Below are 55,549 nucleotides of genomic sequence, written 5' to 3' on the forward strand. Positions count from 1 at the left end.
CAGCGTCGCCTCGGCCCGGATGCGGGCTCCGAGCCCCTCCGGGTCGGCGGCGCCGTGTTCGAGGAGACCGGTCACCTCGTCGATCCGGTTGACGAAGGCGAACACCCGCACCTTGCTGAACTGGTCGTGCAGCGCCTGCACCAGCAGCATCGTGAAGTCCGAGAAGCCGGACACCGAGCCGGACACGTCGCACAGCAGCACCAGTTCCGGCCGCGCCGGACGCCGCCTGCGCAGCACCGGACGCATCGGCACGCCGCCCGTCGACAGCGAGCCGCGCAGGGTGCGCCGCAGGTCGATGGAGCCGCGCGACGCCCGTCGGCGGCGTGCCGCGAGCCGGGTGGCGAGCTTGCGGGCCAGCGGCTGAACCGTCCGGCGCAGCTCGGCGAGCTGGGCCTTGCCGGCGAGCAGGAAGTCGACCCGGTCGGGCGTCGGCGCGACCGCGCGCCGGGCGATCTCGTCCCGGCCCCGCCGCTCGGCGACCCTGCGGCGCGCCTCGGCGCCCACCATCCGCCGGAACGCCTCGATGCGCTGCCGGATCTCGTCCTCCAGCAGCCGGTCGGTGAACCCGGTGCTCGCGTTCCCGGCCCGGACCGCGTCACGGACCCGGGCCAGCAGCGTCTGCGGACGCAGCCGGTCCAGCGTCTGGTGCGCCGACCAGCCGTCCGAGCCCGGGGAGGAGCCGTATCCGCCGAGGGCGTCGACCGCCTCGGCGGCCAGCCGCTCCAGCAGCGCCCGGTCGTCGGCGGCGAGCGCCGCCGCGAGCCGGTCCCGCAGCTCCTCGCGGCCCGCCTGCTCGCCGTCCGGTCCGCCCACGCCCCGCGGGAAGTACAGGTCGAAGACCGGGTCGAACACGCGTCGCTGGTCCGGCGTGTGCAGCAGCGTCGCGGCCAGCCCTTCCCGCAGCAGGTCGCGGTCGGCCAGGCCCAGCGCCGTCACCGCGCGGGCCGCGTCCACCGTCTCGCCCGTGCCGACCCGGACGCCGTGCGCGCGCAGCGCCCGGACGAGCGACGTCAGCCGCTCGGCGACGTCGCCCGGCGCGGACGCGGTCACACGGCGTCCAGGTCGAGCTTGGCCGCCGCCTTCGTCATGTCGTCCTGGTGCTTGAGGACCACGCCGAGGCTGTCGCGCACCACCGACTCGTCGAGCCGGTCGGCGCCGAGTGCCAGCAGGGTCCGTGCCCAGTCGATCGTCTCGGCGACCGACGGCACCTTCCGCAGGTCCATGGCCCGCAGCGCGCCGACCACCCGGACCACCGACGCGGCCAGCGCCTCGTCCAGGTCCGGCACCTTCAGCCGGACGATCCGGCGCTCCAGCTCCTCGTCGGGGAAACCGATGTGGAGGAACAGGCAGCGGCGGCGCAGCGCCTCCGACAGTTCCCGGCTCGCGTTGGAGGTCAGCACGACGAACGGGCGGCGTTGCGCGGTGATCGTGCCGAGTTCGGGGACGGTGACCTGGAAGTCGCTGAGGACCTCCAGCAGCAGGCCCTCGACCTCCACGTCCGCCTTGTCCGTCTCGTCGACGAGGAGGACCTTCGGGTCGGCGCCGCGGATGGCGGTCAGCAGGGGGCGCGCGAGCAGGAACTCCTCGCTGAAGATGTCCGTGCGCGCCTCGTCCCACGACTCGTCGCGGCCCGCGCTGATGCGCAGCAGCTGCTTGGCGTGGTTCCACTCGTAGAGCGCGCGGGACTCGTCGACGCCCTCGTAGCACTGGAGCCGTACGAGACGGGCGTCGGCGACCTGGGCGACGGCCTTGGCGAGTTCCGTCTTGCCCACCCCGGCGGGTCCCTCCACCAGCAGGGGCTTGCCGAGGCGGTCGGCCAGGAAGACGGTCGTGGCGACGGCGGGCGACGCCAGGTAGCCGGTTTCGGCCAGGCGCGCGGAGACGTCGTCGACGGAAGTGAACAGCAACAGGGCCTCCAGGTCGGCGCGGTACCCGCCAGGCCCATCTAAGCGCTTGTTCACCTACTCTGTCACGTGAGATCCCCCACCAGTACGACCTCCAGGGTGCGCGGGCCGTGCACCCCCTCGACCCGGTCGAGTTCGATGTCGCTGGTGGCCGAGGGGCCCGAGATCCACGTCAACGGGCGGGCGGGATCGAGCCGTTCGAGGGCCTCGGGGACGGCCGCGACGACCTGGTCCGGCACGCGCACCACGCACACGTGGTGGTCGGGCACGAGCGTGATGCGCCGCCGGCCCTGGTCCGGGCCGCCGTCCAGCACGAGGGTGCCGGTCTCGGCGATCGCCACCGCGCACCCCGTGATCACGCTGTCCACCCGGTCGAGTTCGTGCGGTGTGCTCTCCGCCCGGTCCGGGATCCGCTCCGCGTCGGTCACCGTCAGCCAGTCCGGGTCGAGACCCGGCGGGACGAGCACCGTCCGCGCGGCCCGCGCGGCCAGCAGCCCCGCGAGCGTCGCGGGCAGGTCCTCCGGCGTGCAGCGGTGCACGACGGCCCGGTAGTCGGCCAGGTTCTCGGCCAGCAGATCGACCGTCTCCGCGACGCCGCGGTCGCCGTGCTCACGCAGATAGTCCCGGTTCACGGCCCGCTCGTACGGCGCGTCGTCGCGCGGCACGTCGGCGAGCGCGCGCCGGACCCGGCCGAGGATGCGTTCCCTGCTGCTCACTTCGTGTCCTTCCGTCCGCCGTCGGTGCGCCGCCACCAGTCCCGGAACGGCTCCGCCGGGACCTCCGGCACGTCCCGGGAGTCGGTCCACGCCCGGCCGGGACCCGGCAACGTGCGCGGCACGAGGCGACGCCCGCGGGAGGCGAGCCGCTGCCCGGTGCGCAGCACGCCCGGCCGGGTGAGCGTCCAGCGTGCCGCCCTGATCGCGGCCCGCTCCGCCGCGTGGCCCTTGGCGGGCTTGAGGACGACCTTGTTGCCGTCGCGGGTGACCTGGCCGCCCTGCGCGACGCGCTCCCGCAGGTGCACCAGCACCTCGGGGATGTCGATGGCGACCGGGCAGACCTCGTAGCAGGCGCCGCACAGCGAGGAGGCGTACGGCAGTGAGGCGTCGATCTCGCTCTGTGTGCCCCGCAGCTGAGGGCTGAGGATGGCGCCGATCGGGCCCGGGTAGACCGAGCCGTAGGCGTGGCCTCCGGCCCGCTCGTACACCGGGCAGACGTTGAGGCAGGCCGAGCACCGGATGCAGCGCAGGGCCTGGCGGCCGACCTCGTCGGCGAGGGTGTCGGTGCGGCCGTTGTCCAGCAGCACCAGGTGGAAGGTGCGCGGGCCGTCCTCGTCGGTGGTGCCGGTCCACATCGACGTGTACGGGTTCATGCGCTCGGCCGTCGAGGACCGGGGGAGGGTCTGCAGGAACACCTCCAGGTCCCGCCAGGTCGGCACGATCTTCTCGATGCCGACGACGGAGATCAGCGTCTCGGGCAGCGTCAGGCACATGCGGCCGTTGCCCTCGGACTCCACCACGACGAGCGTGCCGGTCTCGGCGACCATGAAGTTGGCGCCGGAGATGCCGACCTTGGCGCGCAGGAACTTCTCCCGCAGGTGCAGGCGGGCCGCCTCGGCGAGTTCGGCGGGCGTGTCCGTCAGGCCCTCGGGGGCGGGACGGCCCCACTCGGCCATCTCCGTGCGGAAGATGTCGCGGATCTCGCCGCGGTTGCGGTGGATCGCCGGGACCAGGATGTGCGAGGGCCGGTCCTTGCCCAACTGCACGATCAGCTCGGCGAGATCGGTCTCGTAGGCGTGGATCCCCGCTTCGTGGAGGGCCTCGTTGAGCCCGATCTCCTGCGTGGCCATCGACTTGACCTTCACGACCTCCGACTCGCCGGTCGCCCTGACGAGTCCGGTGACGATCCGGTTCGCCTCGTCGGCGTCGGCGGCCCAGTGCACGACGCCGCCGGCCGCCGTCACCGCCTCCTCCAACCGCACCAGATACTCATCGAGATGACGCAGCGTGTGGTCCTTGACGCGCTTGCCGGCCTCCCGCAGCTCCGTCCAGTCGGACAGCTCCGCGACCGCCGCCGCCCGCTTGGCGCGGATGGTGTGCGTCGCGTGCCGCAGATTGCCGCGCAGCGTCGTGTCGTGGACGGCCTCGTGCGCGGCCTTCGGAAAGGCCGGCATGCCGACGAACGTTCCACTCATGAGGCCGGCTCCTCCTTGGTGCTCGCCAGGATCTCCGCCAGATGGACCGGGCGCATGCCGGTCCGCAGGCGGGTCATCGTCCCGCCGATGTGCATGAGGCACGAGTTGTCGGCGGCGCACAGGACGTCGGCACCCGTCGACTCGGCGTTGCGAACCTTGTCCGTGCCCATCGCCGCCGACACGTCCGCGTTCTTCAGCGCGAACGTGCCGCCGAACCCGCAGCACTCTTCCGCGCCCGGCAACTCCACCAACTCCAGCCCCCCGACGGCTTCGAGGAGCCGCCGGGGACGGTCGCCCAGACCCAGGCCGCGCAGCCCGTGGCAGGTCGGGTGGTAGGTCACCCGGTGCGGGTAGTACGCCCCCACGTCGGTCACCCCCAGCACGTCCACCAGGAACTCCGTCAGCTCGTACGTCTTCGGCACCACCGGCGCCAGCGTCGCCGCCAGCGCGTCACCCCGGCCCTCGGCCCGGGCCCGCTCCCCGAGGCGCGGATACAGCTCCCGCACCATCGCCCCGCACGACCCGGACGGCGTCACGATCGCCTCGTAGCCGCCGAACACCTCGGCGAAGTGCCGGGCCATCGGCTCCGTCTCGTGCCGGTAGCCGGTGTTGTAGTGCGCCTGACCGCAACAGGTCTGTGCCATCGGGAAGTCGACCTCGACGCCCAGCCGCGTCAGCAGTCTCACCACGGCGCGCCCGGTGTCCGGATACAGCGTGTCGTTGACGCAGGTCAGGAACAGGGCGACACGCATCGCGGCTCCTCCGTCGTTGATCATCGGATGGGTGCAGGTTAGTCCCGGCCCGGGGCGCGGGTAAGGGCCCGTCACGCCGCGGCGAGCCGGGCCTGCGCGGCCCGCCAGCGGGCGGTGCCGCCGCGCGGCTCGTACCGGGTGAGCGGCTGGGTCCGGGTGAGCAGCTCCCGCATCCCGGCCAGGTCACCGACCAGCCCGTCGGCCCTGGCCTGCGCCAGCACGTTGCCCAGCGCGGCGGCCTCCGTGGGGCCCGCCACCACCGGCAGTCCGCAGGCGTCGGCGGTGAGCTGGCACAGCAGCGCGTTGCGCACCCCGCCGCCGACGACGTGCACCACGTCCACCGGACGGCCGGCGAGCCGCTGGGCGTCCGTGACGGCACGCCGGTGCGCGAGGGCGAGGGAGTCGAGGATGCACCGGGTCACCTCGGCGGGGGAGTGCGGCACCGGCTGTCCGGAAGCGCGGCAGGCCTCGGCGATCCGCTCCGGCATGCGGCCCGGCGCGAGGAACGCCGCGTCGCCCGCGTCCACCACCGACCGCAGCGCCGGCACCTTCGCCGCGTCCAGCAGCAGCCCGCCGAGATCCGGCTCGCCCCAGGCCCGCAGGCACTCCTGGAGCAGCCACAGGCCCATGATGTTGCGCAGGTAGCGGACCGTGCCGTCCAGGCCCAGCTCGTTGGTGAAGTTGGCGGCCCGGCTTTCCTCCGTGAGCACCGGCGCGTCCAGCTCCAGACCGGCCAGCGACCAGGTGCCCGTGCAGATGTACGCGAACCGCTTCCGCACGGCCGGGACGGCGGCGACCGCCGACGCCGTGTCGTGCGAGCCGACCGCCGTCACCGGCACGGGACCGGCCAGCCCCGTCTCCTCCAGCACCTCCGGCCGCAGCACGCCCGCCGGATCGCCCGGCCGTCTCAGCGGCGCGAACAGACCCAGGTCGACGCCGAGCCGGGCGGCGACGTCACGCGCCCAGTCACCGGTGCGCGGGTCGATCAACTGCGTCGTCGAGGCGTTGGTGAGCTCCGTGCCCTGCTCGCCCGTCAGCCAGTACGTCAGCAGGTCGGGCATCAGCAGCAGGCGCCGCGCCGCGGAGAACTGCGCCGTGGAGCGGGCGGCCGTCAGCTGGTACAGCGTATTGAAGGGTGCATACTGCAGACCGGTTGCCGCATACAGTTCCTCGGCCGGCACCGTCGTCCACACCTTCTCCGCGACACCCTCCGTGCGGTCGTCGCGGTAGTGCACGGGGTTGCCGAGCAGCGCACCGTCCGCGTCCAGCAGCCCGTAGTCCACGGCCCAGCTGTCGATGCCGACCGAGTCGAGCCGCCCGCCGCCAAGAGCACCGGCCCTCCGCAGCCCGTCGAGCACGCCCGCGTACAGCCCGAGCACGTCCCAGCGCAGCCCCTCGGGCACCCGCACGGGCCGGTTCGGGAAACGGTGCGCCTCGGTCAGCTCCAGCGTGTCCGGGTCGACGCGGCCGACCATGACACGCCCACTGGACGCGCCGAGGTCGACCGCGGCGTACGACTTCACGCCCGTCACCGCAGGAACGCGGCGGCGACGCCGGCGTCGACCGGGACGTGCAGGCCGGTCGTGTGGGTCAACTCGCCGCCGGTCAGCGCGAACACGGCGTTCGCCACGTGGTCCGGCAGCACCTCGCGCTTGAGCAGGGTCCGCTGCGCGTAGAACTCGCCCAGCTTGTCCTCCGGCACCCCGTACACGGCCGCGCGCTGCGCGCCCCAGCCGCCCGCGAAGATCCCGGAGCCGCGCACCACACCGTCCGGGTTGACGCCGTTGACACGGATGCCGTGCTCGCCCAACTCGGCCGCCAGAAGCCGCACTTGATGCGCCTGATCGGCTTTGGTCGCCGAGTACGCGATGTTGTTCGGGCCGGCGAACACGGCGTTCTTGGAGACGATGTAGACGATGTCGCCGCCGAGGCCCTGCGCGATCATCACCCGCGCCGCCTCGCGCGAGACCAGGAACGAGCCGCGCGCCATGATGTCGTGCTGGAGGTCCCAGTCCTTCGCCGACGTCTCCAGCAGCGGCTTGGAGACGGAGATGCCGGCGTTGTTCACGACCAGGTCGACCCCGCCGAACGCCAGCACGCCCGTCCGGAACGCCTCGGTGATCTGCTCCTCGGACGTGACGTCCACGGTCACGGCGACGGCCTTGTCCGCGCCGCCCAACTCCTCGGCGACGGCGGCCGCGTTCTCCCCGTCGAGGTCCGCGACGACGACGCACGCGCCCTCCGCCGCCAGCCGCCGCGCGATCGCCTTCCCGATGCCGCTGCCCGCGCCGGTCACCAGCGCGACGCGCGTCGCCAGCGGCTTGGGCCTCGGCATCCGCCGGAGCTTGGCCTCCTCCAACGCCCAGTACTCGATGCGGAACTTCTCCGACTCCTCGATGGGCGCGTACGTGGAGACCGCCTCGGCGCCCCGCATCACGTTGATCGCGTTGACGTAGAACTCGCCGGCCACCCGCGCGGTCTGCTTGTCCTTGCCGAAGCTGAACATGCCCACGCCCGGGATCAGCACGATCGCCGGGTCGGCGCCGCGCATCGCGGGGGAGTCGGGCTCGGCGTGCCGCTCGTAGTAGGCGGCATACTCCTCGCGGTATGCCGTATGCAGTTCCTTCAGGCGGGCGACCGCCTCGTCCAGCGGCGCCGTCGGCGGCAGGTCCAGCACCAGCGGGCGCACCTTGGTCCGCAGGAAGTGGTCCGGGCAGGACGTGCCGAGCGCGGCCAGGCGCGGGTGCTCGGCGCGCGCCACGAAGTCCAGCACCACCTCTGAGTCGGTGAAGTGCCCGACCTGCGGCCGGTCCTGCGAGGCGAGGGCCCGCACGTACGGCGCGAGCGCCGCGGCCCGCTCCCGGCGCCCGGCCTCGGGCAGCGGCTCGTAGCCCTCGATCACCGGGCCGAACGGCTCGGGCCTGCCGCGCTCGGCGAGGAACCGCTCGGCGGTGCGGATGATGTGCAGCGAGTTGCGCTCGCACTCCTCGGAGGTGTCGCCCCACGCGGTGATGCCGTGCCCGCCCAGGACACAGCCGATGACCCCCGGGTTGGCCTCCTTGACCGCCGCGATGTCCAGCCCCAGCTGGAAGCCGGGCCGCCGCCACGGCACCCACACGACACTGTCCCCGAAGCACTCGGCGGTCAGTTTCTCGCCGTCCGCCGCGCAGGCCAGCGCGATCCCGGAGTCGGGGTGCAGATGGTCGACGTGCGCGGCCTCGACCAGTCCGTGCATGGCGGTGTCGATCGACGGGGCCGCCCCGCCCTTGCCGTGCAGGCAGTAGTCGAACGCGGCGACCATCTCGTCCTCGCGCTCCACACCGGGGTACACGCCCTTGAGCGCCCGCAGCCGGTCCAGGCGCAGCACGGCCAGCCCCGCCTCGGTCAGCGTCCCGAGGTCGCCCCCGGACCCCTTCACCCACATCAGCTCCACGTCACCCCCCGTCACGGGGTCGGTCTCGGTGCCCTTCGCGGAGGCGTTGCCGCCGGCGTAGTTGGTGTTGCGGGGATCGGCGCCGAGCCGGTGGGAACGGGCGAGCAGGGCGGCGGCTTCGGGGTGGGTGGCCATGGGAGTTAAGTCCTTTTCAGAAGGGGATGACTGCGACGACGTCGGACAACAGGACCTCGGACGGCGGGGCCTACGCGCCCCACCCGGCCTGCTCGCCGCCGATCCGCTCGGCGACGATCTTCTCCGCCCACCCGGACGCCCTGTAGGCCTTGACCGGCTCGGGGTCCAGCCCCATCTCCTCGCGCACGTCGCGCAGCAGCGGACGGACGTCCGTGTTGTACGCGTCCATCAGCACCGCGTTCGCCTCCAGCACGTCGCCCGCGGCCTGCGCCCCGGCGAGCGCCGCGCGGTCGACGAGCAGCGCCTTCGCCGTGGCCTCCTGGACGTTCATCACCGAGCGGATGATCGCCGGGATCTTCGCCTCGATGTTGTGGCACTGGTCGAGCATGAACGCGACGTCCGGCGTGAACCCGCCGCCGCGCACCACCTCGTACATGATCCGGAACAGCTGGAAGGGGTCGGCGGCGCCGACCATCAGGTCGTCGTCCGCGTAGAACCGGGAGTTGAAGTCGAACCCGCCGAGCCTGCCCTCGCGCAGCAGCGTCGCCACGATGAACTCGATGTTCGTGCCGGGCGCGTGGTGGCCGGTGTCCACGACGACCTGCGCCTTCGGGCCGAGCTTCAGGCAGTGCGCGTAGGCCGTGCCCCAGTCCGGGACGTCGGTCGAGTAGAACGCCGGCTCGAAGAACTTGTACTCCAGCAGCATCCGCTGCCCGTCACCGAGCCGCTCGTACACCTCGGCCAGGGCCTCGGCCAGCCGGTCCTGGCGGGCGCGGAGGTCGTCCTGGCCGGGATAGTTCGTACCGTCCGCGAACCACAGCTTCAGGTCCTTGGATCCGGTCGCGTCCATGATGTCGACACACTCCAGCAGATGGCCGACGGCCTTCCGGCGCACCGCCGCGTCCGGGTGGCAGACGCTGCCCAGGCGGTAGTCGTCGTCCTGGAAGGTGTTGGAGTTGATCGCGCCCAGTTTCAGGCCCAGCTCCTCGGCGTACGTCGCGAGCGCCGCGTAGTCCTCGACCTTGTCCCAGGGGATGTGCAGGGCGACGGTCGGCGCGACTCCGGTGAACTCGTGGACCTTCGCGGCGTCCGCCAGTTTTTCGAAGGGGTCCCGGGGCACGCCCTCCTGCGCGAACACCTTGAAGCGGGTCCCCGAGTTCCCGTACGCCCACGACGGCGTCTCTACTGCCTGCGTCTTGAGGGCGGCCTTCACCGCGCTGAGCTCGGTCACTGCGGGGCTCCTGTGACGTCGGGTCGCGGACGGCGGGCCCGCCGCGACCGTGAGTGAAACGATTCAGAATGGGAAACTATGAGGCGTCCAAAGGGGTGTCAAGCCTTCTGGTCGAGACCGCGCGTCATCACGCGAACGAGACCTAGGATTATCGAAACTTTTTCGACCCGGACCCATTGACGCGGCACGGCCGGGCTGCCTAACGTCCCGGCAACCGAGTTGAAACCTTTCACGACGCCGTGAGGGCCGTCCCGGACGGCGTTGTCGAGGAGCCCCCCATGACCCACCCGTCCGACACGGGTCCGGCCCCGGTTCTGGCGCTCAGGGACGTCTCCAAGTCCTTCGGCGCGGTCCGCGCCCTGCGGGACGTCTCCCTGGAGCTGTTCCCCGGGGAGGTGCACGCCCTGGCAGGCGAGAACGGCGCCGGAAAGTCGACCCTGATCAAGACCCTCGCCGGGGTGCACAGACCGGACGCCGGCCAGGTGCTGCTCGACGGCGAGCCGGTCGTCCTCCACGGCCCCGGCGACGCGCGGGACGCCGGAATCGCCGTCATCCATCAGGAGCCGACGCTCTTCCCCGACCTGTCGATCGCCGAGAACATCTTCATGGGCCGGCAGCCGCGCCGCGCGCTCGGCCGCATCGACCACAAGGCCGGCCACCGGTCCACCCTCGCCCTGATGGAGCGGCTCGGCGTCGAACTCGACGCCGAGCGCCCCGCACGCGGCCTGTCCATCGCCGACCAGCAGATCGTGGAGATCGCCAAGGCGCTCTCCTTCGACGCGCGCGTCCTGATCATGGACGAGCCGACCGCCGCCCTCACCGGCAGCGAGGTCGCCCGCCTCTTCGGCGTCGTCCGGGCGCTGCGCGAGCAGGGCGCCGCGGTGCTGTTCATCTCCCACCGCCTGGAGGAGATCTTCGCGATCTGCGGACGGGTCACCATCCTGCGCGACGGCGCGCTCATCGCGAGCGCATCCCTCGACGGCATGACCGAGGACGACCTCGTGCGCCGCATGGTCGGCCGCGACCTCGCCGAGCTGTACCCGAAGCAGCGGGTCAGCCCCGGCGAAGTCGCGCTGAGCGTACGCCGGCTGACCCGCGAGGGCGTGTTCACCGACGTCTCCTTCGACGTGCGGCGCGGTGAGATCGTCGGCCTCGCCGGACTCGTCGGCGCCGGCCGCACCGAGGTCGCGCGAGCCGTCTTCGGCATCGACCGCCGGGACGCCGGCGAAGTGCGCGTGGCCGGCAGGGCCCTGACCAACGGAGCCCCGTCCACGGCGATGGCCGCCGGGCTCGCCCTGGTCCCCGAGGACCGGCGCGCCCAGGGCCTGGTGATGAACATGTCCATCGAGCGGAACATCGGCCTCACCGGACTGCGTACGACCGTGCGGGCCGGCCTGATGGACCGCGCCGCCGAACGCCGCCGCTCCCTGGACTGGGCCGTGAAGCTGCGCGTCAAGTACGCCGGGATCGCCGACGCCGTGTCCACGCTGTCCGGCGGCAACCAGCAGAAGGTCGTCCTCGCCAAGTGGCTCGCGACCCGCCCCGAGGTGCTGATCGTGGACGAGCCGACCCGCGGCATCGACGTCGGCACCAAGGCCGAGGTGCACCGGCTGCTGGGTGAACTCGCCGCCGACGGCGTGGCCGTCCTGATGATCTCCTCCGACCTGCCAGAGATCCTCGGCATGGCCGACCGCGTGCTCGTCATGCACGAGGGCCGGCTGACCGCCGAGATCCCGCGCTCCGAAGCCACCGAGGAGACGGTGATGGCCGCGGCCACGGGGAGGGCCGCCGCATGACGGTGACCGCTCCCGACCGGACCCCGGTCGCCGAGGTGCCCAAGTCCAGCGGCACCCGGCTCGTCGACCGCGTCTTCAGGATGCGCGAACTGGCCATCGGTGTCGTGTTCCTGGTGATGATCGCCGTCACCCGGGCGGGCAACAGCGAGTTCCTGTCCGAGCAGGGCATCAAGGACCTGCTGCTGAACGCGACGATCCTGGTCCTGGTCGCCACCGGACAGTCCCTCGTCGTCATCACCCGCAACGTCGACCTGTCGGTCGGCTCCACGCTCGGCATCAGCGCCTTCGCCGCCGGCGTCCACCTCCAGGGCGGCGGCGACCCGGTCGTGGCCGTCGTGCTCGCCGTGCTCACGGGCGTCGGCCTCGGCCTCCTCAACGGCCTGCTCGTCGGCCTCGGCCAGGTGCCCGCGCTCGTCGTCACCCTCGGCACGCTCTACGTCATCCGCGGCATCGACTCCATCTGGGTCGGCTCCCGCCAGATCACGGCGGCCGATCTGCCCGGCGGATTCGTCGACTTCGGCTCCGGCGGCATCTCGGCGGTGCCGTACCTGGCGATGATCGCCCTCGTCGTGCTGGTGGCGACCGCGTACTACCTCAAGCACTTCGGCAGCGGACGCGAGTTGTACGCGCTCGGCTCCAACCCCGAGGCCGCGCGGCTCGCCGGCATCCCCGTCCGCAGGCGGATCCTCGCCGCGTACACCTTCTGCGGCGCCCTCGCGGGCCTCGCCGGCGCGATGTACCTGGCCCGGTTCGGCAACGTCGACTCCGGCACCGGCACCGGCTACGAACTCACCGTCGTCAGCGCCGTCGTGGTCGGCGGCGTCGTCTTCACCGGCGGCTCCGGCAGCGTCTACGGCGCCGCGCTCGGCGCGCTGCTGCTCACGTCCGTCAACAGCGTGCTGCCCGCCCTCGGCGTCAGCTCCGTGTGGGTGCTCGCCATCAACGGCATCCTGCTGCTCCTCGCCATCGCGGTCGACCGGATCGTCGCGGTGCGCGTGGCCGCCGCCCTGAAGAAGAGGAACGCCCGCCATGCCTGAGTCCCTCACGCGCGCGATCCGCTGGGACACGATCGTCGGCGCCCTCCTGATCGTCGTCCTGCTGCTGTCCTTCGGCTTCGTCGACGGCTTCGGCAACGCGCTCAACCTGTCGTTCCTCCTCGGCAACACCCTGCCGATCGCCCTCATCGCCCTGCCCATGACGATGCTCGTGGTGGCCGGGGAGATCGACCTGTCGGTGGCGTCCACGGCCGGTCTCTCGGGCGCCGTCATGGGCGCCCTGTGGAACCAGGGCCTGGCCATCGAGGCGATCATCCCGCTCTGCCTGCTGCTCGGCATGGTGTGCGGTCTGGTCAACGGCCTTCTCGTGACCCGGCTCGGACTGCCGTCCCTCGCGGTCACCATCGGCACGCTCGCCGCCTACCGGGGCATCGCGCAGATCGTGCTCGGCTCGGACGCGGTGACCGACTTCCCGTCCTCCTACCTGGAGTTCGTGTCCGGACGCATCGGCGACACGTTCGTCCCGTACGCCTTCCTGCCGTTCCTGGCGCTGCTCGCGATCGCCGTCGTCACCCTGCACGCCACCCCGTTCGGGCGGTCGCTGTTCGCGATCGGCGCGAGCGAGGAGGCGGCGCGATTCGCCGGGATCCGGGTGAAGCGGCACAAGCTGCTGCTGTTCACCCTGACCGGTCTCATGGCGTCCCTCACCGGTGTCTTCTGGGCGCTGCACTTCGCGAGCGCCCGGTTCGACAACGCCACCGGGCTCGAACTCTCCGTCGTGGCGGCCGTGTTGCTCGGCGGCATCGACTTCGACGGGGGCAGGGGGACACTCGGCGGCGCGCTCGCCGGTGTGTTCCTGCTGGGGGCGCTGCAGAACGTGATGAGCCTCGAGGACGTCTCCGCGCAGTCGCAGATCCTGGTCACGGGAGTGCTGCTCGTGCTCTCCGTGCTCGGCCCGCGGGTGGCGCGCCAGATCGCCGTCGCGAGGGCCCGAAAAGCCACGTAGCAGCGCCCGTCCGTCCACTGCCGTCCCTCCACGAAGGAAACCGCCATGCGCAAAGCAACCCTCCGCCGGACCTGCGTCACCCTCGCCGCCGTCACCTCGCTCGCCCTCGCCGCGACCGCCTGCGGCGGCACCACCAAGGAGGACGTGAACAAGGAGGGCGCCGCGGGCGCCTCCGGCGGCAAGGCCGATCCCGACGCCGAACTGAAGAAGGGCCTGACCGTCGGCTTCCTGCCCAAGCAGGTCAACAACCCGTACTTCACCACCGCCGACAAGGGCGGCGAGAAGGCGCTGAAGGAACTCGGCTCCGGCTTCAAGGAGGTCGGCCCCTCCAGCGGCACCGACACCTCCGGCCAGGTGTCCTACGTCAACACGCTCACCCAGCAGCAGGTCGACGCGATGGCCGTCTCCGCGCAGGACCCCGGCGCCCTGTGCACCGCGCTCAAGCAGGCGATGCGCAACGGCATCAAGGTCGTCACCTACGACTCCGACACCAAGCCGGAGTGCCGCGACGCGTTCGTGTCGCAGGCGTCGTCGGAGGACCTGGGCCGCACCCAGGTGCAACTGCTGGCCGAACAGATCGACCACAAGGGCGAGATCGCGATCCTGTCCGCCGCGCAGACCGCGACGAACCAGAACGCCTGGATCGAGTTCATGAAGGACGAACTCAAGGACCCCAAGTACCGGGACATGAAGCTGGTCGAGGTCGCCTACGGCGACGACGACGCCCAGAAGTCGTTCCAGCAGACGCAGGGCCTGCTCCAGGAGCACCCGAAGCTGAAGGGGATCATCTCCCCGACGACCGTCGGCATCAAGGCCGCCGCCCAGTACCTGTCCGGCTCGAAGTACAAGGGCAAGGTGCGGCTGACCGGCCTCGGCACCCCGAACGACATGCGCAAGTACGTCAAGAACGGCACCGTCGAGGCCTTCGAGCTGTGGGACCCGGCGAAGCTCGGCGAACTGGCCGCCCGCACCGCCGTCGCCCTGGTCTCCGGGCAGATCACCGGCAAGGAGGGCGAGACCTTCACGGCCGGCGGCATGGGCGAGTACACCATCGGCGAGGACGGCGTGATCAGCCTCGGCAAGCCGACCGTGTTCGACGCGAAGAACATCGACCAGTTCAACTTCTAGAAGCCCGGGGAGTGTTGATGCAGCGCGTCTGTTTCCTGCTCAAGGTCCGCGAGGACCGCATCGCCGAGTACCGAGAACGGCACGCCGAGGTGTGGCCCGAGATGCGCGAGGCGCTCTCGGCCACCGGCTGGCACAACTACTCGCTGTTCCTGCGCGACGACGGCCTCCTCGTCGGCTACCTGGAGACCGAGGACTTCGAGGCAGCGAAGGCCGGCATGGAGGCCACCGAGGTCAACGCCCGCTGGCAGGCGGAGATGGCGCCGTTCTTCGAGGCCCTCGACGGCTCCAGGCCGGACGAGGCGATGAAGCCGCTCACCGAGGTGTTCCACCTCGCCTGAGAACCCGAGGCCCGCGTCGCCCGGGACCGCGTGCCGGCGGTGACGCGCCAGGAGCGGTCCGGCGGCACCGTCCCCTCGCCGCCCCACGTCGCGGACTTCCGCCTGCCCGCCCGACCGTGCCGTCCCGGGCGGCACGACGGTCCTTGCCGGGGCGGCATGGCGGTAATGTGAAGGCCTTCCCGCCGCCCCCGCTCTCCCCGCTCGACCTGGAGGTCCCTGCCCGATGGCCCATTCGGTGGGTATCAAGGACGTCGCCCGCGCCGCCGGAGTCTCCGTGGGCACGGTCTCCAACGTCATCAACCGCCCGGACACCGTCGCCACCGAGACCCGGGCGCGCGTGCTGTCCGCGATCGAACGGCTGGGCTACGTCCGCAGCGAGTCCGCCCGGCAGCTCCGCGCGGGCCGCAGCCGGATCATGGGCCTGCTCGTCCTCGACATGGGCAACCCGTTCTTCGTGGACGTCGCGCGCGGCGCCGAGCGCGCCGCCCGCGAGGCCGGGCTCGGCGTGATGGTCTGCAACAGCGCCCAGAACGCGAGCGAGGAGGCCGAGTACCTGTCGCTCTTCGCCGAGCAGCGGGTCCGCGGCGTGCTGCTCACCCCGGCCGAGGCGACCGGCCGGAACATCGCCGCGTTCCGCCGGCACGGCATCCCCTTCGTCCTCGTGGACCGCGTCGCCGAGGGCGCCACCGAGTGCTCCGTCTCCGTCGACGACGTGGCGGGCGGGGCGCTCGCCGTCCGCCACCTCGTGGACGCCGGGCACCGCTCCATCGCGTACGTCAGCGGCCCGCCCGGGCTGAACCAGGTGCGCGACCGCCGCACCGGCGCCCTCGACGCGCTCGCCGAGGCCGGACTCGGCCCCGACGCGCTGCGCGAGCTGCCCACCGAACGCCTCGACGTCGCCGCCGGCCGGGACGCGGGCGCCCGCCTCCTCGGCCTCGGGGACCGGCCGACGGCCGTGTTCTGCGCCAACGACCTCCTCGCCCTCGGCGTCCTCCAGGCCATGTACGCGGCCGGTGTCGGCGTCCCAGACGACCTCGCCATCGTCGGCTACGACGACATCGAGTTCGCCGCCGCCGCGGCCGTCCCGCTCACCTCCGTCCGGCAGCCCGCCGTCACCATGGGCGCCATGGCCGCCGAACTGCTGCTGGAGGAGACCGAGACGGAGGGCGCGGCCAGGCCCCACGAACACCGCCGCGTGGTGCTCCAGCCGGAGCTGGTGGTCCGCCGCTCCAGCCTCTCCGCCCGCTGAGCTCCCCGCGGGCCGGGCGCGGCGCCCGTGTGCTGAACTGGGACACGGCCCGAAAACCATCCGTCCCGGGAGCCCCGTTGACCGCCAGCTACCGCCAGCCCGGAGTCGTCCTGACCGACCACCGGTTCACCGTGCCCCTCGACCACGACGACCCGGCCGGGGAGACGATCGAGCTGTACGCCCGCGAGGTCGTCGCGAGCGACAAGGCCGACCGGGACCTGCCGTGGCTGCTGTACCTCCAGGGCGGCCCCGGCTTCGGGGCGAACCGTTTCATCGGACGGCAGGCCTGGCTCGGCCGCGCCCTCGACGAGTACCGCGTCCTCCTCCTCGACCAGCGCGGCACCGGCCACTCCACGCCCGCCAACCGCCAGACGCTCCCGCTGCGCGGCGGCCCCGCCGAACAGGCCGACCACCTCACGCACTTCCGCGCCGACTCGATCGTCCGGGACTGCGAGCTGATCCGCCGCGAGGTGACCGGCGGCGCCCCCTGGACCGTCCTCGGCCAGAGCTTCGGCGGCTTCTGCACCGTCACCTACCTCTCGCTCGCGCCCGAGGGACTGAGCACCGCCCTGATCACCGGCGGCCTGCCCTCCCTCGACGCGCACGCCGACGACGTGTACCGGGCGGCGTACCCGCGCATCGAGCGCAAGGTCGCCGCGCACTACGCCCGCTACCCGCAGGACGTCGAACGCGCCCGGCGCATCGCCGACCACCTCCTCACCCACGACGTGGTCCTCCCCGGCGGCCACCGGCTCACCGTCGAGGGCTTCCAGTCCCTCGGCATCCTGCTCGGCACCGGCGACGGCACCCACCGGCTGCACCACCTCCTGGAGGACGCCTTCGTGCGCACTCCCGGCGGCCCGGCCCTCTCCGACGCCTTCCGGGAACAGGTCCAGGCCCAGCTGTCGTACGCGTCCCACCCGCTCTACGCCCTCGTCCACGAGGCGATCTACGCCCAGGACGAGCGGCCCACCGCCTGGGCGGCCGAGCGGGTCCGCGCGGAGTTCCCGCGGTTCGACGCCGCCAAGGCCCTCGCGGGCGACGAACCGCTGTTGTTCACCGGGGAGACCGTGCACCCCTGGATGTTCGACTGCGACCCGGCGCTGCGCCCGCTGCGCGAGACCGCCGAACTCCTCGCCGCCCGCACCGACTGGCGCCCCCTGTACGACCCGGCGCGCCTCGCCGCCAACGAGGTGCCGGTCGCGGCGGCCGTCTACCACGACGACATGTACGTCGACACCGCCCACTCCCTGGTCACCGCCCGCGCGATCCGGGGCCTGCGCGCCTGGGTCACGGACGAGTTCGAGCACGACGGAGTGCGCGCCGCCGGCCCCCGCGTCCTCGGCCGGCTCCTCGCCCTGGCCCGAAACGAGGTGTGAGCCGCCGCCCGCCGACCTAATGTCGGAGCATGACCGAGCCGACCAGCACGCAGCTCAAGCCCATGCCCGACGACTGGCGGCGGGCCCTCGCCGTCGTGGCGCACCCGGACGACCTCGAGTACGGCTGCGCCGCGGCCGTCGCCGCCTGGACCGACGCCGGCCGCGAGGTCGCCTACGTCCTCGCGACCCGCGGCGAGGCCGGCATCGACACCCTGGAACCCGCGAAGTGCGCTCCCCTGCGGGAGCGGGAGCAGCGGGCGAGCGCCGCCGTCGTCGGCGTGTCCGAGGTGGAGTTCCTCGACCACCGGGACGGCGTCGTCGAGTACGGCACCGCTCTGCGCCGCGACATCGCCGCGGCGATCCGCCGGCACCGGCCCGAGCTGGTGATCACCCTCAACCACCGGGACACCTGGGGCGGCGCCGCCTGGAACACCCCGGACCACGTGGCCGTGGGCCGGGCCACTCTGGACGCCGCCGCGGACGCCGGGAACCGGTGGATCTTCCCCGAACTGACCGAGCAGGGCCTCGAACCCTGGGACGGCGTGCGCTGGGTCGCCGTCGCCGGTTCCTCCTCGCCGACGCACGCCGTGGACGCCACGCCCGGCATGGAGCGGGCGGTGCGTTCCCTGCTCGAACACCGCACCTACATCGAGGCGTTGACGGATGAGGACCCCGAGACGTACGTCAGGGGTTTCCTGACGTCGTTCGCCGAGCAGATGGGCGAGCGGTTCGGCGGCAGGCCCGCCGTCACCTTCGAGCTGTTCGGACGCTAGCGCCGGGCCGACCGGGGGAGCGGGGCGTCACCGGCGCGTGCCGGTGCCGCCCCGTACGCCGTCCAACTCCCTTGCGGGTGACCGCCGTTCGGGGTGCAGCCGGAGCCCTTCCGGGATCAGCGTCAGGCGTTCGGTGACCCGCAGCCGGTAGTCGGGGTCGGCGCGCAGCTCGTAGCGGCGCAGCAGCAGGCCGAGCACCAGAGTGGCCTCGTGCAGCGCGAACTGCCGCCCGATGCAGGCCCGGGCGCCCGTCCCGAACGGTTTGAAGACGTGCGGCGGGCGGGAGCGCACGGCCTTGGCGTCGAAGCGGTCCGGGTCGAACTCCTCGGCGTCCGCGCCCCACACCTCGGGGTCCCGGTGCAGCATCGGCGCCAGGACCAGCGTCCACGCGCCGCGCCGCATCGGGTGCCCGCCCGCCAGTACGGTGTCCTCGCGCGCCTCCCGGGCGAAGCCGGGCGCGGTCGGCCACAGCCGCAGCGACTCGTCCAGCACCCGGCGCACGTACCGCAGTTTGGCGACCTGCTCGTAGCCCGGTGCCGGGGTGTCGCCCCAGACGCGGTCCACCTCGGTGCGGGCGCGTGCCGCGGCGTCGGGGTGCCGGGAGAGGTAGTGCAGCGCGAACGAGAGCGCGCCCGAGGTGGTCTCGTGGCCCGCGACCAGGAAGGTGATGACCTGCCGGCGCACGTTCTGCGCCGACAGCCGCTCGCCGGTCCCGGGGTGCGCGGTCGCCAGCATGCGGTCGAGCAGGTCGCCCTCCCCGCCGCCCCGGGTGCGGCGTTCGCGGACCAGGTCGTCGACGGTGCGGTTGAGGTGGGCGATGTCGGCCGCGTTGCGGCGGCTCGCGCCGCGCAGCAGCAGCGGGGCGAGTTGAGACGGCACGGTGTTGAGGCGCTGCGCGTAGCGCAGGGTGCCCACCATCGCGGTCACGAAGGGGTGCGGCCGGGACCGCTCGAAGGACCCGAAGTCGTGCCCGAAGCCGGTGCGGGCGATGGTCTCCAGGGTCAGCTTCGTCATGTCGCCCGGCACGTCCACCGAGTGGCCCGCCGCCGCGGCCCGGTCCCAGTGGTCCATGAGCCGTCCGGCGACGGACAGCATCATCGGGTGGTAGCCGGCCATGGCGTCCCGGCTGAACCCCGGCGCCAGGATGTCGTGCGCGAGCTGCCAGTTGGGCTCGTGGTTGTACGCGGTGAACAGTCCGTCGCCGGCGATCGGCCGCAGATTGGCGACACCCAGCCCGACGTGCTTGGCGAACCGCGTCTCGTCCGCGAGGTCCGCGACGAGATCCGCGCCCCACACGAACACGAACTCCTTGCCGAAGGCCTTGCGCCGGAAAATCGGCCCCAGTTGCCGGGCGAACCGCATGGAGTCCTGCAACGGCGTGCGCCGGCTCACGCCCAGCACGTCGCCGAGCAGGGGGAGCCGACGGGGCGGGTGCGGGATGCGGTGCAGCTCCGGCCAGCCCTGTGCGGCGTCCCGGAACCCCTTCGGCAGTCCGGCCCCGCTCGTCTGCGCCATGACGCGATCTCCCTTGATCCGGCGGACACGTTGAGATCCCGCACGCCTGTTGTACGTGGGTTCAACAACGGCTTCCAGTCTCGTCCGGCCGTTGAACCGGCGTCAAGTAAAGTGCGGGCATGGCCGCGAACCAGGGGGAGCGCACGCGCCGCCGGCTGAGCACTGCGGAGCGCAGGGAGCAGTTGCTGTCGGTCGGTGCGCGGCTGTTCTCGGACAACCCCTACGACGAGGTCTGGATCGAGCAGGTCGCCGAGATCGCCGGCGTCTCCCGGGGGCTGCTGTACCACTACTTCCCGACGAAGCGGGACTTCTTCGCGGCGGTCGTGGAGCGGGAGAGCGAGCGGATGCTGCGGCTGACCGCGGCCGTGCCGGGCGTCCCGGTGCGCGAGCAGCTCACCGCCGGACTCGACGCCTACCTGGAGTACGTCGAGGCCCACGCGCACGGCTACCGCGCCTTCCATCGCGCCGACGCCGCGGGCGACCAGGCCGTGCGCCGTGTCTACCAGCGGGCGCTGGCCGCCCAGGAGCGCCAGATCCTCGCGGCGCTGGCCGCCGACCCCGAGTTCGGGCCGGTGTACGGGGAGCAGCCCGACGTGCGGCTGGCGGTGCGCGGCTGGCTGGCGTTCACGACGGCGGTCTGTCTGGAGTGGCTGCGCGGCTCCGAGTTGACCCGGCGGCAGGTGCGCGACCTGTGCGCCCGCGCGCTGCTGGGAGTCGTCTCCGTCTGACGGTCCCGTACGCGATCACCGTGCGCGGTTGGCCCGCGCCCGGATCTTCGATAGGTTAGGCAAGGCTTACCTAAGGAGGTTTGGGATGGGTGACAGCAACGCCTGGACGGCCACGCCTGCCGCCGCCGAACGGGGCCCGTTCGGTCCTCGCGACCGCCTGGTCCTGCGCGGTGACCGCGGAGGGCGCCCGGGAGGAACTCGTCGGCGCCCACACCGTCGCCGACGACGGCCGGGTGCTGCTGCGCGCGCCCGACGACAGCGCCCTGCGCACGGCCGCGATCTGCGCGCCGCGCGGCGAGCCGTCCGTCGTGCTGGAGTTCGCGGACGTCGCCCCCGTCCCGGTGCGCCACCGGATCCGGGGGCGGGTGTGGCTCGCCGGCTGGTGCACCCCCGAGGACGACCACCTCGCCGTCCGCCCGACGCGCGTGGTGCTGCGGCAGCCGTCCGGCGCCGTCGTCGTCGACCTCGACGACTTCGCCGCCGCCGCGCCCGATCCGCTGGCCGGGGCCGAGGCGCGGCTGCTCACCCACCTCGCCGACTGCCACCCCGACGCCGTGGAGCGGCTCACCCGGCTCGTGGACCGCGACAGCCTGCACGGCGCGGTGCGCGTCCGGCCTCTCGCCGTGGACCGGCACGGACTCACCCTGCGCATCGAACGGGCCCGCGCCCACGGCGACGTGCGACTGCCGTTCCACCGGCCCGCCGACGACGTCGCGCAGCTCACCGAGCGCGTGCACGTGCTGCTCTCGCAGGCGAACGCCGCCTCCTGTCCGCGCGCGCTCCAGCGGCAGCGCACGGACGGCGAGGGGTGACGCGAACGGTCCACCCGCCTCACGCGACGGTCCGTCGCGGGCCGCGGCCGGCACTCACCTGGAACATACCGACCGCACCGCACCGGACGGACGGGGGCGGCTACCAGTCGCCGTCCTGGACCGGCGCGCCCGGTGCGTCCTTGAGCTGCTTGACCTGGTGCGGCGCCGGCGGCTGCCACGGCTCGTGGTCGTCGCCGAGCCAGTCCCCGACCGGCCGCACACCCTTCAGGGTGCCCGTCGGCTCGACGTCCGTCGCGGTCTCGTCGTAGTGCTCGAACCACGGCAGGCCCGCGCGCGTGTACGCGGCCCGGTCCACCGGCGACGGCGGCGGTGCCTCGCCGGTGATGCGGCGCCACTCGGGCGGCGTCACCAGGTGCACGAAGACCCGGCCCGCGGGCCGTTCGGCCCAGTCGCTCAGCGCGCGGTCGTCCTTGTGGATCTGCTGCCGCATCGAACCGCCGACCCCGAGGCCCATCGCCGCGCCGCGCGGAGCGGCGGCCGGGGCCGCCGCGTACGCCGGAGCGGGCGCGCCGGGCGCCGCCGGCATCGGGCCGCCGTACCCGGGCTGCGGCATCGAGCGCGCCCGCTGCGCCCGGCGCCGCTCCTCCTCGGCGCGCCGCTCGCGCCACTTCGCGAGCTCGCGGTCGTTCAGCGGGAACGACTGCAACTGCACGCCGCCCCACGTCTCCTCGCCGGTGACCTGCCCCTCGACGGTCGCCCCGAGCCCGAGCGGCACCGCCACGAACTGGCGGACCGTGCCCTTCCCGGACTTGATCCCGTCCAGCCATGGCTGGCGGGGCAGCACGACGTAGTTCTGCGCCCGGGCGGAGAGCCGGTCGCTCCACGGGCGGCCCGAGATCGCGCACACCTTGCCGACGCCGACCTGGAGCGCGGCCGGCTCCGCGGTGCCGGCGAAGCTCAGCCACATCGCCTCGCGCAGGTACATCGGCAGCATCACGCCGCCGCGCGCCAGCCACCGCGGCGGCACGGTGTCGGGGTGGTCCGAGACGCGGCGCACCGGGAACTCGCCGAGGCCGGGCGGCAGCGGATGCGTACCGGTCTCCGGCAGGCGCAGCGTGCGGACGAACCGCACCGCCACCCCTCCCGGCAGCCGCAGTGTGTTGCCGTCGATCCGCACCGTGCCGTCCGTCATCCGAACGCCCCCTCCTGGTGTGCCGCAGACGCGCCCGTGCCGCCCGCCGGTCTTCCTCAGCCGAGTTCGTCACCTGGGACGATGGGCGGCACCCGCGCGGTTCCGCCCCAGCCGCTCGCGCAGCGCGGTGAGCCGGGGCAGCTTCTCGCGCTGCTCGCGGGCGTTGCGGTCCAGCTCCTCGAACAGCCGGTGCGTGCGGTGCTCGGTGTCCATCTCGTCGAGGATGCGGTTCACCTCGGTCAGCACGGCGCCGCGCAGCTGCCAGTGCCGGGTGTCCCGCCGCACCTCCTCCAGCAGCAGCCGGGCGAGCCTGTCGCGGGTCGCGGCGGCCTGCCGCAGCTCGGCGGCGAGCCGCTCCTCGGCGGACTCGGCGTTCGAGCTGACGCTGGTGGTGACCAGCACCGCGAAGCTCACCACCGCGTCGGCGACCTCCGACAGCAACTGCTCCACGGTCGCCCCCGTCTCCGGCGGGAACAGCGGGTCCGGCTCGCGTTCCTTCGCGAGGTCGGTGAGGGTGCGGGCCAGCACCCGCAGCACGACCGTGCAGATCTCCAGGGTGTCCAGTCCGGTGCGCAGCACCACCCGGTGCAGCAGCCCCTCGCGGACGCGGGGGTTCAGGCGCAGACTGTCCTCCGCCTGCCGCAGGGCGGCGTCCACCTCCACGATGTCGTGGTCCAGGCGCCGCGCCTCGTGCAGCCGGGCCGCCGCCCGGTGCACCGGCGTGCGGCCGACCGCCTCCTCGCCCATGCGCAGCATCAACTGCCGCACCCGGCGCGCCAGCCCCTCGATGGACTCGCCCGCCTGCTCCACCCACACCGGCGGTGCGAGCAGCAGGTTGCAGGCGAGCCCGACGACCGCGCCGATCAGCGTCTCCACCACCCGCGCCCAGGCCGTGTCGCCGTGCGCGGTGACGCCGAGGACGAGCATCGCGCTGATCGCCACCTCGGGCACGAACTCCTCGGCCCGCACGAACCGCCCCACCACCAGCGAGGCGATGATCAGCAGCCCCAGGCTCCACCACGTCAGACCCACCAGCAGGCTGAAGGCGATGGCGACGAGGACGCCGGTCACCACCGCGTTGACGCGGCGGAAACCCGTGGTGAGCGTGGCGAACAGGGTCACCTGCACGACCAGCAGCGCGGTCAGCGGCGCCGTGAGGGGCGCGGCCTCGGGACTCAGCCGGAGCGCGATGACGTACGACACCGTCGCCGCGAACGCCGAGCGCAGGGTCTGCTCCAGCACCGGATCGTGGCGCCGCTTGAAGAACGCCACGACGGGCGCCGTCACCTCACGTACCTCTCGCATCCTGTGGGCTGTTCCCCTTCCACAGGCGTATCGAACGTGTCGGCCCCCGACGGCAGCCGTCCGCGTCACGCGGCGGGGGGCGGTGCGGGGCGCGGTGCGGTCGCGGAGCCGGGAGGCTCAGCCGGCCAGCTTGTCGAGGAACGCGAACAGGTTGCCGGTCGTGCGGGCGATCTGCTCCTCCAGCGTGAGGCTCTCCTCGAAGCGGGCGCCGGTCTCCGGGACCTTCCGGCCCCGCAGGTACAGCGAACAGGCCAGGTCCGTGCACATGTACGCGCCGACCGAGTTCCCCTCGCGGCCCGACGGGCCCGCCTTGCGCGCGGTCATCAGAGCGACGCCGCCCCGCGGATGAGTGGTCAGGCACAGCGAGCACATGCTGCGGTGGAAGAAGCCGCGCTGCGCCGGCTGGAACCGCATCGCGACGCCGACGAGCCGCTCCTCGCGCTCGACCACGAGATAGCTCCGGTCCGGTGCCCCCGGATCCCGCCAGCCGAGGAAGTCGAGATCGTCCCAGGGCAGCTCCCCGAGGTCCCGCGGCACGGCGAGCCGCTTGGCCTCACCCTTCGAGCAGTTGATGAAAGAACCGCGGACGTCCTGCTCGGTAAGTGATCTCATGGGGTGGCTCCTGGTGGTGCGCGTCGTCAACCTAGGGGTCCTAGGTTTGCTCAAGGGTAGAGAGCGCGGCCGGGGGGAGGCGAACGGTTTTCTGGGCGCCCGGCTAAGTTCACAGCGTGAATTAAGTGGTTGAGGAAAGTCGCGCCGAACGGCCCCGCAAGGGTATGTTGCAGGTCGGGCAGGGGTTGGAAGGAGCCACATGGCGGGGCGGAACGGACGCACGGTACGGGACCTCAGGCGGGCCAACCGTACGGCGGTGCTGCAACGGCTCTACTTCGACGGGCCGCTCAGCCGCTTCGAACTGGGCCCGGCCACCGGGCTGAGCTCCGGCTCCGTCAGCAACGTCGTCGCCGACCTGGTCGCCGACGGCCTCGTCGAGGAGGCCGGCAGCGTCGACTCCGACGGCGGCCGCCCCCGCACCCTGCTGCGCGTGGCCCCCGGCAGCGGCCACATGATCGGCGTCGACGTCGGCGAGACCCGGGTCCGCGTCGAGCTCTTCGACCTGGCCCTCACCGAACTCGCCCGCGCCGAACGCCCCCTGACCCCGCAGCGCTACGACGTCGAGGTCATCGTCGACCACATCCGCGCCGGCATCGCCGAGGTCCGCGCCGCCGCCGGCATCGCCCCCGACCGGCTCCTCGGCGTCGGCATAGGCGTGCCCGGCATAGTGGAGCGCACCGCCGACCGGGGCGCCGTCGTGCACGGGCAGACCATCGGCTGGGACGCCGTACCGCTGGAGGCGCTGCTGCGCACCGGCTCCCACCTGCCCGGCAGCGTCCCGTACTTCATCGACAACGGCGCCAGGACCCTCGGCCAGGCCGAGATGTGGTTCGGCGCCGGACGCGGCGCCCGCAACGCGCTCGTGGTGCTCTTCGGCTCCGGCGTCGGCGCCTGCCTGGTCACCCCCGAGGTGGAGCACGGCCGCGCCGTCGAGTGGGGCCATCTGACAGTACGGGTCCGGGGGCGCCGCTGCCGCTGCGGCGCGCTCGGCTGCCTGGAGGCCTACGCGGGAGCCGAGTCCCTGCTGGCCCGCTGGCGCGAGGAGGGCGGACGCCCGCCCGCCGGCACCGACGAGGAGACCGCGCTCACCGCCATGCTCGCCGCCGCCTACCCGGCCGAGGGCGAGGCGGCCGACCCGGTCGCGCTCGCCGTCCTGGAGGAGACCGCCGAGTACCTGGGCGCCGGTCTGTCCGACCTGATCAACCTCTTCCAGCCCGAGCGCATCCTCATCGGCGGCTGGGCGGGCCTCCAGCTCGGCACCCGCTTCCTGCCCGCCGTACGCCGTCACGCCATGTCGTACGCGCTGCGGCACCCGGCGGAGAAGGTCACCATCGACCTCGGCCGGCTGGGCCCGGACGCGGTCACCGTCGGCGCCGCCGTCCTGCCGCTCGCCGACTTCTTCGCCCGGGGCGGGCGCCGCGCCGAGCCGGAGCCGGAGAGCCCGCTGCCCGCGTGGCGCACCGCGCTGGCGGAGCGTGCCCCGCAGTAGGTCCGGCGCGGACGTTTCCCGCGGGAGGGTCTGCCGGGCGAGCGGCACAGCGGCAGGTTTCGGGGCGGGCCGCGACGGTACCCGCGTGGGATCGCACGACGGAAGGGAGCACGCTGTGGCCGACCGCCGCGACACGGCCCCGCCCGGTGGTGAACCCGTTCCGCGGGACATGCCGGACCAGCAGGCCGACACCGGCGAGGACCCCTGGGAGGTGCCCGCCGAGCGCCAGGCGCGCCAGGAGCGCCCCGAGGACCCCGAGGCCGAGGACACCGAGGCCGGCGAGGAGGACACGCCCCGCGAGGACGTCCCCGACACCGACGAGGCGGGCACGGGCCGGCAGGGCGCCCCGCACCAGTCGGGAACCAACCCGGAACAGCCGGTCCCGGACGAGTCCTCGGCCTGAGTACTCGGCCCGAGCCTCCACCGGACCGGAACGCGACCGGAACTCGACCGGTCCGTCGACGACCATCGACGACTGCGGCCCACCGCAAGCCCGCCGCCCCGGGACTCCCCGGGGCGGCGGGCCCTTTCGCCGCGGCGGGTCAGCCGACCTTCCGGCCCCGCATCGGCTCAGTCCGCGCACCCGCGCCCTGCTGAAGCCCTTGCAGGAACTCCTCCAGCACCTCGGTGGCGTCGCGCACCGGCCGCCAGCCGAGTTCGGCACGCGCACGCGTGCAGTCCATCAGCGGCAGCCGCAGTACCGCGTCGAACAGATGGGGCGAGGCCGGCAGCAGATGCAGCCCCCACGCGGCGGCGATCGCGGACCGGGCCGCCGTACGCGGCAGGCGCACCCGGCGCGTGCCCAGCATCTCGCCCAGCAGTTCCGCGTCCACCGGCGGCTCGGCCGCCAGATTGAACGCGCCCCGCACGTCGGAGTGCACCGCCAGGCGGTACGCGTTCGCCGCGTCGTCGGTGTGCAGCGCCTGCACCCGCAGCCCGGGGACGTCCGGCAGGAACGGCAGCATCTCGGGGCGGGCCAGCGGCCCCGGCAGGAACCGGCCGCCGAAGATCCGCCGCTGCTCGCTCGCCGACTCCCGCTTGAAGAGGAACGCCGGCCGCATCCGCACCACGCGCGTGCCGAGGTGCTCGCGCTCGAACGCGTCGAGGGCACGCTCCAGATAGGCCTTCTCCCGGCAGTACGCGGCGTCCGGCCAGCCGTGCGTCGGCCACGACTCGTCCACCGCGTGGTCCTTGGGCCCCGGCGAGTACGCCCCGACCGACGACGCGTGCACCAGCGTCGGCACGCCCGCCTCGGCGACCGCCTCGAACACCCGGATGGACCCGAGGACGTTGGTGCGCCAGGTCGCCGCCGGGTCGTGCGTCGGCTGGAACGCCCACGCCAGGTGCACCACGGCGTCGGCGCCCGCGAACTCCGGGACCAGATCGGCCTGCTGGGACGCGAGGTCCACGGCGGCCCACTCCGTCTTCGGGGGCGACCAGTCGGGGATCCGCCGGGCCAGGCCCAGCACGGACCCCACCGTCGGATCCTCCGACAGCAGCCGCACCACACTGGTGCCCACGTTGCCGGTGGCGCCCGTGACCACGATCCTGCTGCCCGCTGCGCTGCTCACCTTGCGCTCCTCTCGGCCGCCGACTGCGGGGGGAGAGGCCCGGGTACCCGGCGGGCCGGGATGTCACCTCATGGGGAAGCCCCGGCCGTGACGGGGGAATCACGGCCGGGGCGGCTCGGGGGTGGTCACCCACAATTGGTTCAACGGGCAATTACCCGTGAGTGTTCCCCGGTGCGCCGTCACCGGCGGTGATCCGTATCACTCGTGCGACGCGCGATGGGCGCCACGCCCTACTCGGGCCGCGGATCCGGCTCGCGGCGGCCGTCCGGGACCGTCTCCGCCCAGATGTTCTCCGCCTGGAGCAGCAGCGTGCCGAGGACGGCCGCGCGGGCGGCCTCCTCCCCGGCCGCGTGGTCGCGCAGGTTCCGCTGCAACCGCTCGCGCAGCTCGTCCATCTCCGCCACGGCCGCCCGGTCGGCGGCCGGGTCGATCCGCGAGTCGGGCAGCCGCTCGCTCGCCGCGTGACAGACGTCGCCGATCAGCTCCAGCAGCCGGGCGTACGCGCGCAGGGCCTCGCCCCCGGGCGGGGCGGGCGTCCGGCTGTCGTCGGCGGCCACCGCCAGGGTCCGCACCAGCGCCCTGACGTGCCCGGTGATCCGGCTCCACCGCTCGTCCTCGGCCTCGTCCGGCAGCGTCGTCGGCGCCCGGTACACCAGATGCAGCCAGCGCCATGTCAGCCGCAGGCTCTCCCGGCTCCAGCCGCGCGCCGAGCGCAGGCCCTCCAGCCGGCGCTCCAGCCGGGCCGCGGCGTAGGACCAGTCGGCTGCCGTGGACGTGTCCCAGTCGCCCTGCCGCAGATCGCCGGCCACCTGGTGCAGCACGTCCCCGGTCTGCCGCGCCAGGCCTTCGAGGTTCTCCCGGACGTCCCGCAGGTGCACCGGCGGCAGCACCAGCGCGTTCACGGCCACCCCGATCACCGCGCCGAGCGCCGCCTGCCCCAGCCGGTGGCCGACCGCGGCGCCGCTCACCGTGCCGGAGGCGAGGGTGAACACGGCGGTGGTCGCGGCGTACACGCCCTGGTCGCCGAAGCGGGGCCAGTTCGCCAGCAGCATCAGCGCCGGGAGGGACAGCGCCAGCGCGGTCAGGGTGTCGCCGGTGAGCAACTGGGCGCCCGAGGCGAGCAGCGCCCCGACGCAGATCGCCGCGAACTGCTGCCCGGCCCGCCGGAGCGAGCTGTAGACCGTGGCCTGGACGAGCACCAGCGCGACCCACGGCGCCATCAGCGCCATCGGGTCGCGCAGCCACTCGTCCGCGATCACCCAGGCGAGCAGCGCCGCCCCCGCCGCCTTGAGGGACTGCACCAGCAGATCCCGCTCCCGGCCCGGCCCTCGCAGCACCGCCCGCCCCGCCTCTATGAGCGCCCGGCCCTCCCTGCTCACAGCTTCCGTCGCTCGCGTCATGCGGGAGCGGGTATCCGCATCGGCCGGGGGATCACGCCAGCGGGCTGTCGGCCAGCAGCTCCAACAGCTGCGCGGGATCGTCGTAGACGGCGTCCGCGCCGGCCTCCACCAGGTCGGCGCGCGGGATGCCGCCGCACAGCACCGCCACACAGCGCACCCCGGCCCTGCTGCCCGCCCGCATGTCCCACACCGTGTCGCCGACGAACACCGCGCGCCCGGCGGGCACCCCGGCGAGCTCCAGCGCCTGCTCGACGGGCTCCGGGGCGGGCTTGCCCTCCGCCACGTCGTCCGCGCTCGCGGTCGCGGTGATCGCGTCGTCGGCGTCGATCGCGCGCCGCAGCGCCGACAGCTCCGGACCGCTCGCCGACGTCGCGAGCACGACCCGCCACCCGTCGCCGGCCAGCCGGCGCAGCAGCCGACCCGCGTCGTCCAGCGCGGGCAGCCGGTCGAAGTACTGCCCGTACAGCGCCTTGTGCGCGGCGCTGATCGCGTCGTCCTGGTCCGGGTCCCGGTCCTCGCCGAGGACCCGCGCGATCAGGTCGGTGGAGGGCAGCCCGACGGCGCGGTGCACCGCGTGCATCGGCACCCGGTGCCCGGCCTGCCGGAAGGCCTCCCACCAGGCCGTGATGTGCAGGTGGTTGGTGTCGACGAGGGTGCCGTCGACGTCGAACACGGCGGCGCGTGCTTCCATGCGTTCGCTCTCCTCTCGGGGCGGGCCGGGTACCACGTCAGGGGCCGGCCACGCGGTCGGGCAGCCGCCGCTCGCGGGCCCAGGCCAGCAGTTCGTCGGCGGACCACGTCGTCACGACGCGTTCCGGGGGCACCCCGCACTCCTCGGCCCGCGCGCACCCGAGGATCTGCCAGTCGAGCTGGCCGGGCGCGTGCGCGTCGGTGTCGACGGAGAACAGCACGCCCGCGTCCACCGCCCGTCGCAGCAGCCGGCGCGGCGGGTCCAGGCGTTCGGGCCTGCTGTTGATCTCCAGCGCGGTCCCGGTCTCCGCGCACGCCGCGAACACCTCGTCCGCGTCGAACTCCGACTCGGGCCTGCCCCGCCCGGTCACCAGCCGCCCCGTGCAGTGACCCAGCACGTCGGAGTGCGGATCGCGGACGGCGGCCACCATGCGGCGGGTCATCGCGCGGGCGTCCATGCGCAGCTTGGAGTGCACCGACACGACCACCACGTCGAGCCGGTCCAGCAGTTCGGGGTCCTGGTCGAGGGAGCCGTCGTCGAGGATGTCGCACTCGATGCCGGTCAGCAGCCGGAACGGCGCCCAGGTCTCGTTGAGTTCCGCGACCACGTCGAGCTGCTCCCGCAGCCGCTCGGCCGACAGCCCCCGCGCGACGGTCAGACGGGGGGAGTGGTCGGTCAGCACCGCCCACTCGTGGCCGAGCCGCGCCGCCGCCCGGCCCATCTCCTCGATGGGGCTGCCGCCGTCGGACCAGTCGGAGTGCAGATGGCAGTCCCCGCGCAGCAGCGCGCGCAGCCCGTCGCCGTCCCGGGGCCCGGGAGAGTCCGCCTCGTCCTCCAGCTTCCGCAGATAGCCGGGCACCTCCCCGGACAGCGCCTCGCGCACCACCTGCGCGGTCTTCGGGCCGACGCCCTTGAGGGACTCCAGCGTCCCGGCCGCCGCCCGCTCGCGCACCTGCTCCTCGCCCAGCTCCGCCAGCGCCCGCGCGGCGGTGCGGAACGCGCGCACCCGGAACGTCGGTGCCAGGGACCGCTCCAGCAGGAAGGCGATCCGGTCCAGCGCCTCGACGGGGTCCATCGCCACGCGGCCACCTCCCGGCTCCAGGGTTTCCACGGCCCAGGGTTCCCCACGGCCCGGGGCCCCGCACGGCGGACGGCGGCCGTTTGCCCGGGGCGGCGCCGGGTACTGCGAACCGGCGCCGTCCGCGCCGTCGAGCCGACAAGGAGCCCCACGATGACCGTTCCCGCCGGCCGAGTGGCCGTGATCACCGGTGCCGACTCCGGCATCGGCCGCGCCACCGCCGTCCGTCTGGCCCGCGCCGGTCTGGACGTCGGCATCACCTGGCACGAGGACCTCAGGGGCGCCGAGGAGACCGCCGAGGAGGTCCGCGCCCACGGGCAGCGCGCCGAAGTGGCCCGGATGGACCTCACCGCGCTGCCGGAGGCCGCCGACACGATCGACGAGCTGTGCGAACGGCTCGGGCGACTGGACGTGCTGGTGAACAACGCCGGTACGGGCACCATGACGCCGTTCCTCGACCTGGAGCTGTCCACCGTCCGGCAGGTCCTGGACGTCGACCTCGTCGGGCCCTTCCTGTGCGGGCAGCGGGCGGCCCGGCACATGATCCGGCAGGGCGACGGGGGCCGCGTCGTCAACGTGACGTCCGTGCACGAGCACCAGCCGCGGGTCGGCGCGGCGCCCTACTGCGCGGCCAAGGGCGGACTCGGGCTGCTCACCCAGGTCATGGCGCTGGAGCTCGCCGAGTACGGCATCACCGTCAACGCGGTCGCGCCCGGCGAGATCGCCACACCCATGACCGGGCAGGACGACACGGACGTGCACTCCGAGCGCCGGCCCGGCGTGCCGCTGGGGCGGCCCGGGGACGCCCGCGAGGTCGCCGCCGTGATCGCCTTCCTCGCCGGACCCGACGCGTCGTACGTCACCGGCGCCTCGTGGAGCGTGGACGGCGGGATGCTCCGGATGGGGCCGCAGGCCGGCTCGCACCTGACCGGCGACGAATGGCGCCGCCCGTGACGCGCCGCCTTTGACATGGCGGGCGCGCCTCCGGGACGAACTCGGTCATTCACGGACGAGAGATGCGCTTTACGCTCTATGACATGACCGAAAGCGAGAGCCCGTACATCTCCCACCCGCGGATCATGGTGCTCGGCGTGCAGCCCGGCACGCCGCCGTTCCGGATCGTGGAGATCGACGGCCAGGTCGTCGGTGAGGCGAAGGCCGTCACCGACGTGCTCCAGGCCGCCGCCGCGTTCGGAATCACGGTGCACGACCTGGACGACCCGGACGTGGTCCGCTGGGTGGGAGGCGACAAGTTCACCTGGCACCGGCACTAAGGGCTGTCGTTTGGATTACCCCGCGACGCCGGGGTGATCCAAACGACAGCCCCTAGGGACTTCCGCAGCGGGCGCCCTGCCCGGTGCGCCGAGCCGCCCCGTCGTCAGCGGGAGGCGGTCCTCCCGCGCGCGTGCACGGCCCGGCTCAGCCGGCGGCCCACGATCAGGTAACCCACCAGCGCGCCCGTGGTGTTGAGGATGACGTCGTCGATGTCGAAGGCGCGCCCCGTCACCATCGCGCCCTGCGCGAACTCGACCAGCAGCATCACGACGGCCGTCAGCAGCAGCACCCGCACGATGCCCCGGGTGCGCGGCGCGACGACCGGCACCAGCACGCCGAAGGGCACGCCGAGCAGCACGTTCCCGCCGATCTGCCGGACGGCGTCGCGCAGTTCGGGCTGGTCCAGATAGGCCATAAGTGACCGTCCCGGGTGCAGATTGCTGTGCGTGAGCGCCTCCGAGGCGGGGGAGGGCCGCAGGGTCAGCTCGGCCAGCACGGCCGCGAACGCCACCATGAACGCGAACGCGCACAGCATCGCCAGGAGCCGCAGCGGCAACGGCAGCGGACGCCGCCCGGACTCGTCGGCCCTGGCCGCCTTGGCCGCCTTGGCAGACCTGCGGGGCCTGCCGAACCTGCCGAGCTTGCCTGACCTGGCAGGCTCGGCGCGGCGGCGCCGGGCGAGTCCGCCCCGCAGGGACAGGGCACGCGGGCGTGAGTCGGTTCGGTTCACGGGTCCTCCAGTCGCTCCGTAGCTCGGGGTGGCCTTGAAGACGGCTCAGGTTCCGTACGTCACGCGCACCTCCTTGAAGCCGAGGGAGCGCAGCAGGCCCTGAAGCATCCCCGTGGTGTTGCTCTCGGCGCGTTCCGTCAGGCCGCTGTCCTTCGCCGCCTCGGCGATGTGCCGCACCGCGAGCTTCTGCACGGCCTGTTCGCCGTTCGGGTTGTCGGAGAACAGGTCGCCGAGCCGGTCGAACAGCCCGCGCTGCTTGGAGACGGCGTAGGACCGCTCCGGGTCGAGGGCCGGTGTGCCGAGCGCGGCGTGCGGCAGCCGCAGCGTCGCCGAGGTGCGGTCCTCGTCGACCGTCACGTCCCCCTCGTCGATCTTCCCGAGGTCCACGTGGGCGTCGACGGTGCCGGCCCCGACGTACAGCGTGCGGGTGCCGCGGACGGCGTCGGGCAGGTACGCGGCGTCCTTCTCCAGGTCCACGACGACCTGGAAGTTGCCGGAAGCGGCCTCGTAACGGCTCATGTCGCGGATGGACTTGAGCAGCGCGGGGCCGGAGCGGTCGTGGGTCTCGGTGCCGAACAGGTCCTTCAGGCCCGGCAGTACGGTCAGCCGTAGCCCGGCGAACAGCACGGCGAGCACGACGACGACCGCGCCCAGCGCCTTCGCCCAGCCGGGCACCCGTCCGATGAGTGTCGTCACAGCGGCGGCCCTCCCTCCTCCCTACCGGATGCCCGCCACATCCCCTGTCAGGCAGGGAAGTTGGCGGGAACACGCCGGACGGGAGCGCGCGGGGGAGCGTGGCGGGGTGTGGCGGGGCGGCCGTCACACCGAGCCGGACGTGGCCTCCGGACGGGTCAGGGCCGCCTCCAGCGTGGGCTGCGGCGGGAGCAGGCGGGACAGGCCCGTGATACGCAGGACGCGCAGGGTCAGCGGGTGCGGGCAGACCAGCAGCAGGTGCCCGTGCCGCTCCAGGACCCGCTGCCGGGCGCGGTACAGCAGCCGCAGCCCGGAGCAGTCGAAGAACTCCACCCGGCTGAGGTCGACGACGACGCGGGGCGCGGCCCGGTCGGTCGCCTTGTCCAGGTGCGGCGCGATCTCCGCCGCCGCGGCGATGTCGATCTCGCCGCGGAACTCCAGCACCGTGTGCCCCCGGTCCCGATGGACGCGCAGATGCCGGGTGAACGGCGCAGGCTCCTGCTGCACGACGACACCGCCTCCAACCCTCCGTGCACCGGCAGGGAAGCGGCCCAACACCGCTTCCCTGCCTGCAAGTTACCCCCGAACGATTGAATTTGAGCATGTTCGATTGACATATGTCTTTGAATTGCGGCCGAGTTCTTTCGCTGCACGTTCAGGCGCACGTGCAGCGGCACGTTCGGGGGTAGGTGGCCGCTTGTCGGAGGGCGTCGGAGGGCGTCGGAGGGGCGTCGGAGGGGCGCCGGAGGGCGGTCGCGGGCGCGTCGGGTCCGTGCGGCGGTCAGTCGGCCAGCAGGACGATCTTTCCGGTGGTCCGGCCGGTGTCGCCCAGCGCGTGCGCCTGAGCCGCCTCGGCCAGCGGGAACGTCCGCTCGATCGTCGGGCGCAGCTTGCCCGCCTCGACCAGTTCCGCGATCGCGCGCATCCCGGAGTGCGACGCGTCGACCAGCATCCGCACCGCGCGCACCCCGAGCCGCTCGGCCTCGCGCGGGAACTCGTCCGAGCCGACCGGCAGGATCGACACGACGATGCCGCCGGGGCGCAGCACCCGCAGCGAGCGGACCGCGGTGTCCTCGCCGAGGGTGTCCAGGACGACGTCGACGTCCTTCACGGCCTCGGTGAAGTCCGTCGTCCGGTAGTCGACCGGCTCGTCCACGCCGATGCTCCGCAGGAAGTCGTGCTTGCCGGCGCTCGCCGTGCCGATCACGTACGCGCCGCGCGCCTTGGCGATCTGCACGGCGACGTGCCCGACGCCGCCGGCCGCCGCGTGGATCAGCACCCGCTGGCCCTCCCGCACGTCGGCCGTCTCGACCAGCGTCTGCCAGGCGGTCAGGGACACCAGCGGGAGCGCGCCGGCCTGCGTGTGGTCGAGCGAGGCGGGCTTGAGTGCGAAGGCGCGGGCCGGGCCGGTCACGTACTCGGCGTGCGAGCCGTGCCCGTAGGGGTACGGCAGCATCCCGAACACCTCGTCGCCCGGCGCGAACCGGGCGACGCCGATCCCCACGGCCTCCACCACGCCGGACACGTCCCAGCCCAGCACGAAGGGCGGCTGCCCGAGGAAGCCGCCGTACTGGCGGTGCTTCCAGTCGGTCGGGTTGACGCCCGCCGCCCTGACGCGGACCAGCACCTCGTTCGGCCGCGGCTCGGGCCGTTCCACTTCCACCGTCTTCAGGACCTCGGGACCGCCGAGGACGTCCTGGCTGATTGCCTTCATCGTGTTCACAGTGCTCATGGTGAACCAGCCTGCCGGTCGCCGCCCGGCCGGGAAATGGCATGATTGCCAACATTCGAAGAGATCGTGCCAAAGTCGCGGTAGGGTCGGTGCCATGCCGCACAGCAAGCGCCCGCACCGGGTCGTCGTCCTCGCCCTGGACGGCGTCTACCCGTTCGAACTGGGCATCCCCAACCGGATCCTCGGTGCCGCCGACGGCCGGTACGAGGTGCTGAGCTGCACGGTCGACGGCCGCCCGGTGCGCACCAACGCGGACTTCGGCATCACCGTCGACCACGGCCCCGAGGTGCTGGCCACCGCCGACACGGTGGTGATCGCGCCCGTCTCGCCGTCCCTGATCACCCCGGAGCTCCCCGCCGAGGTGACGGCCGCCCTCGCGCTGATCCGGCCCGACGCGCGGATCGTCTCCATCTGCACCGGCGCCTTCGTGCTCGCCGCCGCCGGACTCCTCGACGGCCGCCGGGCCACCACACACTGGCGGCTCGCCGACCACTTCCGCCGGCTGTTCCCGCACATCGACCTCGACCCGGACGTCCTCTTCGTGGCCGACGGGCGGGTCCTGACGTCCGCGGGCGCGGCCTCCGGCGTCGACGTCTGCCTGCACCTCGTCCGCGAGGACCACGGCAGCGAACTCGCCAACACCGTCGCCCGGCAGTGCGTCGTCCCGCCGTTCCGCGACGGCGGCCAGGCCCAGTACATCGAACGGCCCGTCCCCGAACAGGGCGCGGCGAGCACGGCCGCCACCCGCGCCTGGGCCCTGGAACACCTGGACGAGCCGCTGGCGCTCGCCGACCTCGCCGCGCACGCCCGGATGAGCCTGCGCACCTTCGCCCGCCGCTTCAACGAGGAGGTCGGCCTCAGCCCCGGCCGTTGGATCGTCCAGCAGCGCGTCGCCCGCGCCCGGCAGCTGCTGGAGTCCAGCGACCTGACCGTGGACCAGATCGCCGCCCGCGTCGGCTTCGCCACCGGCACGTCCCTGCGTCAGCACCTCAACGCCGCGATCGGAGTGTCCCCCCAGGCCTACCGCCGCACGTTCCAGGCCACCCGCTGACCGGCCCGACTGAATCCGGCGGTCCGGGACATTCGCCAAGGACCGGGTGCGGCAGCGGGCCGTGCCCCGTGGGAAGCGGAGGATTCATGGCACTGGTCACCGCGGGCGTCGTCGTGCTCGACTGCGCCGAGCCCGAGAAACTCGCCCTGTTCTACCGGCAGTTCCTGGACGCGGAGGACACGGACGTGGCCGCCAACCGGGTGGAGATCCGCAGCGCGGACGGCACCCGGCTGGCGTTCCGGAGGGACGCGAACGCCACGCCGCCGAGCTGGCCGCGCCCGGAGAACGCCCTCCAGGCCCACCTGGAGTTCATGGTGGACGACCTGGACGCCGCCGAGCGCAGGGTGGTCGAACTCGGCGGGCGCCCGCTGGAGGCGAAGGACGCGCCCGGCCCGTACGAGGAGCGCGGCTTCGCCGATCCGGCGGGCCACTCCTTCACCCTGCGCCGCGTCGCGCCCCTCGCCCCCAAACGGGGCTGACGAACCGTCAGGCCCGGCCGGTCTTGTCCGGCGCCGGCCAGACGCCCGTACGACGCTCGATGGCCTTCGCGCCGGTGCGGTCCACCGCGCTGCGCACCGTCGCGAAGATCGCGCCCTGGATCGCGGAGGCCAGCAGGATCTCGCCCCAGCGGCGGTCCGGGTCCAGCGCGTCGGGGGCGTCGTCCTCCTTGCGGAGGGTCTTCCACACCTTGCGGAACGCCAGACCGGCGAGCGTGCCGCTGGTCCAGCTCAGCGCGAAGCCCACCGGCTTGTAGGCGGCGGGAAGCTTCCTCTTCGCCGTGCTGCTGCTCTTACCCACGTGGTTCTCCCAGTTCTTCGTTCTTCTCCGTCGGTCCCCGGTCTCGGCGGTGCCGGGCCCGGGAGTGCGTCTCGTCGGCACGGATCAGGGCCGTCCTGTCGCCGGCACCTCCTCACCCGCGGGCACCGGCCCGGGCGGCGTCCCGTCGCCGAACGGCCGTCCGCCCAGCTCCTCCCGGTGGTGCGGGGTGAGCCAGCCGGACAGGTCCGGGCCGAGCGGCACGACGCCGGTCGGGTTGATGCCGGTGTGCACCCGGTAGTAGTGCCGCTTGATGTGGTCGAAGTCGACCGTGTCGCCGAACCCGGGCGTCTGGTACAGGTCACGGACGTACGCCCACAGCACCGGGTGCTCCGCCAGCTTCCACCGGTTGCACTTGAAGTGGCCGTGGTACACCGCGTCGAACCGCACCAGCGTCGTGAACAGCCGGATGTCCGCCTCGGTGATCGTGTCGCCGACGAGGTAGCGCTGCCGCTCCAGCCGCTGCGCCACCTGCTCCAGCCGGCGGAAGACACCCTCGTACGCGGCCTCGTACTCCTCCTGTCCGGTGGCGAAGCCCGCCCGGTACACGCCGTTGTTGACGTCCTCGTAGACGCCCGCCATCACCTCGTCGATCTCGTCGCGCAGCCCGTCGGGATACAGATCGGGCGCGCCGTCGCGGTGCAGGGCCGTCCACTCGGTGGCGAAGTCCAGGGTGATCCGCTGGTAGTCGTTGGTGACCAGCTGCCCGCTGGGCACGTCCACGACCGCCGGCACGCTCACCCCGCCCGGATAGTCCCGCTCCCGCCGGTCGTAGGCCTCGCTGAGGAAGCGGATGCCGAGGACCGGGTCGCGGTCGTCCGGGTCGAGGGTGAAACGCCAGCTGCGGTCGTCCTGGACCGGGTCGGCGACGGCCAGCGAGACGGCGCTCTCCAGGCCGAGCAGCCGCCGGGACACCAGCGCGCGGCTCGCCCACGGACAGGCCCGGCTGACCACCAGCCGGTAGCGTCCGGACTCCACGGGCCAGCCGTCCCGGCCGTCCGCGGTGATCCGGTCCGCGAAGTGCGCCTTCGACCGCTTGAACGCCTTCCTGCCGTACTCGGTGTTGCCCTCCGAGCCGTTCCCGCCGGCTCCGCGGTCGCCGCCCATCGCCGTTCTCCTCACTGACGTCCCACAGGTGGCCACTCAGACGCGTTCCCCGAAATCGGCCGACGGCACGGTGTGAGCTGGGCCGACCGGGGCAATCGGCGAGCGTGAACGTGACAACTACGGAGCACATGTGAGCGGAACACCCCCGGAGAGCCGGACCGAACGCAGGACCCGCGTCACCGTCCTCGTGGCGCTCGCGGCCAATCTCGTGATCGCGGTGGCCAAGGCCGCCGGCGGGCTCGTCGCCGGCTCGCCCGCGCTGCTGTCGGAGGCCGCGCACTCGGTCGCGGACAGCCTGAACGAGGTCTTCCTGCTGGCCGCGCTGCGCCGCAGCCGGCGCCCCGCCGACCGGCGCCACCCGTTCGGCTACGGCAAGGAGCGGTACTTCTGGTCGCTGCTGGCCGCCGTCGGGATCTTCGTCATGGGCGGCTGCTTCTCCTTCTTCCAGGGCTTCGAGGCCCTGAGCGGCGGCGCCGAGGAGAAGTTCACCGGCTACGTCGCCGGCCTGATCGTGCTCGGCGTCGCCCTCCTCGCCGAGGGCGGCTCGCTGCTGCGCGCCCTGTACCAGGTGCGACGGCAGGGCGGCGCCGCCGACGGGCTGCGCGACCCGGCGCTGCGCACGGTCGTCGCCGAGGACGGCACGGCGGTGCTCGGCGTCACCCTCGCGATCACCGGAATGGCCCTGCACATGGTCACCGGACAGGCCGTGTGGGAGGCGTCGGCGTCACTCGCCATCGGCGCCCTGCTCGTCTACGTCGCCTACCGGCTCGGCCGCGACGCCCGCGACCAGCTCATCGGCGAGGCCGCCGACCCGCGCTCGAGCGGCCGCATCCGCGCGCTGCTCCAGGCGCAGCCCGAGATCGACAGTGTGGAGGCGCTGTTCACCATGAAGACCGGCCTGGACTCGGCGCTGGTCGCCGCCCGGGTGGACCTGGTGCCCGGCCTGGACAGCGAACACGTCGAGGAGGTCGCCGTCCGCATCAAGCGGTCGATCCACAGCGCCGTCCCGGAGGCCGACCAGGTCTTCCTCGACGTGACCGACCGGCTCGCCCGCGAGGCACGTGAAAGCCCCGCCGCGACGGGGGAACGCGGCGGGGCCTGACGCACGGGTGCCCGGCCGTCACCGGTTCATGCACGCGCGCCGAGAATTTTTTCCGCGGGTCACTCCCCGTCCACGGGTTCGAGGACGAACACCGGGATCTCGCGGTCCGTCTTCTGCTGGTACTCGGCGTACGGCGGGAAGGCCGCGACGGCGCGCTCCCACCACTCGGCCTTCTCCGCGCCGGTGATCTCACGGGCCGTCATGTCGCGCTTGACCGGTCCGTCCTGGAGCTCCACGTGCGGGTCGGCCTTGAGGTTGTGGTACCAGACGGGGTGCTTCGGGGCCCCGCCCTGGGAGGCGACGACCGCGTAGCGGCCCGCGTGCTCGACGCGCATCAGCGGCGTCTTGCGCAGTTTCCCGGACCGGGCGCCCCGGCTCGTCAGCAGGATCACCGGCAGGCCCGTGTCCCGCAGTGTCGTGCCCCGCGTGCCGCCGGAGCTCTCGTACAGCTCCACCTGCTCGCGCACCCACCGCGTCGGACTCGGTTCGTACTCGCCGTCCAGAGGCATGGCATCCGTCCCATCGTCGCGTCGTACGTCTCGGACACCGAGTCCAACATCCACGGGGGCCGGATTCAATCCAGCAGCAGGCGCGCCGCCTCGCGGGCCTCCCGGGCCGGCTCCGCTGCGCCGGTGATGCCCGCCGTGACCATGGCGCCCTCGGCCAGCAGGAACAGGTGACCGGCCGCCGACGCGGGCAGCCCCGCCGCGGCGGCGAGGCCGCGGAGGTAGTCACGGAACGCCCCCTTGTGCGCCCGCACCCGCTGCGCCACACCCGGCGACGTCGCGCCCAGCTCGCCGTGGACGTTGATCCACGCGCAGCCCCGGAAGTCCGGCTCGGAGAACCACAGTTCGAGCCAGTCGAACACGGCCAGGACCCGCTCCCCGGGGTCCGTGTGCCCGTCGACGTGCGCGGCGAGCCGCCCGCGCCAGCGCTCGTCGCGCCGCTCCAGACAGGCCTCGACGAGCCGTTCCTTGGAGGGGAAGAGCTGGTACAGCCGCTTCAGCGACACTCCGGACGCGTCGCGCACGGCGTCCATTCCGACGGACATGACGCCCCGTCCGTAGAACAGCCGCTCCGCGGCGTCCAGGGCCCGCTCCCGGGCGGCTGCGCTGTCCATCGTTGACCTTCCTTGACGGGAGAACGTGCGTTCTCCTACCGTAGCAGCGATCGGGGGAACGGTCGTTCTCCCTTGCCCGTCACGGAGGTTGACCGATGACCGCCCGCCCGCCGCTGCCCCCGTTCACCCGTGAGACCGCCGCGCGCAAGGTCCAGGCGGCCGAGGACGCCTGGAACACCCGCGACCCGCACCGGGTGGCGCTCGCCTACTCGGAGGACTCGGTCTGGCGCAACCGCGACACGTTCGTCACCGGCCGCGCCGGGATCGTGGAGTTCCTCACCGCCAAATGGGCCCGGGAGCAGGAGTACGCGCTGCGCAAGGACCTGTGGGCCTTCGACGGCAACCGCATCGCCGTCCGCTTCCAGTACGAGTGCCGGGACACGGACGGCCGCTGGTGGCGCAGCTACGGCAACGAGCTCTGGGAGTTCGACGGGCACGGCCTGATGACGCGCCGCGAGGCGAGCATCAACGACGTCCCCATCGAGGAGTCGGACCGCCGCATCCACGGCCCGCGACCGGAATCGGAACGGGGCCGCTCGTTCCCCGTCCGCTAGACAGCCGAGCGCGCACGAAGACGTGAGCTCCCCGATCGACGGCCCCCTGAGACCCCGTACGGACACCCCCTAGTGCGGGCCCCGCGGTGCGAACTCCGTGCCGCAGGGCCCCGCGCCCGCGCTCCCCGGCAGCGGGACCCGCTCCCCGTCCATCGTCAGCGTCCGGTAGAAGTCACCGATCCGCTCGGCCGAACGGCCCACGTAGTGCCCGATGAACGACCGGCGGAACCGGTCGGCGCTGCGGTTGGGCCGCGAGCCGTGCACCAGACTGCCGTTGAAGAACAGCACGTCCCCCGGCGCCATGTCGACCGGCACGGCCTCCAGGCCGGGCGGCGGCGGCACGTACTCCCGCGCGAACGACACCTCCGCGTCCGCCTCCTCCGGGCAGAACAGGTCCATGCGGTGCGTGCCCGGCACCACCTCCAGGCCGCCGTTGGCCCGGTCGACGACGTCGCAGGCCAGCCACGCCGCCACACAGGTCCCCGGCTCCACCCGCAGGTAGAAGTTGTCCTGGTGCAGCGCCTGCCCCCGGGCGCCGGGCGGCTTGAAGTAGAACATGCTCTGCGCCGCCAGGACCTCCTCGCCGAACAACACCTCCAGCACCGCCCGCAGCCGCGCGTCCAGCAGCACGCGCCGCGCCACGCCGTTGATCTCGTGCGGGTGCATCACCCTGGGATACGCGTCCAGCGGGTCGGCGCCCGGACCGGCGGCGCGGGGCGCGAAATGCCCGGGCACCGGACCGCCCGCGTGCAGCGCCGCGAACTCGGCGCACAGCCGGACCACCTCGTCCCTCCCGAACAGCCCGCGCACCACCGTGAAGCCGTCCTCCCGGTACCGCCGCAGCCCGTCCGGGGTCAGGATGGACCCGTCCGCGTGGCCCTTGTCCGTGACTGTCATCAGCCCTCTCCCGTCCGACCGCCCCCGGTCCACGACGCTAGGCCGCCGACCGCCGTTGGAGGATGCCCGTGCGTGCTGACGGACTGCCCGTGACTGCTGCGGGGGACCCCGCCCCGCCGCCCGGCCTGGTGGTCGTCGGCCGGTTCGACCAGCCGGCCGGCTACGCCGTCAGCAGGCCGCACGGCGCCGACAGCTGGCTGTTCACCTGGACGACCGGCGGCCACGGCAGGCTCCGCCAGGGCACCGCCGACATCCGGGCCGGCGCCGGACACCTCGTCGTGCTCGCCCCCGGCACCCCGCACGGCTACGGCGTCGCACCGGGCGCCGGGCACTGGCGGTTCTGGTGGGCGCACTGCCAGGCCAGGCCCTCCTGGTCGCCCTGGCTCGGCCCGCACGCCACCGGCGACGGCACGTACGTCGTCGGTCCCGCGCCGGCCGCCCTGCTCGACCGCGTCGAGGCGGCGTTCCGCCGGATGCGCGAGGCCGCCCGCTGGACCGGTGCCGGGGCGCCGCCCGACGCGGGCGACGACGACCGGGTCGCCGTGGCCCACGGCACCGCCGCCCGGGAACTGGCCCTGTGCGCCCTGGAGGAGGTCGTCCTGCTCACCACCGCGGGCGCCGGGGCCGCCCCGGCCCGGCCCGGCGTCGACCCCCGGATCCGCCGGGCCGAGGCGCTCCTCACCGCCGACCCCGGCGCCCCGCACACCGTGCGCTCCCTCGCCGCGGGCGTCGCCCTGTCGCCCTCCCGGTTCGCCCACCTGTTCACCCAGCAACTGGGCCGGTCCCCGATGCGGGCGCTGCGCGAGGCACGGCTGCGGCACGCCGCCCGGCTGCTGGAGAGCACCGACCTGTCCGTCGACCGCGTCGCCGCCGCCTCGGGCTTCGCCAGCCCGTTCCACTTCCACCGCGTCTTCCGGGAGCGCTACGGCACACCGCCGGGCGCCTACCGCGCCGGGTACGGCGGGCAGGCGGCGGCGGGCGACTGACGGCGCCGGGTCACCAGGTGGCGATGAGCGGCGCGTCCGGCTCGTGCCGCCGCCAGGCCTCGGTCAGACGCCTGAGGCGGTCGGGTGCGGCGATGCCGCGCACGGTCGTGATCCTGCCGTCGGCGATGTCGAACGACACCGAGCCGACGACCTGTTCACCGACCACGGCGAGGATCGCGGGCGCGCCGTTGATCACCGCGTAGTGCATGGCGGGCGTGCCCCCGGCCAGGCGCCGCTTCGCGGCCGTGGGCCGGAAGCCCGCCCGTGCGACGGCGGCGATGCGCTCCGCCGTGTCGAACCGCAGCAGCCTGTCGGCCAGACCGGCGCCGTCGGAGACCGCGGTGGCGTCGTCCGTGAGCAGCGCCACCAGCCGGTCTGTGCGGCCCGAGGTGGCGGCGGCGAGGAACTCCTCGACGATCCTGCGGGCGGACGCCGCGTCGACCTCGGCGCCGCCGCGCCGGTGCGCGGCGCCGATGCGGCGCCGGGCCCGGTGCAGGTGCTGCTGGCTCGCGGACTCGGTGATGTCGAGGATCTCGGCGATCTCGGCGTGGCTGTAGGAGAACGCCTCCCGCAGGAGGTAGACGGCCCGCTCGTGGGGGGAGAGCCGCTCCATGAGCGTCAGTACGGCCAGGGACACCGATTCGCGCTGCTCGAAGGTGTCGGCGGGGCCGAGCATCGGGTCGCCGTCGAGGAGCGGTTCGGGCAGCCAGGCGCCGACGGCCCGTTCGCGGCGGGCCTGCGCCGAGCGCAGCCGGTCGAGGCACAGGTTGGTGACGACCTTCGTCAGCCACGCCTCGGGCGTCCTGATCCGCTGCCGGTCGGCGGCCTGCCAGTGCAGGAACGCCTCCTGCACGGCGTCCTCGGCGTCGGTGGCGGAGCCCAGCAGCCGGTAGGCCAGCGAGGCCAGCCGGTCGCGGCTGGCCTCGAACCGGCTGGTGTCGAAGCGGTCGGTGGCGGTGTTGTCCACGGGGATCACCTTAGGCGGCCACACGGGCGCCCTCTCGGCGGACACCGTCCGGCGCGGGGACCGTGCGGCGCCTGCGCGTGGGCAGCCCGAACGTGGGGTGCGACACCGCCCACAGCGACCCCCCGAGGATGGCCGCCTTGATCCGCGCCGCCTTCCGGCCGGCGACGAACTTCGGCGTGGCCCGCCCCTCGGCGTCGACCAACTGCAGGATCCCGTCGCGCCGGCCGAGGCTGATGTGGTTGCCCGGGTAGGCCAGCTTGGTGTGCGCGACCTTGCGACCCGTCAGGCGCCCCAGGACCGCCTCCAGAGCCTGCCGGCCGGTGTAGCCCGCCGAGGCGCAGGACATCGGAAGCGGACGGCCGTTGTCGCCGACGGCGAGGACGCTGTCGCCCGCGGCGTAGACGTCCGGGTGCGAGACCGACCGCATGGTGCGGTCGACGACGATCCGGCCGTCCTCGGTGACGTCGAGGCCGCCGGCGGCGGCGAGGGGACCGGCCGAGAACCCGCCCGTCCACACGGTCGCATCGGACGACAGCACGGTGCCGTCGGCGCACCGCACCCGCGTCGCCTCGACGGCCTCGACGGTGGTGTGCTCCAGGACGGCGACGCCCAGCCGGTCGCAGGCCGCGCGCAGGTGGCGGCGGGCCCCGGGGGACAGCCGGGCGCCCAGCTCGCCGCGGGCGATCAGGGTCACCGACAGGCCGGGCCGGGACTCGGCGAACTCGGTGGCGGCCTCGATGCCCGTCAGCCCGTCCCCGACGACCAGCACCCTGCCGCCGTCACCCCGGCTCTCCAGGCCGTCCAGGCGCTCGCGCAGACGCAGCGCCGAGGCACGCCCCGCGACGTCGAAGGCGTGCTCGGCCGCGCCGGGGACACCGTGGTCGGCGACCTGGCTGCCGAGCGTCCACAGAAGCGTGTCGTAGCCGATCTCACCGCCGCCGTCGGCGTCGGCCACGGTGACGACCCGGCGTTCGGGGTCGACGGCGGTGACCCTGGCTATGCGCAGCCGGATCCCCGTGCCCGCGAAGACGTCGGCGAGCATCGGCGCCTCGATGTCCTGGCCGGCCGCGAGCTGGTGCAGCCGCAGGCGCTGGACGAAGTCCGGCTCGGCGTTGACGACGGTGATCTCGGTGTCCGCCGGGGACAGGCGGCGCGCAAGGTTCCCGGCCACGTGGGTCCCGCCGTAGCCGGCGCCGAGGACGACGATGCGGTGCTTCATGAGCTGCTCCTGTCGGTTCGCTTGGCTCTCGGTGACTTGAGCGGGACAGCACCGCGATTCCTGACAGGAACGTCATGTGGCGTGGATCACAGAGTGGTCGGGGTGTCGTCCGGCCACCCGTGTCCCGCGGAGGTCACGGCCCGCTGCCCGCGCCGAACACCGTGAGGAAGACCGACGACTCGTTGCCGCCCACCGGCACCTTCCCGGCCGTCCACGCCACCTTCAGGGAGGTCCGCTCGTCCGGCGGCGTCACCAGCAGCGCCGCCGGTGTGGCCGTCCGGGCGCCGCTCGTCTCCGGGGCCGCGAAGGACAGCCCCGCCCAGGCGGTGCCGCCCGGGGCCAGGGTGACGGTGGTGGGGGAGAGGCCGGGGCGGCGCTTCGGGTCGGGGCCGAGCTGCCTGCCGTCGGCGTCCACGAAGGCGGCGCCCGGATAGCCGTACACGGTGCACGTACGGGACGAGGCGTTCGTCAGGACGATCGGGAAGTTGCGCTGCCCGGCACCCGGGTCGACGCGGCCGACGGACGCGCGCAGCTCGCCGGTGCGGCAGCGGCCCCGGTCGCTCCCGTCGACGGCCCCGGCCTCGGTGGTGGCGGGCGGCGCGGACCGCCGCGAAGGGGTCGGGTCGTCGGGGGCGGACGCGGGCGGGGCGCTGTCGGGGGGACTGGCGGCGGCGTTGCTCGTGGCGGGCGCCGACGGGGGCGCGGGCGCGGCGCCGTCGGCGCCTTCGCAGGCGGTCAGCGTGGCCAGCAGGGCGAGCGCGCCGGCGAGCAGCGCGGCGCGGGGGACGGACGAGGACATGGTCGCCATGGTTCTCCGCTCCTGGAGGTTCCCTCACGTTGAGTGTCCCCCGCACTGCGGGATCAACGCCCGAGAGGCACAGGGCAGTTGGCGCTCACATTTCGTCGACCAGGGCCAGCTCGGCCCAGATGGTCTTGCCCTCCGGCGTGTGCCTGCTGCCCCAGCGCTGGGTGAGCTGCGCGACCAGGAGCAGCCCGCGCCCGCCCTCGTCCCAGGTCTTGGCACGGCGCAGGTGCGGCGCCGTGGGGCTGGTGTCGGACACCTCGCAGATCAGCGTCGACTCGTCGTGGATCAGCCGCAGCCGGATCGGCGGGGCGCCGTACCGGATGGCGTTGGTGACCAGCTCGCTCACGACGAGCTCCGTGGTGAACGACGCGCCCTCCAGGCCCCAGGCGGCGAGCTGGTCGAGGACCTGCTTGCGCACGGGCGCGACCAGCGACGGGTCGGCGGGGATGTCCCAGGTGGCGACCTGCGAGGAGGGCAGGCCCCGGGTGCGGGCGAGCAGCAGCGCCACGTCGTCGGCGGCGCCGCCCGCCGGCAGCAGGGTGTGCAGCACCCGGTCGCACGCCTCGTCCAGGGAGCCGTGGGACGAGGCGAGGGACTCGCACAGCACGTCCCGGGCGGCGTCGACGTCCCGGTCGCGGTGATCCAGCAGCCCGTCGGTGTAGAACGCCAGGACGCTGCCCTCGCGCAGCTGCAGCTCGGCCGACTCGAACGGCAGCCCGCCGAGGCCGAGCGGCGGACCGGCGGGCAGGTCGACCGGCACGGGCGACCCGTCCGGCGGGACCAGCACCGGCGCCGGATGGCCCGCCCGGGCCAGCGTGCAGCGCCGCGACACCGGGTCGTAGACCGCGTACAGGCAGGTCGCGCCGACCTCGCCGGTGTCGTTGTCGTCGCCGGACTCCGCGGAGAGCCTGACGACCAGGTCGTCGAGGTGGGTGAGCAGCTCGTCGGGGGCGAGGTCGATGTCGGCGAGCGTGCGCACGGCGGTGCGCAGCCGGCCCATGGTGGCCGACGCCTGGATGCCGTGCCCGACGACGTCGCCGACGACCATGGCGACCCGCAGCCCGGACAGCGGGATCACGTCGAACCAGTCGCCGCCCACCCCGGCACGCGCGGCCGGCAGATACCGGGACGCCGCCTCCACGGCGACGGTGCCCGGCAGCCACCGGGGCAGCAGGCTGCGCTGCAGGGTGAGGGTCGTCTCGCGCTCGCGGGAGTAGCGGCGGGCGTTGTCGATGCAGACGGCGGCGCGGGCCGTGACCTCCTCGGCGAGCAGGACGTCGTCGCTGGTGAACGGGTCGGGCCGGCGGTGGCGGGTGAAGACGGCCACGCCGAGGGTCGCGCCGCGCGCCTGGAGCGGGACGGACATCGTCGAGTGGACGCCGTACCGCCGGAACCGCTCCAGCCGTTCCGGGTCCCGCCCGAGCCACGGGTCGAGGCCCTCGGACGGCACGGCGGCCACCACCGTACGGCCCCCGGTCAGGGAGTCGGCCTGCGGGGAGCCGGCCGGGTACACGTCCACCTCACCGGGCTCGGACAGCGCCTCGGGGCTGCCCGGGCTGACCGAGCGGTGGGCCGTCCGGCGCAGCCGGACCGGTGCCGTCGGCGGACCGGCCGGCTCGCCGCCGTCGGGCGTCTCCAGCAGGTCGACGCTGACGAAGTCGGCCAGCGCGGGCACGCACACGTCCGCGAGTTCCTGGGCCGTGCGGGTCACGTCGAGGGTGGTGCCGATGCGGACGCTCGCCTCGTTGACGAGCTGGAGGCGCTCCCGGGCGCGGAACTGCTCGGTGAAGTCGTGCGCGGTCACGCAGACGCCCCGCACCCGGCCCTCGGCGTCGGTGAGGGGCGCGATCCGGGCCAGCCAGGCGTGCGCCCGGTTCTCCGAGTTGGCCCTCAGGCGCGTGTGCATGTCGTAGCGGCGGCCGGTGGCGAGCACCTGGCGCATGTGCCGTTCCAGCTCGGCGCTCTGCGGGCGGTCGTTGATGTCGGTGGCGCGCAGGCCCCGGATGCGGGCGGAGGGCAGCCCGATCAGCTCCGTCATGGCGTCGTTGGCGCCGCGCAGCCGCAGCCGCTCGTCGTAGATCATCGTGGCGCACGGCGACTGCGTGAGGGCCGCGGTGATCAAGGGATCGCCCTGTCGTTCGGGGCCGGCGCCGGGCAGCGGGGCGACCGCGAACCAGTCACCGGGACCGCCGCCGTCCGGGGCGCGGTGGTGGGCCAGCACCCACACGGGCACGGTGTGGCCGTCGCGGTGGCGCAGCACCAGGGTGCCGCTCCAGCGGGTCTGGCCGCGCTCGGGCGGAACGGGCGCCGAGCCGTCGGCGAGCAGGTCGGACGCGGGGCGGCCGACGACGTCGGCGGCCGGGTGGCCGAGGAGCAGTCGGGCGCCCTCGTTCCACTCCCGCAGGGTGCCGGTCGCGTCGACGACGGCCCGTGCCGCGTCGGCATCGTCGAACGGGTTGACCGGACTCATCGTCGCCACTCCATCGCGGACACTCACAGTGAACAGGCGGCGTCACTTGGGTTCCAGCGTAGTGCGTGGACGCCCCGCACGGACCCGAACGCGCGCCGCCGGGGGACCGGGCGGCGCAAACATCCCGTGCTGTCCGGACCGTTGACGTGGGTCACACCGGCCACAACTATGTCCCCGACCCCGTTTTGGGAGCGCTCCCACGGCAGAGCGCGGCCCGCACCTCCGACGAGGAGCCGAGACGTGAACAGACGCAGTACCGCCCTGTTGTCCCTGTCGGCCCTGCTGGCGACGGCGCTCACCGCGCTGCCCGCGGGGCCGGCCGGGGCCGACGAGGTCGAGCAGGTCAGGAACGGCACCTTCGACACCACCACCGACCCCTGGTGGGTCTCGAGCAACGTGACCGCGGGCCTGTCCGACGGCAAGCTCTGCGCCGACGTCCCCGGCGGCACCACCAACCGCTGGGACGCCGCCGTCGGCCAGAACGACATCACCCTCGTCAAGGGCGAGACGTACCGCTTCGCCTTCAGCGCGACCGGCGCGCCCGAGGGCAACGTCGTGCGGGCGATCGTCGGCCTGTCGGTGGCGCCGTACGACACGTACTACGAGGTGAGCCCGCAGCTCAGCGTCTCCGGGAACGCGTACACGTACACCTTCACCTCGCCCGTCGACACCAGTCGGGCCCAGGTCGGCTTCCAGGTCGGCGGCGCCGCCGACCCGTGGCGCTTCTGCATGGACGACGTGTCCCTGCTGGGCGGCGTGCCGCCCGAGGTGTACGAGCCGGACACCGGCCCCCGCGTGCGGGTCAACCAGGTCGCCTACCTGCCGAGCGGCCCGAAGAACGCCACCCTCGTCACCGACGCCACCGAGCCGCTGCCCTGGCAGCTGAAGACCGCCGGCGGCACGACCGTGGCACGCGGCACGACCGTGCCGCGCGGCGAGGACGGCTCCTCCGGACAGAACGTCCACTCGATCGACTTCGGCGGCCACCGCAAGGCCGGCCAGGGCTTCACCCTGGTCGCCGACGGGGAGACCAGCAGGCCGTTCGACATCGGTACCGGTGCCTACGACAAGCTGCGCCTGGACGCCGCGAAGTACTACTACACGCAGCGCAGCGGGGTCGCCATCCGCGACGACCTGCGGCCCGGCTACGGCCGCGCCGCCGGGCACGTCGACGTGGCGCCCAACCAGGGCGACGGCAAGGTGCCCTGTCAGCCGGGTGTGTGCGACTACACCCTCGACGTCACCGGCGGCTGGTACGACGCGGGCGACCACGGCAAGTACGTCGTCAACGGCGGCATCTCCACCTGGGAGCTGCTGAGCACGTACGAGCGGGAGACGTACGCCCGCACCGGCGAGGCCGACGAGCTCGGCGACGGCTCGCTGCGCATACCGGAGAGCGGCAACGGCGTCCCGGACATCCTCGACGAGGTGCGCTGGGAGCTGGAGTTCCTGCTGAAGATGCAGGTGCCGGACGGCGAGCCGCTGGCCGGCATGGCCCACCACAAGATCCACGACGAGGCGTGGACGGGCCTGCCGCTCATGCCGAGCGACGACCCGCAGAAGCGCGAACTGCACCCGCCGACCACCGCGGCCACGCTGAACCTGGCGGCCACGGCGGCCCAGGCGGCCCGCGTGTACCGGCCGCACGACCGGAAGTTCGCGGCGACCGCGCTCGCCGCGGCCCGCAAGGCGTGGGACGCCGCCCTCGCCCACCCGGACGTGCTGGCGTCCGAGTCCGACGGGATCGGCGGCGGCACCTACGCCGACGCCGAGGTCTCCGACGAGTTCTACTGGGCGGCGGCACAGCTGTACCTGACCACCGGTGAGCGCGCGTTCCGGGACCACGTGCTGAAGTCGCCGGTCCACACGGCCGACATCTTCGGCCCGAACGGATTCGACTGGGCGCGCACCGCAGCCGCCGGACGCCTCGACCTGGCGCTGGTGCCGAACCGGCTGCCCGGCCGGGACAAGGTCCGTCAGTCCGTGGTCAAGGGCGCCGACCGCTACCTGGCGACCCTGAAGGCCCACCCGTACGGCATGCCGTACGCGCCCGACGGCAACACGTACGACTGGGGCTCCAGCCACCAGGTGCTGAACAACGCCGTCGTCCTCGCCACCGCCTACGACATCACCGGCGCGTCCAAGTACCGCGACGGGGCGGTCCAGAGCATGGACTACATCCTCGGCCGGAACGCGCTCAACATGTCGTACGTCACCGGCTACGGGGAGGTCAACGCGCACCGGCAGCACAGCCGCTGGTACGCCAAGCAGCTCGACCCGAAGCTGCCGAGCCCGCCCGACGGCACGCTCTCCGGCGGACCGAACTCGAGCATTCAGGACCCGTTCGCGCAGAGCAAGCTGCAGGGCTGCGTCGGGCAGTTCTGCTTCATCGACGACATCCAGTCCTGGTCGACGAACGAGCACACCATCAACTGGAACGCCGCGCTCGCCCGCGTGGCGGCCTTCGTGGCCGGCCAGAAGTAGGGCCCGCCCACCGCACGGCCATCGGCGGCTGCCGCCTCGCGACCCGCGGGGCGACAGCCGCCTCCGCGTTCCCCGGTACCGTGTGACCCATGGTCTGACCTGCGGGTATTTACGGGAAAGTACCCGAGCGGTACCGTGAGGGCATGCCAGCTCTCAACGTGGAGTTCAGCGACCGCGAGCTAGAGGACCTGCGGCAGATCGCCAAGGAACGCGGTACGTCGATGAAGGCCCTCGTGCGGGAGGCCGCCGCGGCCGACATAGCCCGGCACCGGGCGCTGCAGGAGGGCGCGGAGGAGTTCCGCCGCTTCTTCGCGGCCCACGCCGACGAGTTCGCCGCCGCCTTCCCGGACGACGAACCGGCCACCAAGGGCGAGGGGCGGGTCGCCTGACCGATGGCACCCGTCATCCACATCGACGTGCCCTGGCTCCTCCAGCGTCACGAGGAGGTGCTGCCCGACCAGCCCACGATCAACGACTTCTCCGCGCTGGTCGCCGCCGTCGCCCGGCACCGCGTCGACCCGCCCCGGCTCGGCGTCGACTCCGATCCGGCCTGGCGCGCCGCCGCGCTGCTGCACACCCTCGCTCTGCTCAAGCCGCTGCCCGCCGCCAACGCCCGCTTCGCCTGCGCGACCGCGGTGGCCTACATGTTCGTCAGCGGCGCCGGCATCGACCCGCCCTACGGCGCCCTCGTCGACCTCGCCCGCGACCTGATCTCCGGCACCACCGACATCTACGGTGCGGCGGACCGGCTGCGGTCCTGGCAGATCTGACGGGCGGCGTCCCGGCGGACCCGCGGGAATTCCCGCCGTGCGCGCGAAATGGCGAAAGCCGCTGCGCACAACGCCGCGAGCAGCCCGTTTCTGACTTCCTTTCAACGGCACCGATGTTGCCGGAGTGCCTTGTTGGGCGCGAGTGGGTTGTGCCAGAGTGAACCCCCCGTGCGGGGGGTGAAAGTCCGGCCGTCGTACCGGGGCCGACCAACCGGGTCCGATTCGCCGTCGGCGAATTCCTCCCGCTTCGTCGCCCAAAAGGTCCGCACCAACTCCGGCCTTTTCGGCGAGCCGCACTTCTGTGTCATGCGCGCGTGGGAAGGAAACCGCTCAGTGCCAGCCCCCCACCCCCCTCGTCCCCCCTATCCGCCGCCCGGCGGCGATCCCGGAGAATCCGACGCGTCCCTCGTGGCCCGGCTGACGGGCCGCCCCGAGGACGAATCCGCCCGCGCCGTCGCCCTGTTGATGGCCCGGCACTGGCAGTCGGCGCACGACTACGCCGTCATCTGCCTCGCCTCGTCGGAACCCGTCGCCGCCATGGTGACCGCCGCCGCGTTCCGCCGGGCCCTCGACCGGACCGCCCTCGGCGGTCCCTCGTCCGCGCTGCGTCCCCGGATTCTCGTGACCGTGCGGGACACGGTCCGCGAGTGGGCCGCCGACGACCGGATATCCGGCACGCTGCCCTCCGTTCGGAAACCCGCAGGCGGTCGCGGTATGCGGACCGCGAAGTCCCTGACGCCCGAAAACCGGACGCTGGCCGAGCGCTCATTCCAGTCCCTTCCCAGCGCCGCGCGCTGTTTGCTGTGGCACACCGAGGTCGAGGCCGAGCCCATATCCGTACCGGCCGGTCTGCTCGGTATGGACACCGACACCGCGACGGCCGTACGCGAACAGGCGCGGGAGAAATTCCGGGAGGGCTGCGTCCGGGCCCATCAGGAACTCGCGCCGGGCAAGGACTGCCGCTTCTACAACAGGCTCCTCGACGTCCCGATCCGGCGCGGCGGCGCCCTGCTGCCGGACGTCCGCGAGCATCTCGCCGAGTGCCGGCACTGCCGCTTCGCCGCCGAACAACTGAGCGATTTCGAAAGCGGGTTGGGGCTCCTGCTCGCCGAGGCCGTGCTCGGCTGGGGAGCCCGGCGCTATCTCGACTCCCGGCCCGGCCGGACGGCGACCGGCACCCGGCGCGGACGGGGCGCGGCCCGGCGCGGCAGACACCGCCCGCTCGCCCGGTTCACCGGCCCGGGCCGCTGGACGCCACCCGTCCCGCGCTCCCCGCGCACCGTGCTCTCCGGCCTCGGAGCGGCCTCAGCGGTGGTGCTGACCACCGTCCTGATCGCGAACGTGTGGTCCTACGACGGCGGCGCCGACCCGGCCGCGTCCACCAGCGCCACCGGCGCGGGCGCAGCGGCCCCCGGCACCGCCTCACCCGCCCCGCCCGACTCCGCGGGGCTGCCCACGGCGCCCCGGCAGACGCGGCTGCGGAACGCCGCCGCCGACCTCTGCCTCGACGTGCGCGGCCGGGCGGAGGCGGGGGCGGGCGTGCGGCCGGCGGCCTGCTCGGCGGCGTGGACCCAGCAGTGGACGTACGAGGAGGACGGCCTGCTGCGCAGCGCCGCCGACCCCGGGCTGTGCCTGGACTCCCGCGCCGACGCCGGCGTCGTCATCCTCGGCACGTGCGCCGAACGGGACGACGAGCGGGCCGACGACGTCCGCTACGACTACACCGTGCGGGGGGAGTTGCTGCCCCGCTGGGAGAAGCAGCTGGCCCTCGCCGTCACCACCCCTGACGCGAACGCCGACATCGTCGTCAAGGTGCGCGACGGCTCCGACGCGCAGCGCTGGCGCGCCGAACCGGTCCCGACGGCCGAGGGCTCCCTCTTCGTCGCGGACAAGACCTAGGAGTTGGGGGCGGGCCCGTGTCGTGACGCGGGCCCGCCGCGGCTGCCGGTGGCGTCAGGCCGGGTCCGTGACCAGGTCGGCGGCGGTGAGCGTGGCCGGGCCGGCGTGGCCGGACAGGGCGAGGGTGAGGTCCAGTTCGGCCAGCAGACAGCGGATCACGTGCTCCACGCCCGCCTGGCCGTCGAGCCCCAGCCCGTACACGTACGGCCGTCCGACCAGCACCGCACGCGCGCCGAGCGCCAGCGCCTTGAAGACGTCGTCGCCGGTGCGCACGCCACTGTCGAACAGCACGGTGAGCCGGTCACCGACCGCCTCCACCACGCCGGGCAGCGCGTCGGCGGCGGCCACCGACCCGGCCACCTGGCGGCCGCCGTGGTTCGACACGATCACGCCGTCCATCCCGGCGTCGGCGGCGAGCCGCGCGTCGTCGGGGTGCAGCACGCCCTTCAGCACGATCGGGCCGTCCCAGTTCTCCCGCAGGAACGCCAGGTCGGGCCACGTCTTGGCGGGGTCCGCGAACATGCCGACGAAGTGCATCACCGCCGCGTTCGGGTCCTCGTGCACCGGCTTGGCGAGGCCCGCCCGGAACGCCGGGTCCGTGAAGTAGTTGGCGGTGCCCACGCCGTGCAGGAACGGCAGGTACGCCTGGTCGAGGTCGCGCGGGCGCCAGGCCAGCAGGGGGGTGTCCAGCGTGACGACGAGCGCGGTGCAGCCGGACTCCTTCGCGCGGTTCAGGAAGCTCCGGGCCACCTCGCGGTCCTTCGGCCAGTACAGCTGGAACCAGCGCTCCCCGTCGCCCATCGCCTCGGCGACCTCCTCCATGGGGGTGCTGGACGCCGACGACAGCACGAACGGCACGCCCTGCGCCGCGGCGGCCCGCGCGGCGGCCGGCTCCGCGTCCGGATGCATGATCGACAGCACGCCGACCGGGGCCAGCGCCAGCGGCGCGGGCAGCGTGCGGCCCAGCACCTCCACCGACAGGTCGCGGTCGTGCACGTCCCGCAGCATGCGCGGCACGATGCGGCGCCGGGCCAGTGCCGCCCGGTTGGCGCGGGCCGTGCTGCCGTCACCCGCGCTGCCCGCCACGTAGCCCACGGGGCCGGGACCGAGGCGCCGCTCGGTGAGCTCCTCCAGCCGGGTCAGATCGGTGGGCAGCCGGGGCGCGGCCCCCGTCATGCCGTTGAGGTAGATCTCGTACTGGAAGTCGGCCCAGTGCCTGCCCATGCGGAAGTCCCGTCTCTCGTCGCTGAGGAACGCGCCGCCCCAGACGATACCCACCGGTAACGGGGCGTGGTCGGCCCGGGCGCGGTCCGCGGCGTTCGCCGGACAGGTCCCCATCGAGATGTTTCCGGCCTATTAAAGAGCGATCAGATTGCGCCAGTTGGCTGCTTCAGGCGATCAAGATTGGGGCAGCGAGGGGACTGCAACGTTCGAATTCCGTGACTTCGCGCCACTGATCCAACACGCAAGGTTACTGAAACCCGTGGGGTCGAAGTGTGTTTCCGGAGCGGACTCGGCAGACTCGCGCTCGCCGGTCCGGCACCCACCGGGCACGGGCCGGCACTCCTCGTAATCGAGCGGAAGGAAGCACACGATGCGGAACACCGCGCGCTGGGCGACGACACTGGGTCTGACGGTCACCGCCGTCTGCGGACCCCTCGCCGGGGCCGGCCTCGCCGCCCCCCACGCCGCGCCCGTCTCGCTCCACGCCCCGTCGGCCCTGGTCCTGACCGTGGGCCACGGCGAGAGCACGGCCACCGCCACCCCCGAACGCGCGGTCACCCTGGCCTGTGCCCCGCGGCCCGCCGGCACCCACCCCGCCGCACGCCAGGCCTGTACGGAACTGCGCCTGGCCGAGGGCGACTTCGACACCCTCGCGACCGTCAGAACCGACGTGCTGTGCACCCGGGAGTACGAACCCGTCGTCGTCACCGTCGACGGAGTGTGGGAGGGCCGCCGGGTCTCCTACGAACGCACCTTCTCCAACGAGTGCGTGAAGAGCGCCGCCACGAGCCTCTTCGCGTTCTGAGGGACCGGGATCGCGCGGTCCCCGCGCACATGAGGTGACTCGTAACTGGGGAGTGCGAGTGCCTGTGCGCGGGCCGGTGATCCCGTACCGGGGGACAGGCGGGCGGAGTGGGGCCGCCCGTGGGTCCGCCGGTCATGCCGGGGCGGGACGCCACTGCCGTGGGGACGGCGGCGCCCGCC

General features: G+C 73.5%; 53 protein-coding genes and 1 pseudogene (1 of these 54 running past the window's edge). 24 read left to right on the forward strand and 30 right to left on the reverse strand.

The features are described 5' to 3' along the window. From ACZ7D7_RS08840 to rhaI, 8 genes are all read right to left on the reverse strand, one after another. On the reverse strand, positions 1-1,050 hold the 5' portion of the coding sequence (locus ACZ7D7_RS08840) for a vWA domain-containing protein (protein WP_470823273.1). It extends 315 nt beyond the left edge of the window; the window shows 1,050 of its 1,365 coding nt (coding positions 1-1,050); its start codon is at positions 1,048-1,050; its stop codon lies off the left edge, out of view. Further along, positions 1,047-1,904 carry an AAA family ATPase gene (locus ACZ7D7_RS08845; protein WP_470823690.1) on the reverse strand — a complete coding sequence of 286 codons (858 nt, stop codon included), beginning with the start codon at positions 1,902-1,904 and terminating at the stop codon, positions 1,047-1,049. Before ACZ7D7_RS08845 ends, ACZ7D7_RS08840 begins: the two co-directional genes overlap by 4 nt. Positions 1,905-1,969: 65 nt before the next feature. Continuing rightward, positions 1,970-2,620, reverse strand: a complete 651-nt coding sequence (locus tag ACZ7D7_RS08850) for a LutC/YkgG family protein (RefSeq protein WP_470823274.1) — start codon at positions 2,618-2,620, stop codon at positions 1,970-1,972. After that, on the reverse strand, positions 2,617-4,095 hold the full coding sequence (locus tag ACZ7D7_RS08855) for a LutB/LldF family L-lactate oxidation iron-sulfur protein (RefSeq protein WP_470823275.1): 1,479 nt from the start codon (positions 4,093-4,095) through the stop codon (positions 2,617-2,619). The genes ACZ7D7_RS08850 and ACZ7D7_RS08855 overlap by 4 nt, the downstream gene beginning before the upstream one ends. Further along, complete coding sequence (locus ACZ7D7_RS08860; protein ID WP_470823276.1) at positions 4,092-4,847, reverse strand: (Fe-S)-binding protein; 756 nt, start codon at positions 4,845-4,847, stop codon at positions 4,092-4,094. Before ACZ7D7_RS08860 ends, ACZ7D7_RS08855 begins: the two co-directional genes overlap by 4 nt. Before the next feature lie 71 nt (positions 4,848-4,918). Next, positions 4,919-6,370: a rhamnulokinase gene (locus ACZ7D7_RS08865; RefSeq protein ID WP_470823277.1), complete on the reverse strand. Its 1,452-nt coding sequence runs from the start codon at positions 6,368-6,370 to the stop codon at positions 4,919-4,921. A gap of 5 nt (positions 6,371-6,375) precedes the next feature. Beyond that, a complete protein-coding gene (locus tag ACZ7D7_RS08870; RefSeq protein ID WP_470823278.1) occupies positions 6,376-8,415 on the reverse strand; it encodes a bifunctional aldolase/short-chain dehydrogenase in 2,040 nt (679 codons plus the stop codon). A gap of 70 nt (positions 8,416-8,485) precedes the next feature. Continuing rightward, a complete protein-coding gene (gene rhaI, locus ACZ7D7_RS08875) occupies positions 8,486-9,646 on the reverse strand; it encodes an L-rhamnose isomerase (RefSeq protein WP_470823279.1) in 1,161 nt (386 codons plus the stop codon). A 278-nt stretch (positions 9,647-9,924) separates the two neighbouring features. On the opposite strand from rhaI, the gene ACZ7D7_RS08880 reads away from it, so the two are divergent. The 8 genes from ACZ7D7_RS08880 (at position 9,925) to ACZ7D7_RS08915 (ending at position 18,310) form a co-directional block, all read left to right on the forward strand. Further along, positions 9,925-11,442 (forward strand): sugar ABC transporter ATP-binding protein, encoded by a 1,518-nt coding sequence (locus ACZ7D7_RS08880; protein WP_470823280.1) that lies wholly within the window; start codon positions 9,925-9,927, stop codon positions 11,440-11,442. After that, positions 11,439-12,479: an ABC transporter permease gene (locus tag ACZ7D7_RS08885; protein WP_470823281.1), complete on the forward strand. Its 1,041-nt coding sequence runs from the start codon at positions 11,439-11,441 to the stop codon at positions 12,477-12,479. The genes ACZ7D7_RS08880 and ACZ7D7_RS08885 overlap by 4 nt, the downstream gene beginning before the upstream one ends. Continuing rightward, a complete protein-coding gene (locus ACZ7D7_RS08890; RefSeq protein ID WP_470823282.1) occupies positions 12,472-13,443 on the forward strand; it encodes an ABC transporter permease in 972 nt (323 codons plus the stop codon). The genes ACZ7D7_RS08885 and ACZ7D7_RS08890 overlap by 8 nt, the downstream gene beginning before the upstream one ends. A 45-nt stretch (positions 13,444-13,488) precedes the next feature. After that, on the forward strand, positions 13,489-14,571 hold the full coding sequence (rhaS, locus tag ACZ7D7_RS08895; protein WP_470823283.1) for a rhamnose ABC transporter substrate-binding protein: 1,083 nt from the start codon (positions 13,489-13,491) through the stop codon (positions 14,569-14,571). A 17-nt stretch (positions 14,572-14,588) separates the two neighbouring features. After that, complete coding sequence (locus tag ACZ7D7_RS08900; protein WP_470823284.1) at positions 14,589-14,909, forward strand: L-rhamnose mutarotase; 321 nt, start codon at positions 14,589-14,591, stop codon at positions 14,907-14,909. Between the two features lie 223 nt (positions 14,910-15,132). After that, positions 15,133-16,158, forward strand: coding sequence for a LacI family DNA-binding transcriptional regulator (locus ACZ7D7_RS08905; protein ID WP_470823285.1), 1,026 nt, complete (start codon positions 15,133-15,135; stop codon positions 16,156-16,158). A 77-nt stretch (positions 16,159-16,235) separates the two neighbouring features. After that, on the forward strand, positions 16,236-17,537 hold the full coding sequence (locus tag ACZ7D7_RS08910; RefSeq protein WP_470823286.1) for an alpha/beta fold hydrolase: 1,302 nt from the start codon (positions 16,236-16,238) through the stop codon (positions 17,535-17,537). Between the two features lie 29 nt (positions 17,538-17,566). Then, on the forward strand, positions 17,567-18,310 hold the full coding sequence (locus tag ACZ7D7_RS08915) for a PIG-L deacetylase family protein (RefSeq protein ID WP_470823287.1): 744 nt from the start codon (positions 17,567-17,569) through the stop codon (positions 18,308-18,310). 27 nt (positions 18,311-18,337) lie between these two features. Here ACZ7D7_RS08915 and ACZ7D7_RS08920 read toward each other — a convergent pair whose 3' ends face one another. Continuing rightward, positions 18,338-19,825 (reverse strand): cytochrome P450, encoded by a 1,488-nt coding sequence (locus ACZ7D7_RS08920; protein WP_470823288.1) that lies wholly within the window; start codon positions 19,823-19,825, stop codon positions 18,338-18,340. 119 nt (positions 19,826-19,944) lie between these two features. Between ACZ7D7_RS08920 and ACZ7D7_RS08925 the strand changes: the two genes are divergently transcribed. Together ACZ7D7_RS08925 and ACZ7D7_RS08930 are read left to right on the forward strand one after the other, a co-directional pair. Continuing rightward, positions 19,945-20,553 (forward strand): TetR/AcrR family transcriptional regulator, encoded by a 609-nt coding sequence (locus tag ACZ7D7_RS08925; protein ID WP_470823289.1) that lies wholly within the window; start codon positions 19,945-19,947, stop codon positions 20,551-20,553. An 85-nt stretch (positions 20,554-20,638) separates the two neighbouring features. Then, a pseudogene (locus ACZ7D7_RS08930) lies at positions 20,639-21,365 on the forward strand (DUF2470 domain-containing protein). 100 nt (positions 21,366-21,465) lie between these two features. On the opposite strand, the gene ACZ7D7_RS08935 reads toward ACZ7D7_RS08930, so the two are convergent. The 3 genes from ACZ7D7_RS08935 to ACZ7D7_RS08945 form a co-directional block, all read right to left on the reverse strand. Beyond that, the gene (locus ACZ7D7_RS08935) at positions 21,466-22,518 is read right to left on the reverse strand and encodes a hypothetical protein (protein ID WP_470823290.1); all 1,053 of its coding nucleotides are present in this window, start codon (positions 22,516-22,518) and stop codon (positions 21,466-21,468) included. A 69-nt stretch (positions 22,519-22,587) separates the two neighbouring features. Next, positions 22,588-23,823, reverse strand: coding sequence for an FUSC family protein (locus ACZ7D7_RS08940; RefSeq protein ID WP_470823291.1), 1,236 nt, complete (start codon positions 23,821-23,823; stop codon positions 22,588-22,590). Between the two features lie 117 nt (positions 23,824-23,940). Beyond that, positions 23,941-24,435 carry an FBP domain-containing protein gene (locus ACZ7D7_RS08945; RefSeq protein WP_470823292.1) on the reverse strand — a complete coding sequence of 165 codons (495 nt, stop codon included), beginning with the start codon at positions 24,433-24,435 and terminating at the stop codon, positions 23,941-23,943. 199 nt (positions 24,436-24,634) lie between these two features. Between ACZ7D7_RS08945 and ACZ7D7_RS08950 the strand changes: the two genes are divergently transcribed. Continuing rightward, a complete protein-coding gene (locus tag ACZ7D7_RS08950; protein WP_470823293.1) occupies positions 24,635-25,924 on the forward strand; it encodes an ROK family transcriptional regulator in 1,290 nt (429 codons plus the stop codon). 115 nt (positions 25,925-26,039) lie between these two features. Then, entirely contained in the window at positions 26,040-26,327 is a 288-nt protein-coding gene (locus ACZ7D7_RS08955) for a hypothetical protein (RefSeq protein ID WP_470823294.1), read from the forward strand. A gap of 139 nt (positions 26,328-26,466) precedes the next feature. Here the strand turns inward: ACZ7D7_RS08955 and ACZ7D7_RS08960 are convergent, their stop codons facing one another. From ACZ7D7_RS08960 to ACZ7D7_RS08975, 4 genes are all read right to left on the reverse strand, one after another. Continuing rightward, positions 26,467-27,495 carry an SDR family oxidoreductase gene (locus ACZ7D7_RS08960; RefSeq protein WP_470823295.1) on the reverse strand — a complete coding sequence of 343 codons (1,029 nt, stop codon included), beginning with the start codon at positions 27,493-27,495 and terminating at the stop codon, positions 26,467-26,469. Positions 27,496-27,725: 230 nt separating this feature from the next. Beyond that, complete coding sequence (locus ACZ7D7_RS08965) at positions 27,726-28,895, reverse strand: FUSC family protein (protein WP_470823296.1); 1,170 nt, start codon at positions 28,893-28,895, stop codon at positions 27,726-27,728. 31 nt (positions 28,896-28,926) lie between these two features. Then, a complete protein-coding gene (locus ACZ7D7_RS08970; RefSeq protein WP_470823297.1) occupies positions 28,927-29,586 on the reverse strand; it encodes an HAD family hydrolase in 660 nt (219 codons plus the stop codon). A gap of 37 nt (positions 29,587-29,623) precedes the next feature. Then, complete coding sequence (locus ACZ7D7_RS08975) at positions 29,624-30,661, reverse strand: PHP domain-containing protein (protein ID WP_470823691.1); 1,038 nt, start codon at positions 30,659-30,661, stop codon at positions 29,624-29,626. A 156-nt stretch (positions 30,662-30,817) separates the two neighbouring features. Here ACZ7D7_RS08975 and ACZ7D7_RS08980 point away from each other — a divergent pair, with 156 nt between their 5' ends. Both ACZ7D7_RS08980 and ACZ7D7_RS08985 read left to right on the forward strand, forming a co-directional pair. Then, complete coding sequence (locus tag ACZ7D7_RS08980) at positions 30,818-31,618, forward strand: SDR family oxidoreductase (protein WP_470823298.1); 801 nt, start codon at positions 30,818-30,820, stop codon at positions 31,616-31,618. Positions 31,619-31,701: 83 nt separating this feature from the next. After that, the gene (locus tag ACZ7D7_RS08985) at positions 31,702-31,938 is read left to right on the forward strand and encodes a hypothetical protein (protein WP_470823299.1); all 237 of its coding nucleotides are present in this window, start codon (positions 31,702-31,704) and stop codon (positions 31,936-31,938) included. A gap of 104 nt (positions 31,939-32,042) precedes the next feature. Here the strand turns inward: ACZ7D7_RS08985 and ACZ7D7_RS08990 are convergent, their stop codons facing one another. The 4 genes from ACZ7D7_RS08990 to ACZ7D7_RS09005 all read right to left on the reverse strand — a co-directional run bounded on the left by ACZ7D7_RS08990 (position 32,043) and on the right by ACZ7D7_RS09005 (position 35,094). Continuing rightward, entirely contained in the window at positions 32,043-32,501 is a 459-nt protein-coding gene (locus tag ACZ7D7_RS08990) for a VanZ family protein (protein ID WP_470823692.1), read from the reverse strand. Positions 32,502-32,714: 213 nt separating this feature from the next. Continuing rightward, complete coding sequence (locus tag ACZ7D7_RS08995) at positions 32,715-33,365, reverse strand: DUF4230 domain-containing protein (protein WP_470823300.1); 651 nt, start codon at positions 33,363-33,365, stop codon at positions 32,715-32,717. A gap of 123 nt (positions 33,366-33,488) precedes the next feature. Further along, entirely contained in the window at positions 33,489-33,869 is a 381-nt protein-coding gene (locus ACZ7D7_RS09000; RefSeq protein WP_470823301.1) for an anti-sigma factor antagonist, read from the reverse strand. A gap of 274 nt (positions 33,870-34,143) precedes the next feature. Further along, positions 34,144-35,094 (reverse strand): NADP-dependent oxidoreductase, encoded by a 951-nt coding sequence (locus ACZ7D7_RS09005; protein ID WP_470823302.1) that lies wholly within the window; start codon positions 35,092-35,094, stop codon positions 34,144-34,146. 94 nt (positions 35,095-35,188) lie between these two features. Between ACZ7D7_RS09005 and ACZ7D7_RS09010 the strand changes: the two genes are divergently transcribed. Together ACZ7D7_RS09010 and ACZ7D7_RS09015 are read left to right on the forward strand one after the other, a co-directional pair. Beyond that, complete coding sequence (locus ACZ7D7_RS09010; RefSeq protein ID WP_470823303.1) at positions 35,189-36,145, forward strand: GlxA family transcriptional regulator; 957 nt, start codon at positions 35,189-35,191, stop codon at positions 36,143-36,145. Between the two features lie 86 nt (positions 36,146-36,231). Beyond that, positions 36,232-36,624 carry a VOC family protein gene (locus tag ACZ7D7_RS09015; RefSeq protein ID WP_470823304.1) on the forward strand — a complete coding sequence of 131 codons (393 nt, stop codon included), beginning with the start codon at positions 36,232-36,234 and terminating at the stop codon, positions 36,622-36,624. Between the two features lie 7 nt (positions 36,625-36,631). Here ACZ7D7_RS09015 and ACZ7D7_RS09020 read toward each other — a convergent pair whose 3' ends face one another. Both ACZ7D7_RS09020 and ACZ7D7_RS09025 read right to left on the reverse strand, forming a co-directional pair. After that, positions 36,632-36,943, reverse strand: coding sequence for a DUF4235 domain-containing protein (locus ACZ7D7_RS09020; protein WP_470823305.1), 312 nt, complete (start codon positions 36,941-36,943; stop codon positions 36,632-36,634). A gap of 84 nt (positions 36,944-37,027) precedes the next feature. After that, the gene (locus ACZ7D7_RS09025) at positions 37,028-38,068 is read right to left on the reverse strand and encodes a glutathione S-transferase family protein (RefSeq protein ID WP_470823306.1); all 1,041 of its coding nucleotides are present in this window, start codon (positions 38,066-38,068) and stop codon (positions 37,028-37,030) included. A 130-nt stretch (positions 38,069-38,198) separates the two neighbouring features. Between ACZ7D7_RS09025 and ACZ7D7_RS09030 the strand changes: the two genes are divergently transcribed. After that, complete coding sequence (locus ACZ7D7_RS09030) at positions 38,199-39,170, forward strand: cation diffusion facilitator family transporter (protein ID WP_470823307.1); 972 nt, start codon at positions 38,199-38,201, stop codon at positions 39,168-39,170. A gap of 59 nt (positions 39,171-39,229) precedes the next feature. On the opposite strand, the gene ACZ7D7_RS09035 is transcribed toward ACZ7D7_RS09030, so the two are convergent. Both ACZ7D7_RS09035 and ACZ7D7_RS09040 read right to left on the reverse strand, forming a co-directional pair. After that, positions 39,230-39,679: a nitroreductase family deazaflavin-dependent oxidoreductase gene (locus tag ACZ7D7_RS09035; protein WP_470823308.1), complete on the reverse strand. Its 450-nt coding sequence runs from the start codon at positions 39,677-39,679 to the stop codon at positions 39,230-39,232. A gap of 65 nt (positions 39,680-39,744) precedes the next feature. Beyond that, positions 39,745-40,290 (reverse strand): TetR/AcrR family transcriptional regulator, encoded by a 546-nt coding sequence (locus ACZ7D7_RS09040; protein ID WP_470823309.1) that lies wholly within the window; start codon positions 40,288-40,290, stop codon positions 39,745-39,747. A 95-nt stretch (positions 40,291-40,385) separates the two neighbouring features. Here ACZ7D7_RS09040 and ACZ7D7_RS09045 point away from each other — a divergent pair, with 95 nt between their 5' ends. Next, complete coding sequence (locus ACZ7D7_RS09045) at positions 40,386-40,844, forward strand: nuclear transport factor 2 family protein (RefSeq protein ID WP_470823310.1); 459 nt, start codon at positions 40,386-40,388, stop codon at positions 40,842-40,844. Between the two features lie 69 nt (positions 40,845-40,913). On the opposite strand, the gene ACZ7D7_RS09050 is transcribed toward ACZ7D7_RS09045, so the two are convergent. Beyond that, positions 40,914-41,741, reverse strand: a complete 828-nt coding sequence (locus ACZ7D7_RS09050) for a phytanoyl-CoA dioxygenase family protein (protein ID WP_470823311.1) — start codon at positions 41,739-41,741, stop codon at positions 40,914-40,916. A gap of 62 nt (positions 41,742-41,803) precedes the next feature. Here ACZ7D7_RS09050 and ACZ7D7_RS09055 point away from each other — a divergent pair, with 62 nt between their 5' ends. Then, positions 41,804-42,727, forward strand: a complete 924-nt coding sequence (locus ACZ7D7_RS09055) for a helix-turn-helix domain-containing protein (protein ID WP_470823312.1) — start codon at positions 41,804-41,806, stop codon at positions 42,725-42,727. A gap of 10 nt (positions 42,728-42,737) precedes the next feature. Here ACZ7D7_RS09055 and ACZ7D7_RS09060 read toward each other — a convergent pair whose 3' ends face one another. The 4 genes from ACZ7D7_RS09060 to ACZ7D7_RS09075 all read right to left on the reverse strand — a co-directional run bounded on the left by ACZ7D7_RS09060 (position 42,738) and on the right by ACZ7D7_RS09075 (position 48,188). Next, complete coding sequence (locus ACZ7D7_RS09060; protein ID WP_470823313.1) at positions 42,738-43,694, reverse strand: sigma-70 family RNA polymerase sigma factor; 957 nt, start codon at positions 43,692-43,694, stop codon at positions 42,738-42,740. A 10-nt stretch (positions 43,695-43,704) separates the two neighbouring features. Continuing rightward, positions 43,705-44,913 (reverse strand): NAD(P)/FAD-dependent oxidoreductase, encoded by a 1,209-nt coding sequence (locus ACZ7D7_RS09065; RefSeq protein ID WP_470823314.1) that lies wholly within the window; start codon positions 44,911-44,913, stop codon positions 43,705-43,707. A 133-nt stretch (positions 44,914-45,046) separates the two neighbouring features. Then, positions 45,047-45,721, reverse strand: a complete 675-nt coding sequence (locus ACZ7D7_RS09070; protein ID WP_470823315.1) for a DUF4232 domain-containing protein — start codon at positions 45,719-45,721, stop codon at positions 45,047-45,049. An 85-nt stretch (positions 45,722-45,806) separates the two neighbouring features. Then, complete coding sequence (locus ACZ7D7_RS09075) at positions 45,807-48,188, reverse strand: SpoIIE family protein phosphatase (RefSeq protein ID WP_470823316.1); 2,382 nt, start codon at positions 48,186-48,188, stop codon at positions 45,807-45,809. A gap of 240 nt (positions 48,189-48,428) precedes the next feature. Between ACZ7D7_RS09075 and ACZ7D7_RS09080 the strand changes: the two genes are divergently transcribed. From ACZ7D7_RS09080 to ACZ7D7_RS09095, 4 genes are all read left to right on the forward strand, one after another. After that, the gene (locus ACZ7D7_RS09080) at positions 48,429-50,672 is read left to right on the forward strand and encodes a glycoside hydrolase family 9 protein (RefSeq protein ID WP_470823317.1); all 2,244 of its coding nucleotides are present in this window, start codon (positions 48,429-48,431) and stop codon (positions 50,670-50,672) included. Positions 50,673-50,815: 143 nt separating this feature from the next. Beyond that, on the forward strand, positions 50,816-51,061 hold the full coding sequence (locus tag ACZ7D7_RS09085) for a hypothetical protein (protein ID WP_470823318.1): 246 nt from the start codon (positions 50,816-50,818) through the stop codon (positions 51,059-51,061). Between the two features lie 3 nt (positions 51,062-51,064). Then, positions 51,065-51,442 (forward strand): toxin Doc, encoded by a 378-nt coding sequence (locus tag ACZ7D7_RS09090; protein WP_470823319.1) that lies wholly within the window; start codon positions 51,065-51,067, stop codon positions 51,440-51,442. Between the two features lie 333 nt (positions 51,443-51,775). Next, the gene (locus tag ACZ7D7_RS09095) at positions 51,776-53,341 is read left to right on the forward strand and encodes an RICIN domain-containing protein (RefSeq protein WP_470823320.1); all 1,566 of its coding nucleotides are present in this window, start codon (positions 51,776-51,778) and stop codon (positions 53,339-53,341) included. 54 nt (positions 53,342-53,395) lie between these two features. Here the strand turns inward: ACZ7D7_RS09095 and ACZ7D7_RS09100 are convergent, their stop codons facing one another. Then, positions 53,396-54,565, reverse strand: a complete 1,170-nt coding sequence (locus ACZ7D7_RS09100; RefSeq protein WP_470823693.1) for a lactate 2-monooxygenase — start codon at positions 54,563-54,565, stop codon at positions 53,396-53,398. 370 nt (positions 54,566-54,935) lie between these two features. Here ACZ7D7_RS09100 and ACZ7D7_RS09105 point away from each other — a divergent pair, with 370 nt between their 5' ends. Beyond that, positions 54,936-55,370, forward strand: a complete 435-nt coding sequence (locus ACZ7D7_RS09105) for a subtilase-type protease inhibitor (protein WP_470823321.1) — start codon at positions 54,936-54,938, stop codon at positions 55,368-55,370. Positions 55,371-55,549: the final 179 nt, after the last annotated feature.

Source organism: Streptomyces sp. NPDC037054, from assembly GCF_055606745.1.

What these genes read in the sequence shown, in the direction of transcription:
- ACZ7D7_RS08855 (WP_470823275.1), bottom strand. Translation starts at nt 4,095, where the DNA reads ATGAGTGGAACGTTCGTCGGCATGCCGGCCTTTCCGAAGGCCGCGCAC.
- ACZ7D7_RS08935 (WP_470823290.1), bottom strand. Translation starts at nt 22,518, where the DNA reads ATGACGGACGGCACGGTGCGGATCGACGGCAACACACTGCGGCTGCCG.
- ACZ7D7_RS08905 (WP_470823285.1), top strand. Translation starts at nt 15,133, where the DNA reads ATGGCCCATTCGGTGGGTATCAAGGACGTCGCCCGCGCCGCCGGAGTC.
- ACZ7D7_RS09005 (WP_470823302.1), bottom strand. Translation starts at nt 35,094, where the DNA reads ATGAGCACTGTGAACACGATGAAGGCAATCAGCCAGGACGTCCTCGGC.
- ACZ7D7_RS09075 (WP_470823316.1), bottom strand. Translation starts at nt 48,188, where the DNA reads ATGAGTCCGGTCAACCCGTTCGACGATGCCGACGCGGCACGGGCCGTC.
- ACZ7D7_RS09045 (WP_470823310.1), top strand. Translation starts at nt 40,386, where the DNA reads ATGACCGCCCGCCCGCCGCTGCCCCCGTTCACCCGTGAGACCGCCGCG.
- ACZ7D7_RS09035 (WP_470823308.1), bottom strand. Translation starts at nt 39,679, where the DNA reads ATGCCTCTGGACGGCGAGTACGAACCGAGTCCGACGCGGTGGGTGCGC.
- ACZ7D7_RS08860 (WP_470823276.1), bottom strand. Translation starts at nt 4,847, where the DNA reads ATGCGTGTCGCCCTGTTCCTGACCTGCGTCAACGACACGCTGTATCCG.
- ACZ7D7_RS08890 (WP_470823282.1), top strand. Translation starts at nt 12,472, where the DNA reads ATGCCTGAGTCCCTCACGCGCGCGATCCGCTGGGACACGATCGTCGGC.
- ACZ7D7_RS08880 (WP_470823280.1), top strand. Translation starts at nt 9,925, where the DNA reads ATGACCCACCCGTCCGACACGGGTCCGGCCCCGGTTCTGGCGCTCAGG.
- ACZ7D7_RS09100 (WP_470823693.1), bottom strand. Translation starts at nt 54,565, where the DNA reads ATGGGCAGGCACTGGGCCGACTTCCAGTACGAGATCTACCTCAACGGC.
- ACZ7D7_RS08950 (WP_470823293.1), top strand. Translation starts at nt 24,635, where the DNA reads ATGGCGGGGCGGAACGGACGCACGGTACGGGACCTCAGGCGGGCCAAC.
- ACZ7D7_RS09010 (WP_470823303.1), top strand. Translation starts at nt 35,189, where the DNA reads ATGCCGCACAGCAAGCGCCCGCACCGGGTCGTCGTCCTCGCCCTGGAC.
- ACZ7D7_RS09070 (WP_470823315.1), bottom strand. Translation starts at nt 45,721, where the DNA reads ATGGCGACCATGTCCTCGTCCGTCCCCCGCGCCGCGCTGCTCGCCGGC.
- ACZ7D7_RS09025 (WP_470823306.1), bottom strand. Translation starts at nt 38,068, where the DNA reads ATGGGCGGCGACCGCGGAGCCGGCGGGAACGGCTCGGAGGGCAACACC.
- ACZ7D7_RS09055 (WP_470823312.1), top strand. Translation starts at nt 41,804, where the DNA reads ATGCCCGTGCGTGCTGACGGACTGCCCGTGACTGCTGCGGGGGACCCC.
- ACZ7D7_RS08940 (WP_470823291.1), bottom strand. Translation starts at nt 23,823, where the DNA reads ATGCGAGAGGTACGTGAGGTGACGGCGCCCGTCGTGGCGTTCTTCAAG.
- ACZ7D7_RS08885 (WP_470823281.1), top strand. Translation starts at nt 11,439, where the DNA reads ATGACGGTGACCGCTCCCGACCGGACCCCGGTCGCCGAGGTGCCCAAG.
- ACZ7D7_RS08980 (WP_470823298.1), top strand. Translation starts at nt 30,818, where the DNA reads ATGACCGTTCCCGCCGGCCGAGTGGCCGTGATCACCGGTGCCGACTCC.
- ACZ7D7_RS08945 (WP_470823292.1), bottom strand. Translation starts at nt 24,435, where the DNA reads ATGAGATCACTTACCGAGCAGGACGTCCGCGGTTCTTTCATCAACTGC.
- ACZ7D7_RS08920 (WP_470823288.1), bottom strand. Translation starts at nt 19,825, where the DNA reads ATGGCGCAGACGAGCGGGGCCGGACTGCCGAAGGGGTTCCGGGACGCC.
- ACZ7D7_RS09090 (WP_470823319.1), top strand. Translation starts at nt 51,065, where the DNA reads ATGGCACCCGTCATCCACATCGACGTGCCCTGGCTCCTCCAGCGTCAC.
- ACZ7D7_RS09105 (WP_470823321.1), top strand. Translation starts at nt 54,936, where the DNA reads ATGCGGAACACCGCGCGCTGGGCGACGACACTGGGTCTGACGGTCACC.
- ACZ7D7_RS08965 (WP_470823296.1), bottom strand. Translation starts at nt 28,895, where the DNA reads ATGACGCGAGCGACGGAAGCTGTGAGCAGGGAGGGCCGGGCGCTCATA.
- ACZ7D7_RS08975 (WP_470823691.1), bottom strand. Translation starts at nt 30,661, where the DNA reads ATGGACCCCGTCGAGGCGCTGGACCGGATCGCCTTCCTGCTGGAGCGG.
- ACZ7D7_RS09065 (WP_470823314.1), bottom strand. Translation starts at nt 44,913, where the DNA reads ATGAAGCACCGCATCGTCGTCCTCGGCGCCGGCTACGGCGGGACCCAC.
- ACZ7D7_RS08870 (WP_470823278.1), bottom strand. Translation starts at nt 8,415, where the DNA reads ATGGCCACCCACCCCGAAGCCGCCGCCCTGCTCGCCCGTTCCCACCGG.
- ACZ7D7_RS08900 (WP_470823284.1), top strand. Translation starts at nt 14,589, where the DNA reads ATGCAGCGCGTCTGTTTCCTGCTCAAGGTCCGCGAGGACCGCATCGCC.
- rhaS (WP_470823283.1), top strand. Translation starts at nt 13,489, where the DNA reads ATGCGCAAAGCAACCCTCCGCCGGACCTGCGTCACCCTCGCCGCCGTC.
- ACZ7D7_RS08925 (WP_470823289.1), top strand. Translation starts at nt 19,945, where the DNA reads ATGGCCGCGAACCAGGGGGAGCGCACGCGCCGCCGGCTGAGCACTGCG.
- ACZ7D7_RS08915 (WP_470823287.1), top strand. Translation starts at nt 17,567, where the DNA reads ATGACCGAGCCGACCAGCACGCAGCTCAAGCCCATGCCCGACGACTGG.
- ACZ7D7_RS09085 (WP_470823318.1), top strand. Translation starts at nt 50,816, where the DNA reads ATGCCAGCTCTCAACGTGGAGTTCAGCGACCGCGAGCTAGAGGACCTG.
- ACZ7D7_RS09050 (WP_470823311.1), bottom strand. Translation starts at nt 41,741, where the DNA reads ATGACAGTCACGGACAAGGGCCACGCGGACGGGTCCATCCTGACCCCG.
- ACZ7D7_RS09015 (WP_470823304.1), top strand. Translation starts at nt 36,232, where the DNA reads ATGGCACTGGTCACCGCGGGCGTCGTCGTGCTCGACTGCGCCGAGCCC.
- ACZ7D7_RS08970 (WP_470823297.1), bottom strand. Translation starts at nt 29,586, where the DNA reads ATGGAAGCACGCGCCGCCGTGTTCGACGTCGACGGCACCCTCGTCGAC.
- ACZ7D7_RS09040 (WP_470823309.1), bottom strand. Translation starts at nt 40,290, where the DNA reads ATGGACAGCGCAGCCGCCCGGGAGCGGGCCCTGGACGCCGCGGAGCGG.
- ACZ7D7_RS08985 (WP_470823299.1), top strand. Translation starts at nt 31,702, where the DNA reads ATGACCGAAAGCGAGAGCCCGTACATCTCCCACCCGCGGATCATGGTG.